Genomic DNA, 57,671 nt, shown 5'->3' on the forward strand with positions numbered 1-57,671 from the left:
GAATTCGTGTATGACTACCAATAGGACTAAACAAACAATCATACCTAAATTAACTATGTTCATACTTACGTTAATGGTGATGTTAATTCCATCAGGTGTCAGTCCAAAATCGTAAAAAGAAAAGCTTGAAAAGATATTCATAATTGCACCAGAAAGGAGTGTTGCAAGAATCATAAAAGGTAGAGAGAATAAAATTGTACTGACTATATTCCTTGGTTCTTTCAGAAGAATCCAGTTATTCTTCGTTAATTCCGTATGTAAATTTAGGTAATTTGTTCAATAGTTTCATCGGCATCACTCCATTTCTTTTCTGGCTAATCAATTATCAATTTATCTATTTTTACTATCCTATTAAAATTAAAAAACTTATGTAATTGGTAAATGATTTTTTATAAAAGTTTACTCATAATTTCCCCTGGTAACCCATCTATCGCACAGACCTTTTCAGATTTGAATCCAAGATTAGCTAATATTTTTCTCGAAGGAATATTATTAGGGTCTATTATCGCCACTAATTTCTTCAATTCCGATTTCCTCACTTTTCCAATTAATACTTCGGCAATATCTGTCCCATACCGTTGCCCCCAATGTTCAGGTAGAATCATATAGCCAATTTCAGCTTCGTCAGTAAGTTTTTCATTTAAAATTAAAGATCCGAGTCCAATGAATCTCTGAACGGAAGCATCAAAAATTTTAAAAGTCCCAAAGTTTTCATGTTTCTTATTACGTTGCAATATCTTTTGATAGTTCAACCTTGCCTCCTCTAAAGGCAGAGCCCGTTCTGTTATTTGGGCCATAACCTTCTCATTACTTACCAAACTATAATAATCCTTAAAATCGGTTTCTTGAAACTTCATTAGGTTAATATTCTTCATTTCCCCCACTCTTCCTGCTAAATGGAATGATATGTATTCCATTTGCTCATATCCTTTGTAAAAACCAAAAAAAGGGGTGTTTATAAGGGTTAAATCACCTTATAAACACCCCTGTTTTAATCTTCCATCGTTGATAAGTCGCCTGTTGGCAATTCAAGCTCCCAAGCTTTTAATACCCTGCGCATAATTTTACCACTGCGTGTTTTCGGCAGTTTATCCTTGAACTCAATCTCTCTTGGTGAAGCATGTGCAGCAAGCCCTTGTTTAACAAATAGCCTGATATCCTCTTTCAGCTCATCCGAAGGCTCGTATCCAGACCTGAGGGCAATAAATGCTTTAATGATTTCACCCCGTACAGGATCCGGTTTGCCTATTACACCCGCTTCAGCAACCGCCGGATGTTCTACCAGCTTGCTTTCAACCTCAAAAGGTCCTACCCGTTCTCCGGATGTCATAATAACATCATCAATTCTGCCCTGGAACCAGAAGTACCCATCTTCATCCATATAAGCTGAATCGCCTGAAACATACCATCCTGATGGCATAAAATAGGATTCATACTTTTGTGGATTATTCCAGATTTGCCTCATCATGGATGGCCATCCTTTTTTAATTGCTAAATTGCCCATACGATAAGGCGGTACTTCATTCCCTTGGTCATCTACGATGGCAGCCTCGACTCCAGGAATTGGCTTACCCATAGAACCCGGTTTAATCTCCATACTTGGATAGTTACAGATTAGTTGTGCACCGGTCTCTGTCATCCACCATGTATCATGGATACGTTTGGAGAATACTTTTTGTCCCCATTTAATAACTTCAGGATTTAAAGGTTCACCTACACTTAGTAAGTGGCGAAGGCTGGATAAATCAAATTGTTTTACTACCTCATCCCCTGCACCCATCAGCATACGGAATGCAGTAGGGGCACTGTACCACACGGTTACATGGAAATCTTCAATGGTTTGATACCAAGCTTCCGGGCTAAATCGTCCACCTGTGACCACAGAAGAGGCTCCATTTAGCCACGGAGCAAATATCCCATAAGACGTTCCTGTGACCCAGCCTGGATCCGCTGTACACCAATATACATCCTCTTCTTTTAGGTCGAGTACCCATTGTCCGGTTTTCAGATGCTGAATCATTGAATTATGCGCATGCAGAACACCCTTTGGCTTACCGGTTGAACCGGAAGTATAATGTAGAATCAGACCGTCTTCCCGATCTACCCATTCTATATCTAATTTTTTAGATGCATTTTCATATTTGCTGTTAAAATCTATATATTTACCAGTTTCCTCTACATTATCTCCTACTACAAAAATATGTTTCAATGCTGGGAGGTCATCTGCAGGAATTCTAGACAATAATTCAGGGGTAGTGACGATTACACTGGCTTCACTATCTTCCAATCGATCCTTAACCGCCCCTTCCATAAATGCCTCAAATAACGGGCCGACAATAGCTCCCAATTTTATCGCACCCAGCACTGTGAAATACAATTCCGGTGATCTCGGCATAAAAATAAATACCCTGTCACCTTTTGTTACATTCCCATATTCCTTCAGAACATTTCCTGCTTTATTCGATAAATCTTTCATATCACTATATGTATACTTCTCATAGCGATTAGGGTCCTTATAATATAATGCTACCTTATTGCGCCTGAAATTTTCAGTATGCCTGTCAATACATTCGTATGCCGCATTCACTTTACCCGTTTCATTCCAAGAGAATTCCTGCTCTACATCCTTCCAGTCAAATGATCTGTAGATTTCCTCATAGTTTGCTAAATTATAATCCCCTTGCACAACAGAAAGCGCTTCCAGTTTCATAATTATTCCCCCCTGATCAAAGATAATATATTGATAGTATAGTACAAAATCCATTTTATCTCAATTTTTAAAATATTTAATAAGTTACACTAATATGTTACAATTTTTATAATTGTAGTGTTTTTAAGATAACATCCCCATTAAGTGTTTAAGATAATTATGCCAGTAAGCTTCTTAATTTCCACTACATATGACTTAAAAAGTTCATATCATGAAGCATTTATGGATTTAAAGTGCTGTATAATAGCTTTAAAATGTGACCTGGGTGGTGTATGGATGGAGCATAAAAAAACGTATAATTTGAAGGAATTGCAAACCCCATGTGGGCCGTTAGTTATCGAGGGCCCGGTATCTCGAGATCAATTAGAAAATCTTGAATTTCATGAGGGTCTCGTTGCCTTTAGGGTTCCTGAGAAGCAGCATAAGGCTTTAATTCAAATCAGCAGCCTTCCTGAAGGCCGAATTATTATTGCGAGGGCCGGCGATGTCATTGTCGGATATGTCACTTATTTATACCCAGATCCTCTTGAAAGATGGTCTGAAGGGAAAATGGATGACTTACTGGAATTGGGTGCTATTGAAGTAATCCGTGAATATCGCGGATGTGCGGTCGGGAAAAACTTGATCCGCGTGGCTATGATGGATGAGTGGATGGAAAATTACATTATTATTACCACAGAATATTATTGGCATTGGGATTTAAAAGGCAGCGGATTAAATGTATGGGAATATCGAAAAATGATGGAGAAAATGATGAGTGCCGGTGGCTTGGAATGGTATGCCACTGATGACCCTGAAATTTGCTCCCATCCAGCCAATTGTTTAATGGCCAGAATCGGGAAAAACGTTAAAAAAGAGAGTATTCAAAAATTCGATCAATTACGATTCATGAATCGATATATGTATTGAACGAACTGATTTTTGAGGAGGGCTACTTGTGATTATTGAGGATATCATGATCAAGGATGTTATTACGCTTCAAAAAAATGCTACACTCCAGCAGGCAATTGATTTAGTAAAACAAAAAAAAATCAGGCATATACCAATAGTAGATGATGAACAACGGTTAATCGGCCTGTTATGTGATGTCGATATCCGCTCTGCAACTCCATCTATCTTCCATCTTGATGAATATAAGGAAGACCTTCTAAAGCCAATAAGCGATATCATGATTACCGATATTTATACAGCACACCCACTTGATTTCGTTGAAGAGATTGCATTTGTATTCTATGAACAAAAGATATCTTGTATGCCTGTGATCAGCGACAACAAATTAGTCGGGATTATTACTGAAACAGATCTTCTGCATACATATGTAGAACTTACTGGCTCAAATCAGCCTGCATCCCAAATAGAGGTGAAGGTCACTAATAAATCAGGTACGCTCAGTGAAATAGCCGAAGTCATCAAAGGCCACAATTCCAATGTAAATAGCATTTTCATTTATCCATATAAAGAAGACCCGGCATTTAAAGTCTTGGTACTAAGGATTCAAACAATGAACCCGCTGAAAATCGTACAGGGCCTACGGTCATCCGGATATGAGGTATTATGGCCAGATATACCGGAGAGCACTCTATGAAGGAAGCCTCATTTGTTTATTCAACCGATTTACTTTCCTACAAATTTAATGATAACCATCCTTTTAACCAAAAACGGCTGCAAATAACAGTAGACTTATTAAATAAAATGAATGCCCTGAAAGAGGATGACTGCATCAAACCACGAATGGCAACAGATGAGGAATTAAGCCTGGTGCATGATCCCGATTACATCAGTGCGATTAGATTAGCCGGACAAGGAAAGCTTGACCAGGATAAAGCATTAAATTATGGAATTGGGACCGAAGACACCCCCATTTTCTCTGGAATGCATGAGGCAAGCGCCTGGCTTGTGGGAGGAACATTGACTGCCGTTGATGAAGTAATGGAAGGGCGTGCTCAGCATGCCATAAACCTGGGCGGTGGTTTGCATCATGGCTTTAGAGGGAAAGCCTCCGGATTCTGTATCTATAATGACAGCTCTGTTGCCATTAAATATATGCAAAAAAAATATAATGCCAGAGTTCTCTACGTAGATACGGATGCCCATCATGGAGATGGTGTTCAGTGGACTTTTTATGATGATCCTTCTGTTTGTACACTGTCCATTCACGAAACAGGTCGCTACCTATTCCCTGGAACTGGCAATATTACTGAACGTGGAAATGGAAAAGGATATGGTTATTCATTTAATATCCCCCTCGATGCCTTTACGGAGGATGAATCATGGCTCGAGTGCTATGAAAAATCCTTTAAATCTGTCATAGAATTTTTTCGCCCAGACGTTATTTTAACTCAAAACGGCGCTGACGCTCATTACTATGATCCATTAACGCACCTTTCTGCTACCACTGCAATCTATCAATCCATCCCAAAACTGGCCCATAAGCTTGCACACCAGTACTGTCAAGGTAAGTGGATAGCAGTTGGTGGCGGTGGATATGATATCTGGAGAGTGGTTCCGCGTGCCTGGTCCCTAATATGGCTAGAAATGACTAATAATTCGAATTGTTCAGGTGAGTTGCCTGTTGATTGGGTCAATCATTGGTCAGCATTAGCACCCGTTACATTACCCACTACATGGGAAGATCCACCTGATATGTACAAGCCCATCCCACGTAAGGCTGAGATTACTGAAAAAAATGCAAAAACTCTAGAAAAGGCATTATACACGATTCTATCCTAACCCGATGAATCTGCTGAATTTCAAATACCTGATTATTTAAATTTCTTATATAACTGGTCACAGACACCAAGTTACACACTAAAAAGATGAGGACTGGATATAATGTATACTACCTGTTTTACTAAAATAAAAAGCTGAACCATTTGTAGAACTATTCACAAAATGGCTCAGCTTTTTTTATTTTTTATTTTGTTGAATCTCTCTCTTCAATTCTGTACGGCAGAATTACAGAGGATTCATCTACCTCTTCTTTGTTCATAAGCTTTGTCAGCAAGCGCATGGAAACAGCACCAATATCATATAATGGCTGAACAACCGACGTTAGGCGAGGTCGCACCATTAAAGATAATCTCGTGCTATCCGAACTGATTACTTCAAGATCCTCCGGTATGGAGATACCTTTATCTTGTGCTGCATGAATGATACCAAGAGCTGCCTCATCTGAACATACAAAAATAGCTGTCGGTTTATTATCCAATTCCATTAGCTGGTTCAAGGCTTCGATTCCGTCATCATAGGATGCATCTGTTTCTACTAGATATTCTTCATTATAAGGAATATTAGCTGCCTCCAATGCTTTTCGGTATCCCGGCACCATTTTTTTCTCTATAATTGCATTTTGAAAAGATCCTGATACCATGGCAATATTCTTATGTCCACGATCAGCAAAAGATTTAATCGCATCCATCACTGCTTGTTCATAATCAATATTCACAGATGGAATTTGAGCAGAATCTTCAATTGTACCTGCCAATACAACAGGAACCGGTGATTTCTTGAATTCTTCAATATGCTCATCCGTAATATTTGAACTCATAAAGACAAGTCCATCGACTTGTTTGCCAAGCATCGTTTGGATTAGTCGGCTTTCTTTTTCTTCATTTGAATCCGAGTTACTTAAAATAATATTATATTTATACATGGTGGCAATATCTTCAATCCCTCTTGCTAATTCAGCATAGAAGATACTGGAGATATCTGGGATAATAACTCCGACTGTTGTTGTTTTCTTACTTGCTAATCCGCGTGCCACAGCATTCGGTCTGTAGCCAAGTCTTTCAATTACTTCATTTACTTTTTTACGTGTTGCCGGTTTAACGTTTGGATTACCATTGACAACACGTGATACAGTTGCCATGGAAACATTTGCTTCACGAGCTACATCATAAATTGTAATATTCATTTTTTACACCGCCCAAATTTCTCTATTCTAATCCTAATAGTATTCAATTAAGTACCATTTAGTATGTTATTATAATAATACTCTACCCTCTAAATTCGTGCAAATAAACACTTTATCTATTTTCTTACTATTGTATACATAACAAATCCAATTTTCACTAAGACTAACTCAGTACTTCTTTAAAATGATAGCATTTGAATAATAAATTATAAAAATTCCACTGAAAAATTCAGGGACTATTGATTCGTTAATCTATTGGAGAAAAATGAAAAAGAGTTGCCAAATAGCAACTCCATATTTATTAAATTCTGATACCTGTCTGCTTGGTAAATTGATTAATCTCGTTTACAAACGTATCAAATTGGTTTAGATCCATCTGTTGTGCGGAATCGGAAAGAGCAACTGCCGGATCCGGATGAACTTCAGCCATAACCCCATCAGCACCGATTGCCAATGCAGCTTTAGCAGTTGGAATTAGCAGATCTCTTCGGCCAGTCGAATGCGTAACATCCACCATTACCGGTAAATGCGTTTCCTTTTTCAGTATAGGTACAGCTGAAATATCCAATGTATTCCGTGTAGCTTTTTCATACGTACGAATTCCGCGTTCACATAATATGATATTTCCATTTCCCTGCGCCATTATATATTCAGCTGCGTTAATGAACTCTTCAATTGTCGCTGCCAGCCCTCTTTTTAGCAGAACGGGTTTATTGACCGCTCCCGCTGCTTTTAACAACTCAAAGTTCTGCATATTACGAGCACCAATCTGGATCACATCAATATACTTAACCGCAGTCTCAATATCCGCCGGGTTTACAATTTCGCTTATAACAGCCAAATCGAATTCATCAGCAACCCTTTTCAGGATTTTTAATCCTTCTTCACCCAACCCTTGGAAATCATAAGGGGATGTTCTCGGTTTATAAGCTCCGCCTCGAAGTAATTTATATCCTTTATCCTTAACAGCTTTTGCTACAGTCGCTACTTGTTCATAGGATTCTACCGCACATGGGCCAAACACAAAGGACGGTTGTCCATTTCCCACTTTCTCACCCTTCAAATCAATTATAGTATCATCAGGATGCTTTTTACGGGAAACAAGCAATGCTTTACGATGATCATCTTCCTGTAGTTCAAGGCTTGCTTTAAATATTTCCTTGAAAATATGTTCAATGGTTGATTTTTCAAATGGACCATCATTATTTTGGATAAGTGTATTAAGCATTTCTCTTTCTCTAACAGGATCAAAACGATACTGGCTTTGCTTACCTTTTAATTCACCGATTTGTTGTACAACTTTTCCTCGTTCGTTAATAAGCTTTAATAATTGCAAATTCAAATTATCCAGTTGTTCTCTTAATACATCCAGTTCCATATTACTCAATATCACTCATCCTCTCTGTTCTGCATTGCATGTTTTAGCCTGGGTTTCATATATTTTAAAAATTTCTAAATCACTTAGTAAAATATTTTACATTTCAGTATATAATTGAAACTATTATAACGGATTAATTCGGTATTGTCACTATTAAACCTTTATCAATAAACCGCTTTTAAGTGTTAAAGCATAAAAGGAGAGACGAATTCTTGACCAAAAAAATTTTTGCTCTCGATATTGGCACTCGCTCAGTTGTAGGAATCATATTAGAAATACGCCTCGATCAATATGTCGTTACAGACGTCATCATTAGAGAACATACTGAGCGTGCCATGCTGGATGGCCAGATTCATGATGTCGTAGCTGTTTCCAACGTTATACTCGATATTAAGCTTACACTTGAAAAAAAGCACGGTCCTCTTACTAAAGTATGTGTAGCAGCTGCAGGACGTGCTTTGCGTACAGAGATTGGGAGATCATCTATTCCCATATCCGGCAAGCCTCTCCTGTCTGCCGATGACCGCATTCATCTGGAATTAGCTGCTGTACAACAAGCACAGTTTCAGGTAGCTGAAAAAGAAGACATCCAAAGTAATTATCATTATTATTGTGTAGGCTATTCTGTTCTCCATTACTATCTTGATGGCCAGGAAATCGGAAATTTACTTGACCAAAAAGGGGATGAAGCAGAAGCAGAAATTATCGCTACTTTTCTGCCGCGAGTGGTCGTTGAATCACTGTTTGCTGCACTCAAAAGAGTAAATCTTGAGCTAGAAGCACTTACTCTTGAACCAATTGCTGCAATTCATGTCCTTATTCCACCCTCTATGAGAAGGCTCAACGTATGCCTTGTTGACATTGGAGCTGGTACTTCTGATATAGCGATTACAGATGAACGAACCGTTATTGCCTACGGAATGGTCCCTGTTGCTGGAGATGAGATAACAGAGGAAATCAGTGATCAGTATTTACTTGATTTCCCGAATGCGGAAGATACCAAGAGATCCATAAATGAACAGGAGTTTGTCAAAATCAGTGATATTCTTGGTTTCGAATCAGAGATCCCAAAAGAAGAAATGATTACAGCCATCTATCCCGCCATTGAAAAATTAGCAGATTCCATTAGCCGAGAAATTTTGCAACTGAATAATGCTAAGCCTCCGCAAGCCGTTATGCTTATTGGCGGAGGTAGCTTAACACCGCGCTTACCAGATATTTTGGCAAAGAAATTAAATCTGCCTGCCAATAGAGTTGCTATACGCGGAATAGACGCTATCAAAAATTTAGTGATTGAGTCAGATTACATTAAAGGGCCCGAACTCGTTACGCCCATTGGAATAGCCATTTCATCAGATGTTAATCCAATTCATTATGTTTCTGTTGAAGTAAATGGGACCCCAGTTCGTTTATTTGATCTTAAGCAACTGACTATAGGAGATGCCTTGCTTGCAGCAGGACTTCATTTAACAAAGCTATACGGTAAACCTGGAAATGCGAAGATTGTTAGTATTAACGGCAGAAATATTACCATACCAGGTACACACGGAGAGCCTCCGCAAATCAAAAGAAATAATGTGTCTTGCTCTCTTGATTCCCCATTAACCCCTGGAGATCAGCTATGGATAGATAAGGGAAAAGACGGTTCTGAAACATCTGTGATATTAAGAGAATTACTTGATGAACTGCCTATGAGGGAGATTTATATAAACGAAGAGAAATATGAAATTCCTTGTACCCTATTTATGAATGGTTTTCCTGCTGATGGCCACGAAGATATTCATGATGGTGATCGGATTGCTTTTAAAATGCCAGAGACTGTGCAGGATGCACTATTGTTCGCTGGCTTGAATTCTATACTGGACGAACTTGTCCCGTTTAATCTAGTTATCAATGGCCGGCCGGAAAGCTTCGTCTCGTTTTCAGGTGCCATATATGTTAACGGAAAAGGTGTATCTTTTAACCATCGGATAGCCGATCATGATCGCCTCACCTTAGTTCGTAGAAAAGCAATCACAGTCAAAGATTTAATAGGTGTCTATAAGGCTGAAGAGATTAATCAAATATCTGTTACGTTTAATGGTCAACCACTTACGTTGACAAATAACAGCTATACAGTCTATCGAGAAGATAAGTCCTTAAGTGATACAGATATCCTTTTTAACGGGGAGCAACTAAAAATAAACTTTAATAAAGAATCCGCTTTTATATTCCAGGATCTATTTCGGTACATAGAAATAGAACTTCCCAAGAATAATCCGGGCGGCTTTCACCTTATGCGGAATAAACAGGAAGTCACATTTTACAATGAAATCCAAGATGGTGATCAACTTGAAATTGTTTGGTTCAACTCACAGAATTATCCGACCAAAGTAAACCGGTAAGGAATTAAATTCCTTACCGGTTTCTATTTAGATATATTCTTTAAGTGCCTGTTCTAGATTTTGGGCTGTAATTCTTCCATGAGATGTATTCCACACAGCCTCACTATTTTTAAATAATATAGCTTGCGGTGACTCATGTTTAATTCCGGTTAAATCTCGAACATGCTCTGATAGTGGTTTGGCTTCCTGTATAGCTAGATAAGCTGTAGCTATAGCAGGATGCTCAGCGACAAACTGGGAATACTCATCAAAAGCTGCACCACTAATTGGACATGTAAGGCTATGCTTCAGAAGCAGAAAAACATCATGCTCTAAAAGTTGCTGTAATTCCTCTTCGTTAGTAATCTTTTTCATCCATATCCCCCCATTTGTGTTTATTCCAAACCACTTTTATTTTTTATTCGTTGTGTTTTTCGAATTGGTTGCTGAATTATTTTTATTTCCAGTTGAATTAGAAGAATTAGAACCTAAATCAACTTTTATTGTATTATTCGAGCTATTGGACGGTGTTTTACCTGAAGATGTATTTCCGCTGGCTGTAGAATTGAAACCAGTTTTTTCAGAAGCATACGTTTCTTCTTTAGCAGTATTTTTACTGTCTATGTTTTCTTCTCCAACATAAACGTCATCTGGGGAATCAACTACAACATTACTATCCATCTTCTTATCTGTTTGATTTTCCTTTGTATCAGATGATTGACTGTTGCTTTCTTCATTTGTCGTGCTTCCAAACTTTTTCTTAACCGCTTCTGTTAATGGTGCACCTTTTTCTCTTGCGACAGAAATCCATTCTGTTCCTTTTTCTTGAGCTGTTTGTTTTAGAGCAATTCCTTTTTCAGTGGCTGTTTGTTTTAAAGCAGATCCCTTTTCTGTAGCCGTTTGTTTTAAAGCAGATCCCTTTTCAATCAATGGAGTTCCTTTTTCCATTAAAACGCTGCCTTGTTCAGATAAATCATGACGAAGTTCTTTACCGGACTTAGGTGCTAAAAACAGTGCAGTAGCTGCTCCAACAAGCCCGCCTACTATTGCTCCTACTACAAAATCTTTTGTTGACATACCATTATCTTGATTAAAATTATCATTTTTATTATTCATTCTTAAACATCTCCTTTTTTATGGTTGATTAAGATTGAGAACGTTGATATCTGGTTTCTTGTGAAGGTAAAGTAACATCTCTGCCTGCTTCAGATTCGGTATAGATTGCTGTACTCTGTTCAGCTTTATGCTTTTTCCACTTATTCACAAGCTCAATGCATGCATTTCCCCATTGAACTACTTGGGTAATTTTTTCGTCATTTTGACTCGCTGCTAATTGAACTCGGTTTGTAATCTGGTCAATGGTTTGATTCACACGTTGAATCGATCCTCCCACACCTTTAACTGCATCAACAACCGTATTTAGATTCTCAGATTTATGCTGAATATCTTCAGCCAAAGCATTCGTCTTATGTAGCAGCAGTGTTGTCTCGGTTGTTATGCCTTGCATCTGAGTTTCTAGGCCTGTTAATGTGCTAGATACACTCTCCATTGTTGTTTGAAGGGATTTTAATGTTCTTGAAAGATAAATAACAAGAACCAGGAACGCTATGGCAATCAATGCCACGCTTAAATATAAGATAATTTCCATCGTCTTCACTCCATCTCTAAATTATAATTAGTTTTTACCCTTTATCTCCTTATTTAAACTATATAGGAATTTATTCTGATCCACAATGTTCCTTCCACCTTAATATTATTACTAAAGTAAGATACAATTAAATTAAAGTTTAGAGAGATGAAAGGAGATTTTTTTTATGAGGGATCCAAGAATTCAGCAATTAGCTCATAATCTAATTAACTATTCTGTAAAATTACAAAAAGGTGAAAAAGTACTTATAGAAAATTTCGGTATACAACCAGAATTGGTTAAAGCATTGGTAAGTGAAGCATATGAGGCAGGTGGATATCCATTCGTTTCAACAAAGGATCAAACCATTGAAAGACAGTTACTATTAGGTGCAACTGAAGAACACTATAGATTAATCGCCGAATTTGAATCACAGGTTATGAGTAAAATGGATGCATACATAGGTCTTCGTGCAGGCGATAATATTTCAGAACATTCTGATGTCCCTGCTAATAAAATGAAAATCTATGGACAGACCGTACAAAATAAAGTACATAGAGACATCCGAGTTCCAAAAACGAAATGGGTGGTCCTTCGTTACCCAACCAATTCAATGGCTCAGCTGGCAAAAATGAGTACAGAAGGATTTGAAGATTTTTATTTTAATGTATGTAATCTTGATTATGCCAAAATGTCTGAGGCGATGGACAGCCTAGTCGAGTTAATGAATCAAACGGACAAAGTACGCATTACAGGTCCAGGAACAGATTTACATTTTTCTATTAAAGGCATTCCTGCCATTAAATGTGCAGGGGAGCGTAATATCCCAGATGGTGAAGTGTATACCGCACCTGTACGTGATTCTGTAAATGGCACCATTACGTATAATACCCCATCTCCATATCAGGGATTTACATATGAAAATGTATGTCTAACATTCGAAAACGGAAAAATCGTTAAGGCAACAGCGAATGACACAGAAAGAATCAATAAGGTATTTGATAGTGATGAAGGCGCACGTTATATCGGCGAATTTGCGATAGGGGTTAATCCATATATAACCAATCCAATGCAGGATATTCTATTTGATGAAAAAATTGATGGAAGCTTTCACTTTACACCGGGTCAAAGCTATGATGAGGCGCCAAATGGTAATCACTCCAGCATTCATTGGGATTTGGTTAATATCCAACGTAAAGATTATGGAGGCGGCGAAATATATTTTGATGATCGACTAATTAGAAAAGACGGCAGATTCGTTCTCCCAGAATTAGAGAAATTAAATCCTGAAAATCTAAAATAAATAAAAAACCCTTCAAGAGTACTTACTGATTACTCTCGAAGGGTCTTTATGTGCATTTATTTCGTTATAAAGCTCTCATAGGCTGCTTGCACTTTTTGAATATCTCCAGCACCCATAAATAATAATACACCATTGTGATGATTTTTAAGGATAGACGGATCTTCCTCCTGAATAATTTGAGCACCGTCCACCTTATTACAAAGATCTTTAACTGTTAATTTCCCATTCAACTCTCTTGCTGATCCGAAAATTTCACATAAGTATACTTTATCTGCTTCTTTTAAGCTTTCAGCAAAGTCATCCAAAAACTTCTGAGTTCTAGAGAAAGTATGCGGCTGAAATACAGCTACAATCTCCCGATCAGGATACTTTTGTCGAGCTGAATCAATTGTTGCCTTTATCTCTGTTGGATGATGGGCATAATCATCAATTAAGATTTGATGATCAAGTTGTTTTTCAGAGAAACGTCTCTTAACGCCAGTAAATGACATTAGGCGTTCCTTAATGATCTCCACATCAATATCCTCATATTGACAAAGTGCAATAACAGCTAGCGCATTTAAAACTGTATGGCGCCCAAACATTGGAATCGTAAATGTCTCATAATAATTATTTCTTACATGCACATCGAATGTAGTTCCAGCTTCTGAAGTGACAATATTTTTAGCCTGGAAATCATTTTCTTCGTTAAACCCATAAAATATGACCGGTACTTTCGCCTGGATTTTTTGTAGCTGCTCATCATCACCACAGGCAATAATTCCTTTATTTACTTGCAGTGCCATCTCTTGAAAGGCAGAGAACACATCATCAAGATTTGCAAAATAATCCGGATGGTCAAAATCAATATTGGTCATAATGGCATAATCCGGATCGTAGGATAAAAAGTGTCTTCGGTATTCGCAAGCTTCGAATACAAAGTATTTAGAATCTGCTTCTCCCTTACCCGTTCCATCTCCAATTAAAAATGACGTTGGCTCAGCTCCGCTGATTACATGAGACATTAAGCCGGTAGTCGATGTTTTTCCATGCGCGCCTGTAACAGCTATGCTCACGAACTTTTTAAGGAAATCTCCAAGAAATCGTGGATAGCGAATGACTGGCAAACCAAGTTCTAAAGCTTGAACAATCTCATCATGACTATCAGGAAAAGCATTTCCTGCAATGATTGTCATACCTGGTTTAATATTTTCTTTATTAAATGGCAATATTTTTATACCGGCATTTTCAAGTGCGATTTGGGTAAAAAATCTTTTTTCATAATCTGAACCCTGTACCTGATATCCCATATCATTTAGGATTTGGGCTAACGCGCTCATCCCGGATCCTTTTATACCTACGAAGTGATAAACTGTCATAGAATGAACCTCCAACATACGTCAATGCTGTAAAACAGTATATGACGGTCTCTTTTTTTTGCTAATTGCAATTTGCCTGCTATGCCTGTTTAGGCTTTACTAATTGAAACAATATAAGTATTTAAAACCAGTTAGATTACTATTATAACGAGCACATGCAATCAATATCTTCATTGCGTTAAAGATATAACTTGTATGATTATAAACCTATAAATCGATTTCGTACAATTTTTCTAACTGATTTTCTCATAAATATAGTATTACCTTTTCTGGGAAATACTCATAATTAAATTATTATACAAAAATTTTTCCTCTGTTCAAAAAGGGGATTGAGATTCATGTATAGCCTCTAAATCAGATTCAGATATAAGCACATCACGAGGTTTACTTCCTTTTGATTCTGATAAAATACCTTCTTTCTCCAGCATATCAATCAGCCTCGCTGCCCTGTTATAACCAATCCTAAAGCGCCTTTGCAGACTGGATATGGATGCTCCTCCCATCTCAACCGCAAATTCACACACTTCGTAATAGAGTTCATCCTTTTCTTCTATATGTTCACTTGTTTTTACCAATTCATTTGGCTCAAACATAAAGGACGGTTTAGCCTGAGCCATTACATGTTTTACGACATCCTCAATCTCATCATCAGTTACAAAAGTTCCCTGCAGGCGAACTGTTTTAGAAGTTCCATTTTCCAAAAACAGCATATCTCCCCGTCCAAGTAATTTTTCAGCTCCACTTTGGTCCAAAATCGTACGTGAATCTACCTGTGAAGAAACGGAAAAAGCAATTCTTGTAGGAATATTGGCTTTGATTAACCCGGTAATGACATCTACAGATGGTCTTTGTGTTGCCACCAGTAAATGAATCCCGCATGCTCTGGCTTTCTGCGCAATACGGCAGATCGCTTCCTCTACGTCAGCAGGAGACATCATCATTAAATCAGCCAGCTCATCAATCACGATAACTAAATAAGGCAGCTTATGCTCCATTTGCCCGGATGATAGTGCCTTTTCATTATATCTGACAATATCTCTCACTCCTGAATGGGCAAACAACTCATATCTCCGTTCCATCTCTTCTACTGCCCATTTCAGTGCAGCTGTTGCAGCTTTTACATCAGTAATAACCGGTGCTGCCAAATGCGGAATATTGTTATATGGCGCAAGTTCAACCATTTTCGGATCAATTAATAAGAGTCTGACATCAGATGGGTGTGATTTATATAATAAACTGATTAAAACAGAGTTAATAAATACACTTTTTCCAGAACCTGTAGAGCCTGCCACCAAACCATGCGGCATTTTCTTTAAATCTGTTACAATCGGGTTTCCTGAAATGTCCAACCCAACTGCCACTGAAAGCGGTGAGGTATTCTCAGCAAAAACTTTTTCCTCCAAAACCTCACGCAGATAAACAGGACGTGTATTTATATTGGGAATTTCAATTCCAATCATTCGTTTCCCGGGAATCGGTGCTTCTATACGAATATCTTTAGCAGCCAGGCTTAGTTTTAGATCATCATTTAAATTTGTGATTTTACTAACCTTAACACCAGGATCCGGCTGAACCTCAAATCTTGTTACAGAAGGTCCTTGAGAATACGTATGTACTCTAGCCTTAACATTGAATTGTTCAAGTGTATCATCTAGCAATGCTGCTTGTTCTGCAAGCCAATCAGCATCTTCTCTAATGTCCACTCGTGGCTTCAAAATTGAAATATCCGGATATTGATAGGAATCATTCAGTTTTTTTTTAGGTTGCTCCGAAGGCTTTTCCTCTTTGCCGGCAATCGTTTTTTGATTGCGATTTGCTGCAATATGATCTTTATCATTCTTAAGCATTAAAACGTTAAAAGGAATGTGTTTTCTGCGCTCCCTAATGCGCTTTTCTCTTTCTATTTTTCGTCTCTCTTCTTCATCCATAGCATCGCTTGTCACTGTTGCTTCCATTGGACTGTTCGGCTCTGATAAAGAGACTTCTCTATCTATATGGTTCTCCGTATCATCCAGTTGCGCGGATTTCTCCAAACCATTAGTTCGATCGATTGACTGCGTTTCGAACGAAGCTATAGATTCATTCGAAACTGGCTCATTCGTTTGAATGTCCTTGATTGAAAACTCATCCTCAGTTCCGTCAAGCAAAATGATATCCTGCCCATTTTTCTCATTGTGACTGATGTCTATATTTTTCTCATCATTTCCGCTTACCTGATGATTTTCTTCTATATTCATTGCAGATTCATGGGTCTGCGTGATTAAATCATGAGCTTGCTGAATTTCATCTCTCTTGTATGGTTGGTCTTCCTCCATATCAGAATCAGCTTCCTCAATATCCTCATATACCTCACTGCCTGAAGGGGAATGGTAGTAATCTTCAACTGGTTCCTCCGGTTGTAATCCAAAGTTGTTCTCCAGATTTTCATCATCAGCTTGTTCGTCAAGATTCTGATGAATCATTGGAATCGACTGAAATTCCTCCTGCTCCATCTGTGAGCCAGAGTGCATGATCAGTGTATCTTTTTCCACGATTCCTTCTTCTTGAGTTATTTCATCTTCGTAATCAGCGTTCAAAATTGCTTCATTCATTTCCTCAATTATCTGATTCTCGCTGACTGGATTCCATGCTATTTCACTTGTGGCTGCAACCTCTGTATCTTCTGCTGAAACAGTATCAGGTAATAGCGGAGCAATCACACTCTCGATATCCTCCGTATGTCTATTTCCATCATTAGTCGAGACTTTTTGCTGTTCCTCTTTTATCTCTTCATCTGAATGCTTAAAATCGGAATTCAGCGGCAACTCATTCTGTCTTTCCATTTCAAATGATGGTTCTTGATTGACACTCGGTGGATTCACTTTCTTTCCATGCATTAAAGCAAGAACGGAATCTAAGGTCGTTTCAGGTGGTAATTCGTATTCGACTATTTTTTGATTTTTAGTGCCGGTCTGTCGATTTTGAAATCCATAAATAGGCGAAGGTATTTCTGTTCTTCTAAACGGCTTTTTATTCGGAACAACTTCGTTCTGTTTTGGTTCTGGCTTAGGTATTATTCTTTGATTAGACACTTTCAATTTAGGAACAGCAGCCGGGGATTTCTCAAATCTCCTCACGTGCACTTCCTTCTTCACACCCAACTCATTTTGCTTCTTTTTTTGTTCTTTTAATCTTATTAACTCTTCATCTGAGATTAATGGGAATTTGAAATTATCCTTTGGGTATCTATATTGAATTCTTGCTTCAATTTCAATTTGATTTTCTTTTTGTCTTTTTACTTGTTTAGGTACTTTTTGAATGTTTTCATGGCTATTACGAGGTTCTACTTCTACTTCCTCTTCTACATCCTCATAGAACCAATCAATGATTTTTTTGAAAAAGCTCATAGCCTTCCTCACACTTTCTATGGTTGTTATAAATTAGTATTACAAGTATCTATTTTATCAAAAAATTTACTCATTTAAGACATATTCCTTGTAAATGGTATCAATTTCCTATTATATTATTGGTCTTCTACCGGTCGATTCTTTGCTAAAATAAAGATTGGCTCCAATTCTCCATTTTCATAAAGGAATGGCAGAGCGGTGACCGGAACATTTCCATTTGTAAAAAAGTGCATATTCATTTGTGCTAAAATGTCATAACCTGCATCATTTTGTATGTCTGCAATGATTAAGACATCCTGATGTGGAATAGCCACTGCCATTGTCCCTTTCATATCTTCCTTCCATGTTTTCATTTGTGAATCAATCAGGACTCTTGAAGCATCGTATCCATCGTTATGATTAATAAAATAAAAGTCATTTCCGCGTACACTGTCTTTTTTAGACTTAATCGGCAATGACCTGACATTAAACATAGCCATTGAACGTATGGAATCTTGATCCCAGCCTTCTTTCCTCATTAGCTCCTCATCAATCAACCTATACGTATTACCCAAATCAAGAGCATAATAAACTCTCGTTTCGGCTGTATGCTCATCTGTAATAAACGGTGTATTTTCACGGGACTCCATTGGGAAGGAAGTCGAACGGATAACAGGGTAAATTAATTTTTCATTTCCCTTCAAAGATTGTTCCGTACCCATTACTTTCGTTGATTCTTTTATATAATAAAGGACTTCATCAATCGCTTTTTGACCAGATTGCTCATACTTCGATACAAGCGGCGCCAATCCAATTGTTATTCCCTTGCCAGTTTCTTCATTTTCAATTCTTAATTCCTCTTTATCACGATTATAATTAAATTTTGAATTTGTATCAGCTAAGCTTTCCATAAGTAAAGATTTCATTTTAGTAGTCGTCATTTTCATAGGGATTCCTCCTTAACATTACTATAGCTTAATTAAACTCATGCTGCTAAATAAAGTGTAACTTTGTTGGTTGGGTTCCTTCATTCCAAAGAGCACCAACGGAGTCAATCGGGTTCATACGGGCGATTATCTCCACTTAATCGTTCTTTTTTCTGCTTTTTTTGAAGTAAGAACGGAATAAAAAAATCCCCCGAATAGGGGGGAGTATAATAGTTTATCATAATGAAGCAATGAAATCTTCAATTTGCTCTTGAGTCTTCCGGTCCTTATTTACATATCGGCCGACCTCTTTTCCATCTTCAAATGCAATAAAGCTCGGTATTCCAAAGACATCCAGCTTTATGCACAGATCAAGAAATTGATCGCGGTCCACATAGATAAAGGTATACTCTTTATTTGCGGCCTCAATGTCACCTATAAATGGTTCGATGAATCTGCAATCCGGGCACCAATTTGCAGAAAATAAAAGCATCACTTTCCCATTTGACATCAATTCATTATAATGTTCCATACTTTCTAATTTTTTCATATCAAAATCATCCTCTCGAGTAGCCTCTTGTATGAGTTATCATACCCAAATCTACAGAGGATTGCTATTCTAACGTCACATTTTTAGTTTCCTTGCCAAGAATCAATACAGACAGCATCCCAATTATAATGGCAATGCTAAAAAGTAAGAAGATTTTATCAATAGATGTATGAGAAGCCAGTAAGTTTCCGACGGCAAGCGGGCCAAGGATACCTCCTATTCTCCCCACAGCTGCTGCCATTCCTGTGCCAGTCCCTCTTATAATAGTTGGATATTGTTCAGGTGAGTAGGCATAGAGCGCTCCCCAAGCTCCCAGGTTAAAAAAGGAAAGAAAACACCCTGAAATCATTAAGGCTGTTAATGTTTCTGCATTACCGAAGAAATAAGCACTTACAGCTGTTCCAAACAAATATGTAACCAATACAAATTTACGTCCAAATTTCTCTATAAACCAGGCAGCCGTGAAATACCCAGGCAATTGCGCCAAGGTCATCATAACAACATATTGGAAACTTTTTATGAGTGTAAAACCTTTCAAAATCATAACACTGGGAAGCCACAGAAACATCCCGTAATAGGAAAAGACAACACAGAACCACAGAATCCAGAGCATCAAAGTCTTTACCGCATAATCTTTAGTCCATAGTGTCTTAAGCGAATTTACGATTGAGATGGATTTCTTTTCCTTAACCATTTGAAACTTCTCAGAATCAGGTAGATGTATTCTTAAATAAATCGCATAAAAAGCAGGAAGTGCACTGATTAGTAAAGCAATTTGCCAGCCATAAGTTGGAATGACAAAGTATGAAATAAGCGCCGCAATCAGCCAGCCTGCAGCCCAAAAACTTTCAAGCAGCACTACGACTCTGCCTCTTCTCTCTGCAGGCACACTTTCCGACACCAACGTAGAAGCAACTGGCAATTCACCGCCAAGCCCCATTCCAATTAAAAATCTGAAAACCAGAAAAATAGATAAGCTTGTCGTCAAAGCAGAAAATCCGCTTCCTAAGGAAAATAATAATAGCGTAATAATTAATACATTTTTTCGGCCGATACGATCAGCCCAAATCCCAAACACTAAAGCACCTACTGCCATGCCGATAGAGTTCACACTTCCTATCCACCCCATTTGTTCTGAGGTTAAATTCCACTCCTTCTGCAGAGCCGCGATAATAAACGAAAGCATTCCAACATCCATAGCATCGAATAGCCAAGCGACCCCGGCAATCCCCAATAGTTTCCGTTCTTTTACCTTTCCCTTCCCCATTCATTGACCCTCCCCATCACAATCTCAATGAAAACTATTAAAATGAAATCTCTAATTTGTATATTAACTTCTGTCTTGACAGGTGTAAACAACTATTTAAATTATTTTCTAAAGAATAATACTCGTCTAAGTCTCTTTGATTCTACAAGGCTGTTATCTCATAGATTGTTCCTCCTGAATAAATAAGTTAATCACCATTCTGTGATATCGCCAGAATAAAGATAGCTTCTTAACTAAGGGCAGTGTTAATGTTTTATAAAGACATTTATTGTAGAAGGGGAATGTTATGAATAGAAAAATCCGTGTTTTTTTATTTGTTTTCTTCTGTTATTTATTGTGGCTATACTTCGCTATATATGAATCTTCAATTTATAACTGGTGGACAGTAAATGTGATAAAACACGCAACTGATGATACTGTTCAAATAGGTGTCTCATTAGTAAAGGTGTTTGTTGGTACGGTTATATTTACTCTTAGTGGATTTATATTCTATTTATTGTTGAGAAAGAGAAGTTAGTTCTTATTGACTAAGGGGGTTTTAGTTGAATATCCGAGATAGCAAAAACACTGCCTCTTTTTATGGCATTAGCAACAATCTTTACGAAAACATCCAATAGACATTCTCTAATAGGATAAACGGCTATTGAATACAAATAAGCTGGGAGAAAAATAGTTATAATTTATAAAGAAATCCCCTTTATCCTCACCACAAATATCTTCCATTCTGAAAAGGATATACACCGTTCATTGAAGAATTAATATGGAAGTAACTACAACATGCATAAAGATATAATCCTAACAGAATGGTTTTCACCCCATTATTCTGCTTTATTAGAAAGGCGGATTTATTTGTTAAACTCACTAAAATGTATTCAAGAAGTAAAGATAGGAAATACAAAGGTATTAAGAAATCATAAGTGGATACACTTTCTCTACCTTACAAAAGAACAACACGTAAATTTAGAGCAAGTAGAATCTTTAGAGAAATTGCCGCCAAATCCGGTTCTATCCTATGTAGAACGAACCCTTTGGTTATTGAACGAGATGAATCTTCCCATTAATGAAAGGTCAATTATTGAAGATGTCTTGATTTGGTCTGAGGTATCAAAAGGCGGGTTGAAGCACAAACGTAGAGAGTGGGAGAAAAAAGGATTCCAATTGGCCATTCATAATATTGGCTCAGCTCAAATTTATGCTGATGAACAAATGAACCTGCCGTTACACTCCCGCAATTTAGATAGAGAGGAACTTGTTTATCTTCTCATATTAACACATGGGTTAGCCGGTCAATTTATCAGAGGAGAAATCCATTATTCTCAATTCCGTCCCTTAATTTATTGGATTGAGGAACATAAAAACTTAGAATATAACATAGAAAGGATTCTCTATTCCCTAAATCAGTGTGTTATTCAAGCGGTTTCAGATCAGTTGTGGAACAACGTCCATAAGGAAGTAGAAGAAGTACTATCCTGGATAAACAAAGGTGAACAGGCAAAAGAGCTTCCCCTAAAAGAGCGGATGAGAAGATTAAGAAGATCTTCAATCCAGCGCGGGGAAAACTTCGATGATTTATACAATCAGTATTTTGAAAACAAACAATTAGAGAGATACATAGAGTTGTTCTTCAGTAAAATAGATATGTGGTATCTTGAATCTGCTTTACAAGAGTTTTCTTTAGAAGAGTTTTTGAAAATTTTCTTATTGATATTCCAGAAAATTAATCCCCTTACTATACAACAGGTTAGCTTTGAGTCTTTTATGAAGGATATTTACTATGATTACAAGGGGCAAAAAGTAATCAATCTATACAAAAAAAGAATTGTCGAGACATTCCTGAATGAGTTTACAATTGATGATTTACTAAAAGGAAAGATGCCTGTAAACGAACACGTTCAAATTCAAATTGAACCCTCAGACTTACTAGGTCAAATTGTAGGGGTTTATTTTAGTTATTCAAGTGCCGGTCAGAAATTAATTGAATTTTGCCAGGAAGCCGAAAAGTCTCCGATCTATGAAAGAGCAATTATCTTACTTTATGACTTTTTTGGTTTCAGGAAAGATGCCTTTGATCGCTTGCAGAATGAAGAAAACTATTTAACCGATATGAATAATGGTCAAGATCATAAAAAGGTCATATCTGATTTTGCTGTAGGGAAGGTAATGCTGGACATTGGAGCCGGCGGCGGTGTGATGCTTGATATCCTATCTGAAAATCACCCAGAAGCAACTGTAATCGGAATTGATATCTCAATTAATGTAGTAGAGGAATTAAACAGGCGAAAATTCAGGGAAAATAAATCATGGCACGTAAAACAGGCAAACGCCTTGGAATTAAAAGACTATTATGAGCCAGGAAGCGTGGATACCATTGTGTTTTCTTCTATCTTACATGAAATGTATTCTTATATTCCGTACAAAGGCAGGAAATTCAATCGAGATGTAGTTATCCAAGCACTGAAAAGTTCTTTTGAAGTATTAAACAAAGGCGGAAGAATCATTATTCGAGACGGAATTATGACTGAGCCTATAGACCAATGGAGACTACTCGAATTTGAAGACCCAAAGGGCATGGACTTCTTTATGAGATATGTTCATGACTTTAGGGGAAGGACTATCAATTATGAAAGACTGGAGAGTCTTCTTATCAAACTGCCTGTTAATGATTTAATGGAATTCCTCTATACGTATACTTGGGGAGAAGAGGCTTATCCACATGAGGTACAAGAACAATTTGGGTATTTTACTCCAAGTGAATATGAAGAAGTTATTCATGTATCTTTAGGTAAAGAGGCAAAAATTATAAAGCTTCATCATTATTTACAAAACGGATACGAAGAATTTCTTTTACCTAAAGTAAAAATTATGAATGAAAAAAGAGAGATTGTACCGCTACCGGACAGCACCTGTTTAATTGTAATTGAGAAAACATAAGACAAGAAAAGAGGAGAAATTATCTCTCCTCTTTTTATATGGCTGCTTTCGTAAGGATTTATATGGAAACAACTGCCTCCAGAAAGGAAGTGGCTGTACATCCGTAACTTTTATCCAGGAGCAGCAATCATGCGAAAGCCCGCTGAGTTGTAGAATCACCTTCTTCAATCAAAAGGTGATTTGGCTTTTGACTCTTAGTAGCTATGAGAGATCATATAGTATATTCCCAGCTCTTAATAGCCCTTAGAAAGGATAAAAACAAGCAACTACCCTTATTTGACAAAATTCGGCAGTCCTCAACGTTTTTAGCAGTATTTTTTTATCACCTATGTTATCATACTAGTAAAATCATAGATAAAGGTGAGAAATTACATGAAAAATAGTATTATCTCCCTCGTCGGGTTTATTATTTCGAAGCTCTTCTCTTCCAAAATAAAGAAACATGAAGAAATTCAGCGTCTATCAGAAGATGAAAAATACTAAGACTCCTAAACTCTCCTCATCACGACTTCTTTACTGTTAAATGATACTCATACTGACCAACTAATAATTCAATAATGTGCTCAAACATACGATCTCTTGTTATACGGCCGTTTGAGAATACACCAACAGCTCCTTCTGACTTCCTGATATCCTGTTTCTTTGTATATTCATCCATAACCGGCCCAAGCTCTCTGCCCGAGTATAACTCCTCAGCAATACTTTCCGGTAATTTGATACGTGCACCGCCACTGACAAAGCTTTTGCCTTCTTTCGTGACTAGTGCTCCCCAATTGCATATAAACAATCCATAAGGCGTTTTCACCACTCCGCCTTCAAGACCCAGCCCAAATTCAGCCTGAACTTCCTTCATCGCATTTCTTGCTCTATTTAAAGCACCCTCAATTGTTTCTTCATCCGAGAATGGCTGTTCATTTACCTCAGATGATACATTAACCGGAACAAGCTCAGCTGATAACTCCCGGCCCGCTAATTCTCCAGCCTTAATTTTCGCCGGATTTTTAGTGCCCAAAGCAATTTTAACCATTAATCTGCATCCTTTCTTTAAAAAAGAAGACAGATAGATGCCTCTGCCTTCTCAACTCTTTTATTAACCGTTTTGTTTAATCGTTTCAACGGTTGTTTTATCACAGCTTCTAACTAATTTAACCAATAATTCTTTTGCTGCAGCATAGTCATCAATATGAATAATGGAGGCATGCGTATGGATATACCGTGAACATATACCAATTACGGCACTTGGTATACCGCGATTTGTAATATGTACTTTCCCTGCATCTGTCCCCCCATTTGGAGCAACAAAATATTGATATGGAATATGATTCGATTCCGCAGTATCCAAGATAAATTCTCTCATCCCTTTATGCATGACCATTGTACGGTCATATATTCTAAGTAATGGACCTTTTCCGAGATAACCGAATACAGATTTACTGCCTGACATATCATTTGCAGGACTTGCATCACATGCAAAGAAGATATCAGGATCAATCATCGTCGCCGCTGTACCCGCGCCTCTCGTACCGACTTCTTCCATAACAGTAGCACCGCTGTATAGGATATTAGGCAATGTCTCATTTTGAAGCTCTTCCAGTAGTTCAATCGCCAATCCGCAGCCATACCGATTGTCCCATGCTTTTGCCAGAATTTTTTTAGGATTGGCCATTTGAGTGAATTCACTATATGGGATGATTTGCTGACCTGGTTTCACTCCCATTGCAATTGCATCCTCTTTATCATCAGCACCAATATCAATCAGCATATTACCGATTTCCATAGGTTTGGACCTTTGGGCCTCACTCAGCAAATGTGGCGGAATCGAACTGACAACACCGATAATAGGGCCTGATTCAGTATATACCTGCACTCTTTGTGCCAGCAACACCTGACCCCACCAGCCTCCAAGCGTTTGAAAACGAAGTAACCCCTCAGGAGTAATAGAGGTTACCATAAAACCAACCTCATCCATATGTCCGGCAACCATAATTTTTGGTCCTTGGTCATTTCCGCGTTTCACACCAAAAATACTGCCAAGGCCGTCCTGAATGATTTCATCTGTGTATTTGGATAATTCCTTTTTCATAAACGAACGAACTTCATGTTCAAATCCAGGTGCTCCTGGAATCTCGGTAAGAGTCTTAAATAAATCTAGAGTAGATTGCTTCATATATGTATCCCCTTTACCATGTTATTTTCTATAATCTCTATTCTCATTCTACAGAATCATACTTCCAAATACCACATACATGGAGTTTGTTGGTTAAAAGATGGCACTATTTAAGCTTAAAATGTATAATGAACGGGAATAGATTAACCAAGCAAATGTTAAATAACAGCTATTACCCATTTGATTGGAGGAATATAAGTGAATTGGAAAACATTTATTTCAGGTGTTGCAGCAGGATTTGCAGCAGGTTATGTCGTTAAAGAATTAACAAATCAAAGCAATATTACTTCTCCTGAAAAGATTTTGTCCACTATTAAAAGTACACTTGGACAAGGCGGAGAGACCATCAGAGGCTCATGGATTATGATGAAGCCTGAAAAGTATACAAAAAATGAATTGGATTATGATGTATACAAAGGTGGGCTTACAAAGCAAGAAGGCCTTGAATCTACGCAGTATGAATTTATAGCGGATGCAACAACAGGAACAATCATCGATTTTTACGAACAAGTACATTAATTAAAAATGGTAGAAGGAGGAAAATCACTTTTCCCCCTTCTATTTTTTTATTTCATTAGGCGTTTCAATAAGATAGTAGTAATTTTGAAGGAGAATTATATGTTTTCCCTATTTTATGCGCGAAATCAGGAATTATTGAGCGATTTCCCCTTTTTATGAGCGAAAGCAAGGTTTATTGAGCGATTTCCCCTATTTTATGCGCGAAAGCAGAATTTATCGAGCGAATTTCCCCTCTTATGAGCGAAAAAGATATTGATTGAGCGGGAATTTTAGATATTGGATGCCTCATAACCGCAGCATACCACCACATTAAACTAATAGCCCGTAAAAAAAAGCGCCGATAAGTCACCAACAAGTGACCTACCGGACAGCCTTTATTCTGGTCGATTTCGCTCAACTTTTTCGATTATTCCTTTTCCGTCTGCATCCCATTTGATGGCACGGTAAGCATAATCATGATAAAAAGTGAACCATGCTTTATTTTCAATTCCTTGTTTAATCCATTTCTCTTTTGCATGTATGGAATCCATCGGGTAATCATCATAAGCCAGCACCCATAGAGGATTCTGATGGGCATGCGTTGGCATAAGGTCTCCCATATGAATTAATTGTTGATTATTGTCCTCGAGCACGATAATGCTGTGACCGTCACTGTGGCCGCCTGTATGAATCATCCTCAGTCCTTCAGTGATTAATACTTCACCTTCAAATGTTTCGACCTGTGTAACAATTGGCTTCCAATTTTCTTCCCAGTAGGTATTACGGGAACGAATATTGGGATTCTGAAGTTCTTCCCATTCAATTTTCGAGGTATAAATCGTTGCCTCAGGAAATAGGCTGATCAATTCGCCTTCCTGATAACCAGTCAGCCCACAGGCATGATCAAAATGCATATGAGTCATCAGAATTGCATCGATATCCGAATAGGTCATTCCGAGCCTGCTCAAGGATTCCTCGAGCTTGGACTCTTCACTGACACCATAATTTCTAATTTGTTTTTCCGACAGCTTCCCTTTGCCGAGGCCAGCTTCGATTAAATAATTTTTATGATCTGTCTGTACTAAGATGGGGTCCGACCTTAACTCTATTTGGTTCAATTCATTAACAGGATAACGTTTTGACCATAATGGTTTCGGAACCACTCCAAACATGGCTCCACCATCCATATGAGTATCTCCGCCATTCAACCAGGTTAATGTAAACTTACCAAATTGCAAAGTTTCCATAATCTATAAGCCCCTTTTTATAAGTGTGTTGACAGATCAAAAAACCATAGGATTAAAAGGAGACTTCACAACGATAAATTGGATTGCCCTTTGCTGAAAATTTTTGTTCATATTCAGTCATAATATTGCCTTCCATATCACTGTTGTGTAAATCCAAGCTCACTTCATTTAATGTCATCCCATAATGCGAGAAGCTTACAAGTGAGTATTCAAATAATCCTCTGTTATCTGTCTTAAAATGAATTTCGCCATGCTCCGGCAAAATTCCTTTATATAGATCAAGGAATGTCTTATACGTCAATCTTCTCTTTTCATGACGTTTCTTAGGCCATGGATCAGAGAAATTCAGATAAACACGGGAAACTTCTCCCTCTGCAAAAATATTTGGAAGCTCTTCGGCATTCACATTCAGCAACTTCACATTTGGAAGATTAGATTCCAGCAATCGATCAAGTGCTGTAACAATCACACGCTCTGCCAATTCAATACCGATATAATTAATATCCGGATTTTGTGCAGCCATACCATTAATAAATTGTCCTTTACCAGTACCTACTTCTATATGAATCGGATTATTATTCCCAAACACTTCATTCCATGAACCCTTTTTAGTAGTCGGCTCCTGAATGCAATAATAAGGATTGGCCATTAGCTTATCCTTAGCCCATGGTTTATAACGTTGTCTCAAATTTGTGCACCTCCGCTAAAATACGTAAAAAAAGAGTAGCATAACATTTCATAAAATACCATGCTTATTAGTTAAAACATAATAAAAACCGGCATATGCCGGTTAAATATGAATAAATTTGGCTAAACTTTCACAACCTAAAATTGAATATGAAGAGAAGGGTTGTGGATAATTTGCCATTATCACAAAATCATCATTGGATGTTAGTAAAAGATATTTTAAATAATCATCAAGAAGATTGCTGCGGTTCACAATCAGAAGTTGAACAGCTTGAGAGAACTGTTAAATCCCTGATGGTTCAACCCGGTCTTGATGTAAATACAAAAGCTGTACTTGATGAGATTTACCAATACAGCCAAAGCGGTATACATGCCGCCAACCTGGAAAGTCATATAGAAGCACACCAGCAGCAACTCTCTGGCTGGGTTCGAGACATTGATCAATATTCCTGAGCAAATTTTAAATATTCGATATACCGGTTCATTTCATGCAACCGGTTTTTTCGTTTGTGCAAGACTATATTTTGTATAACCTGTGCAAGCACATGCCATTTCATCCTTAACTTAAGGTCTTCAGTGAGCTCTAATCCGTATTTGGATAGCCATTCCTTCCAATGCTCTTGTTTAACATAGGAATATAATAGCATACCGATATCCATAGCCGGATCTGCGATAATTGCACCGTCCCAATCAATCAAATATAGATCACCATTGTCAGAAATAAGGAGATTATTATGATTAATATCACCATGGCATACAACTTGCTGGTCACTGTTGACATCCTGTATATGTCTTTCCATAAATTCAATCGTATTTTGAATACTTGGATGATTTTCTAATTCCTTATCAAGGGAATTTTTTACGGACATTAGGATTTGTGTAGGTGTTTGGGCTGTCTTACCTAGGCGTCGAAGCATGTTTAATAAAGGTTTAGAAAGATGGATTTTCTGAAGCAATTCAGCAACCGCTTCTTCACTCATCTCAGTAGGATGTAATTCTCTACCATTCATCCATTCCTGAGCAGTAATCACGTCTCCATTTTCAAGCCTCTTGGTCCAGATCAGTTTTGGCACTATTCCTTCAGCGGAAAGCACAGCTAAAAAAGGAGACGAATTCCTTTTTAAAAATAGTCTTTGCTCATCATGCCTGGCAATAAACGCTTCACCTGTTGCTCCTCCGGCAGGGGTTATCTCCCACTCTTGCCCTAAATAATCCATGGTATTCACCTTCAATAATCTAATCTATTCTGGCATGGTTGTATGTAAAAATAAAAAAGACAGCCATTGACTGCTTTTTTCCAATAGCCATCTTATTAAATTTTAGTAGGTTAGGGACACATTCGTCAAGTGTTCCTGACTATTATTCCTGAACAAACACATATGTTCGCAAAGGTTCAAGGGTATAATCTCTTATGCTTTTCCTGATTATACGGTCTCCTTGTCCATCAGCACAACTATCACAAAGAATATCCCATTCAGTATCATTTGGCAGAGTGATTGCTGTTTCCTTTTCAGCATGGTGGAAGATTACTAAAATATTTTTCCAGCTTCCATATTCACCGACATTTTCATACATCAGGGCATGACAATTAACATGAATATCGACAATTTTCATATGTCTTTCTATTTCTTCACGTGTTCGAAAACGGAATGCACCATGGCTTTTTCGAATTTGTATCAAGCATTTTAAATAAGATATTGTTTCATCATGTTGCTCTCTTAGATCCCAATTAAGTTCATTTATCCAATCCGGTGAACAATAACTATTTTCGATTCCTTGTTTTGTTCTAAAAAATTCCTGTCCACTATGCAAAAATGGAATACCTTGTGAAAGCAAGACAATACTTGTAGCAAAACGATGACGGCGCTGCCTTAATTCATTTGACTCCAACCCATTAGCCACCTGAAGGCGATCCCATAATGTGTGATTATCATGACATTCCACAAAATTGACTGATTGTACCGATGTCAATGGATATTCGGTACCTGTATTGGTCACAAGCTCAAAGAAATCATGCGGCTCTACTCTTTTACCGGAAATATAGCCGATATCTTTTAAATCAAAATTACTTCCTTTAATCGTATCTCTAAAGCGATCATTAAAGAATCCAATACCCGTTAATTTATGAGCATTTGCAATCGTTGATTTTTGCTCAGCAGGGAGTGCTGTGTGTAAATCCCAGCCTTCTCCGATGAGAATGGCATCCGGTCTTATTTCTCTTACCACACGTTCTATTTCCTTCATCGTATCCAAGTCTAGTAAGCCCATTAAATCAAATCTAAATCCATCAACCTGAAAATACTCCAACCAATATTTAATGGAGGCTATAATGAATTTTCGGACCATAAATCGTTCTGATGCTACATCATTTCCACAGCCGCTGCCATTTGAAGGCATTCCGTTTGAATCATAGCGGAAATAATAGCCAGGTACGATTTTCTCAAAGTTAGACAATTCCTTTTGAAATACATGATTATAAACAACATCCAAAATAACGCCAAGTCCATTTTTATGAAGACTCTTAATCAATTCCTTTAATTCTTCTATTCGATTGAACGGCAGATGCGGATTTGTGCTGTAGACTCCTACTGGAGAATTAAAATGACGCGGATTATAACCCCAATTATACTCCTTACCAATGACTGTTTCATCAACCCCTGAGAAATCATTAACCGGCAAGAGTTCAATATGAGTAACTCCAAGTTCCTTTAAATAACTGATCCCGGTTGAATATCCTTTGTTTGTTTTCGTATTTTCTTCTGTAAACGCCAAGTATTTCCCCTTGGCATCCATGCCGCTGTTGTTATGATGAGAAAAGTCGCGTACATGTGTTTCATAGATAATTGCATCGACATGGCTGTCTAACGTGGGAATTTTATAGGAATGTCTTTCGATTTTTTCGGGATCTATAATAGCGCTGTATTGGCCATTTACAGAAACAGCCTTCGAATATGGGTCGGTTGCTTCTCTCCAAATATAATTGACACGAACCAAATAAGAATAAAAATAACCCTTTAAATCATTATGAATCGTTAATGACCATACTCCTCTTTCCCCCCGCTGCATCGCCACAGTTCCTTTTTCGGCCCCAAAATCATTGATTAGCTTAACCTTTACACTGGTAGCAGTTGGTGCCCATAGCTTAAACACTGTCTTTTCTTTTGTATAGACAGCGCCTAAATCATTTCCATCATAATGATAATGTTCATCAAATTCAGGAGTCCGGATTACTGCACCTGTCCGAAGTCCAAAGGCTATTCCTTTATCATCCTCTATTTGATACTCTTCACCGAGCGGTATTTCAAATGGAGCCGTACATATATATTTAATGTAATGCTCTATTCGAACGACCTCTTCAACCTTTAATACGCCAATTTTTTGACCTTCGAAATAAATCGTAAAGGTCGGGGTTTCGTTATCACGATAATTAAGTGGAATTAAGATGGTAATTTTGTTTAATGCGTCCAAAAAAGCTGAAAACCTATCTGAATACACAATACTCACTCTCCTAAAGCTGCAATATTTACTTTATGATGATGCATATTAACGACTACCTTATCATTGCCAATATAATCGCCATCTGCATGAATAAATGCTGGTTGCTCAGAAGAAAGTTTTATATTCTTCCCTTGTAATTCCTGTACTCCCCTTATTTTGAGATGGCCGCCCCAAACTACTGTGACGAACATAAGTATCAGTTTCCATTTGGAAATATTATGTACGATTATGATATGAAAAAGCCCGTCATCTGGTTTCGAGTTTGGTGAAATCTTTATTCCACCACCAAAATAGGGCTGATTGGATGTCGTAACAAGCCAAACATTTTTATAGTTGAGGTCCCGGCCATCTATCGAAAGAGAAACATCAATTGGTCTATATGTTAACCATTTAATAAAAAAGAAATATAAATAAACAAGCTTTCCAGCGCCTATTTTATTAAAGTAATATTTTGATTTCGACTCATTTACAGCTTTTGTAACTGCTGCATCCAATCCCATACCCAAACTGTTCATAAAATACCCTTGTTTGTCAGTTTTATAGGATCCTAGATCGATTGGTGTCATTTTTTCACTATTTAGACACAATTTTTTAAATGCTTTAGTCGGATTTTTATCAATCTGGTATCCTCTTGAAAAATCATTTCCGGATCCTGCAGGAATATAAGATATCCTGGCTTCTTTATATCCGACAGCACCATTAATGACTTCATGAATCGTCCCGTCTCCACCTACAGCAATAATTAACGAATCACTCTCCTTTTCCAAAATTTCTCTAGTGATTTTACAGGCATGTCCTTCATATTCTGTATACCTATATTGGTAATGGATATTTTCACGTTCTAGGTATTTTTTTACCTTTTTCCAAATTTTTAAGCTTCCCCTATTCTTCGCGGCAGGATTTATAATGAAATTGAACTTCTCCTTGCTCATTAAAGCTTCCCTATAAACCGCTCTCTCTATCAAGCTCCTCCAACTCCTCTTCCAAATCCATTCTAATAGTGTAGGCTGTACTGCAGTAGTCCAATAGAGCCTGACCTGACTTAAGCTGTTGGTTTTTTATAGGAGACTGATTATTACGTATGCCCTCAAACCATCTTGCATAAGAACGCTTGTCGATGATTATCTCTGTATGGATGGCATTTACATCATCGATATATCCATTACGACAAATGATTCCTTTCCTGATTGGCATATCAATCTCCTTGCTTTCTAAGATCCTCTTAATGATTCTTTCCATACGATTTATGGATATATACGGGTTTAACACTTTTTTGTCTGCCCGATTATGATGTTTTCTTGTCCAAAACCTTCCCCTGTCCGCCAAAAATACGGCATCCTCTTCTGCTTCAAGAAAAGTTAAGCACCATATTTCCGTAGGCGTCATAAGCAGAATATCCAATTCTACCGGTGCATTTTTAAACTGAAAGACAGGCTTGTAAAGAATTAAGCAGTTATCAGGAAAGCGTTGCAAAAAATAACGCAGTTTCTGGTCATATACATAATTGGCATTTACTACAGATTTTTCTCTTAAGGTTGAACTCGCCCATTTAAGCTGAAAATTAAAAATCCGATCTAAAAATTGCTGTTTTAAATCGCTCTCTATTCGTGGGGGGAATTTCAAAAACCGTCCCAATTCCTGTTCTCTGTTTGAAACAGTTTGCCCTTCATGAACGTGAAAAGGTTCGCTTTGTTCTCTTTTAGTAAATATCTTCTTAAACGTCTCCGAGAGAGTTCTCTTTTTAATGGGATCATCCTGATTTTGATATATCTCATTGTTTTCTCCGCCAATCAGCCAGTCATTGATATCTCCTTCTTCATAAGCCTGCTTTAGTTTAGTCCACTGCTGTTTTTTTAAGCGGACAAACTGAGAGGAATAATGATAAATATCCTGTTCATAACGGGATACATAATCCTGCAGTTTAATTAATTGTCCCATCCCGTTTCCCCTGCCCTTTTCTAGTCTCTTTAAAATCTATATGGTCATTTTAGATGTGCATAATCATGACCAATAAAGCCTTCATGTTTTAATCAATTCAACCTACCATTACGTTTATGAATATCTTACACCAATGGAAATTTAATGATCGGTTCATATTTAGGAATAGATTGGCTATTGGTTTGATATAGAACGAGATGCTGTACCTGAAATTCTGGTATAGATGGGAGAGAGTCTTCTAGTTGTCTTAGACTGTCTTTTTCCATTGCCTCCATACATCTTCTTGCTATCGTAGCATGCGGTGTAAACGGCTTTGTATCCAACTTAAAGCCGATACTTGTACAAGCATTCCATACGTTCTTCTGCACTTCATATAAGATCGGCTGTTTCCTCACATCTGCCCATAGAATTCTTGGCTGATTCACCATACCAAATGTACCCAATCCTTTAATCGTTAATGGAAATGAAACAAGTTGCTCTGCTCTTGACTTCAATAAATTCACAGCACCATCCAACATACTATGAGAGGCACTGCCAAGGAATGCTAAAGTAATATGATAATCGCTTGGATGAACCCAGCTTTTAAATGCATACATACGTTCTAATTCAGCAGCCCATTGGTGCAATGATTCTTTAATCTCCTTAGGTAATTCAATTGCAAAAAAATAATGATTCTGTCTATTCATCGGCCTATCTCCTTCATATTTTAACATAATGTCCACCCTTCTATTTTAACTATTTAGACGATTTTGAATAAAAATGTTTAATCAAAAAAGAGTTCAGGGTTAGTATTCCCTGAACTCTTTTCCATTTACTTTAATCTTCCGCATTCATTTTCAATTTTAGCAAGGAAGGCTTTCTGAAGCTTTCTTGTTGTAGTATATGGGGCTTTTCCAACCGCTTGTCCGTTGGTTTTTACAACGGGTATAATTTCTAATGTGGTACCAGACAGAAATACCTCATCAGCCGACATTAATTCCCCAGGTGTAAATGGTCTTTCTTCGTAAGGAATTGAAAGCTCCTCACAAAGCATTAAAACCAACTGCCTGGTAATCCCATTTAAAATTAGATTGTTTGCAGGATGAGTAATCAGAATACCATCCTTTATAATCGATACATTCGTATGACTGCCTTCTGTTATCATGCCATCTCTGTTTAAAATCGCTTCCTTACATCCCTGTTTAACCGCCTCTTCAAAGGCTAGGATATTACCGAGAAGGTTCAAGCTTTTAATATCGCAATTAAGCCACCGTTTATCTTCAATAATACAGACTTCAGCACCTGACTCCATCAGTACAACAGGACGTTCAGATTCTCTTGTATAAGCGATAAAGGTCGGTACCACCTCTTTACCTGGAAAAGCATGATTCCGCGGTGAAACCCCCCGTGTAAATTGCAGATAAACAGTACCGGTAGTCAGCTCATTTTTAAGAACCAATTCCTCAATAATCTCCTTAAGGCGTTTCGGACTGTAGGGTATCTCTATGCCGATCTTTTGTGCGCTTGCAAACAGACGCCTGCTATGCCCTTCCCACGCAAATAGCTTTCCATTATAAATCCGTATAACCTCGTAGATACCATCCCCAAATTGATACCCACGATCTTCTATATCGATGGCAATTGTTTCTCTTTTCGAAAGGACGCCATTGTGAACAATATAATCCATTTCCCCCAACTCCCCTTGTGATAGATTATCTTGTTAATTCATAGATAGCTTGTGCATACATAGCTGTTGCTTTTAATAAATCGTCAATCATGATGTATTCGTCTTTTTGATGAGCTACATCTTCCCTCCCCGGAAATAAAGGGCCAAAGGCAACCGCATTTTTCAGCGCACGCGCATACGTCCCGCCGCCAATTGCCAATAGCTCAGGTTCTTCCCCTGTGTGCTCGTGATAAATTTTTTGCAAAGTTTTAACCAATTGGCTATTTGCATCCACATGGTGAGGTCCCAAATGGGTTTTTATAGTCGCAGTAAATTGATGCTTATCAGCGATTTGCTCAATCGTTTTCCATCCATTCTCAAAATCATATGTCACAGGATAACGCATATTGAAGGCAATCTTACCTAATTCGCCATTTCTATATGTAATAATTCCATAATTAATGGTTAAATCACCGGTAATATCATCCGAATAAGCTACACCAAGTTTTCTTCCTCTGGATTCACTGCTCAAATACTGATGGATGAATTCAAAAAATGCACGGTCATCCCCACGTAAAGGCATGGTGAATAGAAAATCCGCCAGCTTAAGACCTGCATTAAGTCCAAGATCAGGCTCCATACCATGGACAGATATCCCTTCCATCGTTAAGATGACCTCATTATCTAACATGGAATATGTACCTTTTAAATTATGATCTTTCAAGTACATTGCAAATTTTTCTTTCCACTCTTTCGCCTCATCGAAATTAAGAGAAATAGTTGCTTTAGCTGCCTCTGGTACCATATTAAAACGCTGGCCCGCTTCAAAGCTTTTCACAACAAAGGATTCAGCCGGTATACTTTTTGATTTCATATCCATTGTGAAATCTGCTATCCCCTTTTCTGCATAGATAATTGGAAAATCAGCATCCGGCACGAACCCTACCGTTGGCATTTCTTCTTTTTCAAAATAATAATCCATACAGCGCCAGTCACTTTCTTCATCCGTACCCAAAATCAATCGAACTCTTTTATTTAAATCGATGCCCATTTCTTTAATGATCTTCATCGCATAATAGGCAGCCATCGTTGGTCCTTTATCGTCGATCGCGCCACGTGCAAATATTTTTCCATCCCGAATATCTGCTGAATAAGGGTCGCTGGTCCAGCCCTCTCCCTCAGGCACTACATCCAAATGTCCAAGTATACCGAGGAGCTCATCTCCGTTTCCCATTTCCAAATGAGCTCCATAGTTATCAACATTTTTAGTGGTAAAACCGTCTTTTTCTCCAAGCTGAAGCATAAAATCAAGCGCTTCCTTTATTCCAGGACCAAAAGGAATATCAGTAGTTGATGCAGATTCATCCAGTGTACTTTTAATTCGAAGTAATTTCTGGGTGTCGGCAATCAAATCATTTTTTCTCATTTCCACTTCTTTTTGCCAATTAAGATCCATAAAAGTGACCCTCATTTCTTTGTCATATCATTTATCGTTATTATATCGAATTTCAGCATGATTAGCATTTTTTGTTGAACCACATGACTGTGCCGTTCATATTTTATAGTGTAATAAATAAAATATATCGTATTGTTGTCATAGTGCCTGTATCGCAAAAATAGATATAGTTAAGTGAATTTTCATTTTATTTTATTGGAAAATATGGATTTAAAATTTAGAGAGGGGTATTATAGTACTAGAAGGACTTGTATTTTGAAGTCCTAAAAAAGGAGTGCTGTATAGGTGATAACTTAGTTAAGTGGGATGGTTAACAGCCTTTATACCTTGCAGGTTGGAATGTTGCCATTGGAAACTATCCATAAGGAGTGGTTTTTTGAAACCTTCAACAAACCGTATGCTTACCAGAATTAAGTCCATTTATATGTTCATCGTCCGCAACGGCACGGTAACAACCCAAGAATTAGTGGATGAATTTGGAATTACTCCACGCACCATTCAGAGGGACTTAAATGTGTTGGCTTATAACGAACTTGTTGTCAGCCCCAGTCGTGGAAAGTGGACCACCACTCAAAAGAAAGTTAAATTAACCTCGTAATGATTTAAACAGTTTTTCCTACAAAAAGAAGACCGCTTTTTAACGGTCTTCTTTTTCCGGAGTACGTGTATTCAATAGGTTGATCTCTTCTTCAGTCATTTCTCTGTACTCTCCTGTTTTCAAGCTCTCATCCAACTCAAGCTCGCCCATCTTAATTCTTTTCAAATACACTACTTTTTTTCCTACAGCTTCAAACATCCGTTTAACCTGATGATATTTTCCTTCTGTTATGATGACTTCTATTTCAGATCTTGGACCACTTGTAAGAATCCTTAATTTTCCCGGTTTCGTTACATATCCATCATCCAATGTAACTCCCTTAGCAAACTGTTCAATATCTTCCTCGGTTACAATCCCCTGAATAACTGCGTAATAGGTTTTAGGAACATGTTTTTTGGGAGCAAGCACCTCATGAGCAAGCTGCCCATCATTTGTAAGAACCAACAGCCCTTCAGTATCCCGATCCAGCCTTCCAACAGGGAATGGTTTTTTACTTGCATCTTCAGGTTCCAATAAATCAAGCACCGTTTTCAGCCTGTCATCTTCTGTGGCAGATATGTATCCGGCCGGTTTATTCATTAACAAATAAATGTATTCCTTATAGTTGACTTGCTCTCCATAAACGGTAATTACATCCTCATCCGGATTGACATGCTTTTTAGCATCGCTTATTTTTACATCATTACAAAGAACTGCCCCTGATTTAAGTAATTGTTTAACCTCTTTCCGGCTTCCATAACCGGAGTTAGCCAATAATTTATCAATTCTCATCCTAAAATCACCCATTTTCCTTTTTTGAATAGACTAATGCTGAATATAAATTGAAGGAGTGTTCTAAATTTATGGATTATCAACAACAACCCTCTAACGAACAAGATGATAGACAATTGCCACAGCCAGCCGGTTTTCCTGGACCAGGAGGCCTATTTCCTGGCTTAGGTGGAGTTAATGCCCGTATAGATCGGCTTGAAAACCGCTTTGAACGTCTGGAGCGCCAATTTGAACGCCTTGATCGACGTGTATCCCGCATTGAACGAGCACTTGGAATGCGATACTAATTATGAGAATGGCCTGCTTTAAATAATAAGCAGGCCTTAAAGTTAAACTTTCACATTTTAATTTGATTAATTCCCTCTCGTGAAACGGCTCAATTTTAGCTTGCGCAATAGTCCATCCGTTCGCTCTCCAAAAATGACATGTAATAGACCACTTTTAATGGATAAGAAAAAGTAGATTAGGACCCCGACTGGAACAGTAATCGCCACCCTGAAAACCGCATCCATCTGACCTTTTGAACCTATCCAGGAAGACAGGACCTGATCCAGACTCCATACAACCAAGGCCATAACCCCAGCAAATATGAGTGATAATAATCCCCTTCTCAGCACAGATTTTATTCGATAACCAGTAAAGTAATAAATTACATATAAATTAATAAGTGTACTGACCGTATATCCAATTGCAGTCGCATAAACTGCCCCATTCGTTTCAAACATTTTTATAAACGGAATATTAAGGCTCAGTTTTATTAATATCCCAGTCAATAAACTAAGGACTGTAAAACGCTGCTGGCTTATTCCCTGCATGATTGCAGCTGTAACAGAAAATAAAGCAAATAGAATAGCAACCGGTGCATAAACTTTCAATACTTCTGACCCTAAATCAAGAAATCCATAAAACGATCCATATACGCTCTCAGATAAAACACTGATTCCTACAACTGCCGGTATCAAAATAAACAGCAAAGTTTGGAACGTTTCTGTTAATTGTTGTTTGTATAGCTTCCAATTCTTTTCAACAAACGATTTCGTTACACTAGGAACAATGGACAACGAAAAGGCCGTAGCAAGTGTCATTGGAATAAGGACAAGCTTTTGAGTCGATACATTTAAAACACCAAAAGCCACATCTGTTGTTGCCTTTTCTCCAATTGATACCATCGCTCTGTTAAAAGTAACCGTATCAACTAACTGGAATAGAGGCATAGCCAAACCAACAAAAATAAATGGTATTGAGGAAACAATGATTTCTTTATAGATCTCTTTAAGAGATATATCTATTTCATTTTTACTTTCGCTCAAAAGTTTATCGAGATGACGTTTCCGCTTTTTCCAATACCATAAGAGAACAAGAAATCCGAAAACCGCTCCAATAAAGGCTGAAAATGTTGCCACACTCATAGCCTGTACGACATCTCCGCCCATTAAATTCAGGACAATATATGCACCGCCCAGCAGGAATATAATTCGTGCTATCTGCTCGATAACCTGGGAAACAGCTGTCGGCCCCATTGACTCATTTCCTTGAAAGAACCCACGCAATATACTTTGCGAAGGTACAAGGATCAGAGCAAAGCTAACAGCCCGTATAACCGATGTAACATCCTCAACGGAAAATTTTTGCGTATCCATCATGGCAGCCAATCCAGGGGCGCTAACATACATAATGAGAAAAGCCGAAATCCCCGTTAACATCATTATTTTTCGGCTTGATTCAAATAGCTTACGCCCAACTGCATATTCACCCATTGCATTATATTTGGCCACAAATTTGGCCACCGCGAGGGGAATCCCTCCCGTTGATATACTGATGAAAATCGTATAGGGGATATACGCAAAGCCGTATAACGCCATTCCTTCTTTGCCGACAATTTGATTAAAAGGAATAACATAAAACAATCCGAGTATTTTCGATAAAACCATACCAACTGTTAGAATAAAAGTGCCTCTAATAAGTTTCGATGACATGTAACAATCCCTTTCACTCTTTCCCTTAACCTGTAAGAAATATATTTTCATGAGTCTTTTTGTTTATTTGTTCACTATTCTGTAGTTTACTCTTTTCTATCCTTTTTGACAATTGAACTTCAATTTGTTTACGACTTTTGCCTTATTCATAAAATCACTTATAATAGAACATATTAGCATGTTTTAGAAAAGAGATGGAATAATGAAATACGATGTAATAATTATAGGCGGAGGCCCCTCCGGTTTAATGGCTGCCATAGCAGCTGCAGAAAACGGCGCTTCCACCTTATTAATAGATAAAGGATCCAAGCTTGGCCGAAAGCTGGCCATTTCAGGCGGAGGCCGATGCAATGTCACAAACCGTCTGCCGATTGATGAGATTATCAAGCATATTCCCGGTAATGGCAAGTTCCTGTACGGTGCATTCTCTGAATTTGATAATGAGGGAATTATTTCTTTCTTTAAGAAACTGGGAGTTGAATTAAAAGAGGAAGATCACGGAAGAATGTTTCCAGTTAATGACAAAGCTCAATCCGTTGTGGATGCAATGATGAATCGTTTGAAGCAATTGGGTACCGATATACGCACAAACTCACCTATAGCTGATGTTTTGTATGATTCAGGGAAAGTAATTGGCGTTCGGACACAAACAGGCGAAACGATCGAAGCTGACTCCGTTGTCATTGCTGTTGGCGGTAAATCCGTTCCTCACACCGGGTCAACCGGTGATGGCTATGCTTGGGCGGAAAAAGCTGGACATACTGTTACAGAGCTATTCCCAACTGAGGTTCCGCTCACGTCAGCTGAAAATTTTATCAAACAGAAAACATTACAGGGTCTTTCACTTCGCGATGTCGCAATCAGCGTAATGAATCCTAAAGGAAAACCATTAATTACCCATCGTATGGATATGATTTTCACACATTTTGGTCTATCAGGTCCAGGTGTCCTGCGATGCAGCCAATTTGTTGTAAAGGCCCTCAAAAAATGGAATCTTAAAGAGGTCGTTGTCCAAATTGACGCGCTCCCTGATTTAAATGAAGAACAGGTATTCCAACAGATTATTAAAATTATTAAATCGGATGACAAAAAAGCTGTCAAAAACAGCTTAAAAGGTTTAGTGCCTGAAAGATATTTATTATTTTTACTGGAGCGTAACCAGATTGACCCTTCTTCCCAGGGGGCAGTCATCGCCCATGAGAAATGGCGTTCTTTAAGCAAAGATATTAAAAAATTCCCTGTCCGTGTTAATGGAACACTTTCTTTAGAGAAAGCATTTGTGACTGGCGGAGGAGTATCGGTTAAAGAAGTTGAACCAAAAACAATGGCCAGTAAATTCATGAATGGCTTATATTTCTGCGGAGAAATTTTGGACATTCACGGATATACGGGCGGCTATAATATCACTTCAGCTTTGGTAACCGGCCGTTTAGCAGGATTAAATGCTGCAGCAAAGAATAATTTCCTGGCATAAGAAAGGATGGTATAAGTGCAGGATATAGCCCAAACGATAAAAAACAATAAGCTGTTTTCGCCGCTTATTTACATGTTGTTTTTCATCTATTTAGCCATCCTTTCCTATCTTTTGTTTTTTGGATACTACAGACAAGAAGACAGGATAGAATCTTATAATCTTGTTCCCTTTAAAACAATCAATATGTATATTACGTTTGCTGATTACTTCAAATTTAAAATATGGTTTTCGAATCTATTCGGTAATATTATCGCTTTTATGCCATTTGGATTTTTTCTGCCAATCGCCTTTAAAAAGCTGAGAAATTTACTGATTATCACATTTCTGTCCTTCTTGTTTTCTTTATTTGTGGAGACGATGCAGCTTACCTTCCATGTCGGTGGATTTGATGTAGATGATATTCTATTAAATACAATCGGAGGTTTCTTTGGCTACATGGTTTTCAAGCTCATGTATAAGCTTTTCAAAAAACCCGTAACCTAATAAGTTCAAACCTAAAAATAAGTGGAGAAACAAGTTTGTTTTCTCCACTTATTTTTACTATATTCAATTGTAATTTTAGCTGTAACGATTGAGTTAGCAAAAATTAAATTCATCAACCTATGGATTATTTCTTAGATGTTCCGCTTCATCTGGGAATAGACTTGTTCCTACGGGTAAATATGAACCAAGAATTAATTTTACCAAAAATGATAACTACTCATTTTTTATAGATAACCATTGCGCTAAAACAATAGATTTGGTCTTCCTCATCCTCTTCACCGAAAGCTGCTATATTATATTTTATATCTACAATGCTGTCCTCATCTATTTTTCCGAGAAAATGATTCATCCCTTTTTCCAGGTCTTTTTCATGTTCATAATCAAACATTTTTACTTGGATCACGGCAAAGACTCCTCCTGTTTTTATATATCTTTGCCAGACTTTTATATTTTTATACTATTCAGAATACCATTTCCCCTTGCCAATGCATCATACCGCCCTCCATTGAGGCTGTCTTATATCCCTTCTCCTGCAGAAAATAAGCCACATTTTCACTTCTTACTCCTGCATGACAGATTAGAATATACTCCTTTTCTTTATCAAGCTCATCAAGCCGATCGGGTATTTCTCCCATTCTCATATGAATAGCACCTGGTACCATGCCATTTATAACTTCATAATCCTCCCGTACATCAATGATGGATAATTCCTCTCCATTTTCAATTCTGATCTGCAGCTCTTCCGGTTGGATAATTTTTATTTCTTCCATCTCCATTTTCCCCCTTTATAAAAAAGCCGTCTTACGTTTTATTAAACGTAAGACGGCCACACTTGTTAGTTTGCAACGATATTTACTAATTTTCCTGGAACAGCAATAACCTTACGGATTGTTTTACCGTCAATTTGCTCTTGGACCTTTCCGTTCTCCATTACGATTTTTTCCATTTCTTCTTTCGTAATGCCGGCTGGTACCTGAAGTTTTGCTCTCATTTTACCGTTTATTTGAATAACAATTTCAATTTCATCATCAACCAATTTGGACTCATCATATGCAGGCCATGAAGTATAGGCAAGTGTTTCATTGTTGCCCAGTCTGCTCCAAAGTTCTTCACTGATATGAGGGCAAATAGGTGACAAGAGCTTCACGAATCCTTCCATATATTGAATTGGAAGGATTTCCGCTTTATACGCTTCATTAATAAACACCATCATTTGAGAAATAGCTGTATTAAAGTGAAGTGCTTCCAAATCTTCTGTTACCTTTTTAACCGTTTGATGATAGATTTTCTCAAGGTGAGTATCATTGGATTCAGTGATCTTATCATTTACTGTACCGTCATCGGTAATAAACAATCTCCAAACACGGTCAAGGAAACGTCTGGAACCATCAAGTCCGTTTGCAGACCAAGCAATGGATGCATCAAGCGGTCCCATGAACATTTCATAGAGACGAAGTGTATCCGCACCATGGCTTTCTACGATATCATCCGGATTTACTACATTTCCTTTGGATTTACTCATTTTTTCGTTATTTTCTCCAAGTATCATTCCTTGGTTAAATAGCTTTTGGAAAGGTTCCTTTGTAGGAACAACACCAATATCATACAAGAATTTGTACCAGAATCTTGCATAAAGCAAGTGAAGTACAGCATGTTCTGCTCCGCCAATATACGTATCTACTGGCATCCAATGCTTAAGCTTTTCAGGATCAGCAATCGCGTTTGGATTTTTCGGATCGATATAGCGCAGGAAGTACCAGCAGCTGCCCGCCCATTGAGGCATTGTGTTTGTCTCGCGTCTTCCTTTACGGCCGTTCTCATCTACTACATTTACCCACTCTTCAATGTTGGCAAGAGGAGATTCACCTGTACCTGATGGTTTAATTTCGGTTGTTTTCGGAAGCATAAGCGGGAGCTCAGATTCAGGTACAGCTGACATAGTACCATCTTCCCAATGAATAATTGGGATAGGCTCTCCCCAGTAACGCTGACGAGAGAAGTTCCAGTCACGCAAGCGATAGGTTACTTTCTTCTCACCAATTCCTTGTTCTTCAAGCCATTCGATCATTTTGCCAATTGCTTCTTCTTTATTCAAGCCATTCAAGAATTCAGAGTTTACATGTTCTCCTTCTCCTGCATAAGCTTCTTTTTCAATATTTCCGCCCGCTACAACCTCACGGATTGGCAAATCAAATTTCTTAGCGAATTCATAGTCACGTTCATCATGAGCCGGAACTGCCATAATTGCACCTGTACCATAGCTCATCAATACATAATCAGCAATCCAGATCGGAATCTCTTCCCCATTTGCCGGGTTGATTGCATATGCTCCTGTGAATACACCTGTTTTCTCTTTAGAAAGCTCTGTTCTCTCAAGATCGCTCTTAGATTGAATTTCCTTTTTATACGCTTCAACTGCTTCTTTTTGCTCTGCTGTTGTAATTTTATCCACAAGCGGATGCTCTGGTGACAGGACAGAATATGTTGCCCCGAACAAGGTGTCAGGACGTGTCGTGAATACCGTGTAGGATTCGTTCGTACCTTTAATCTTAAAAGTTACAGATGCTCCCTCAGAGCGTCCGATCCAGTTACGCTGCATATCCTTAATGCTTTCAGGCCAATCCAATTCATCCAAATCCTCAATCAAACGATCTGCATAAGCCGTAATTTTCAAAATCCATTGGCGCATAGGCTTACGGATAACCGGATGTCCGCCCCGCTCACTTTTCCCATCAATAACTTCTTCGTTAGCCAAAACTGTTCCGAGTGCCGGACACCAGTTAACCGGTATTTCAGCCATATAGGCAAGTCCTTTTTCATATAGCTTTAAGAAAATCCACTGCGTCCATTTATAGTACTCTGGGTCGGTTGTATTGATTTCCCTGTCCCAGTCATAGGAGAACCCAAGTGATTTAATCTGACGTGTGAATGTACCGATATTTTTAGCTGTAAACTCTTCCGGATCATTTCCCGTATCAAGAGCATATTGCTCGGCAGGCAATCCAAATGCATCCCAGCCAATTGGATGAAGGACATTATATCCCTGCATACGTTTCATGCGAGATAGAATATCTGTTGCTGTATATCCTTCAGGATGCCCTACATGAAGGCCGGCTCCTGATGGATAAGGAAACATATCCAAAGCGTAAAATTTACGCTTCCCTACATGATCAGTCGTTTTGAATGTTTTGTGTTCTTCCCAATAAGATTGCCATTTCTTTTCAATCTCTACATGATTGAAACTCATCCTAATTCCTCCTACATGGTTCAAAATTGCTGTGCTTAACAATAAAAAAAGCCACTCATCCCTAATAAGTAGGGACGAGAGGCTTGTTATTAACTTCCCGCGGTACCACCCTGATTGATGCAGTAAATATGCATCCGGCTCGACTCTTTAACGCAGATGTACGGCAAACCTTACTCTTAGTTCAGGCTTGCAACTCCAGGGTGAGTTCATAATGTGTCCTGTTGACTTGCAGCGACCGTCAACTCTCTAAAAAGAACAACAATTACTACTAATCCCTCTCAAAGTTATTCATATGATTCAAAAAATATATACATTCATTGTATGTAAATCCGCTAAAAAGTTCAAGTCAATTTAGACTGTTTTTTCAATCATTGACAAATATAGCATCGATTATACAGGTTTGATAAAAATTTATGTGTGATTGGCGGGGGGAACTGGGGGCTTGATTATGGGCAGATTCGGCTCTATTTCCTTGTCAATTGGCTGGATTACACACTGATTCGGCCGGATTCCTCTCATTTTACTGATCTATCACTCATCGGGCTGAATTAATCCTTCATCCGGCTGGATTATGAGCAGATTCGGCTTTATTTCCTTGTCAATCGGCTGGAATACACACCCGTTTGGCTGGATTCCGCCGCATTTCACCATCACTCACCTCTCTATACAAATAAACCAACAAGCACAGCCATATAAACTGTGCCTGCTGGTTTATTTGCATTGCTTTGGATGAACTGTTGCTTTAGTTTGTTAGCCTCCAGATGCTTCGTTCATCTTTTTAGCCCTCTTTATAATATCTTAATCTTCACCGGCCTCGATATCTTGATTATTAATGCCATTCGAGTCTTTTGTTCAGGATTGTTATGTTAAAACGTCTCCGCATAGTGAATACCCCTTAGCGTCTGCGAACAACCATTGCATGCTGAATATCCTGAACCTGTATTTTCATACGGTTCAACATATCACGCTGTTGATCATTTGCACTATGATCCATTGCTTCTAACTCATTAAATGAATTTTCCAATCTGACCAATGCCTCAGTATATCCTGCTTCATTGTAATGCTCCTGTTTTGCAGACTCCTTATATTGCTCTTCTGCGAATTCAATTGCATTAGTACATCGCTCCATACACTCACCCATGGATTTTCGTGTAGCCAAAGATACCCTCTCCTTTTTTCATTGGATTGGTTTACAAAAGCTCATCCATTATCCATTATGCCCCTTTGAAATTGAAAAGATTAATGATTTTTAAATAGCTGCTAATAATAGTCAATTGGAAAGTATACATCAGCATGGTAAAATGGAGTTTATGTTCTTGAAATCTAAACAGGGGGTTTTTGTAATGAAACAGGTTAACCCTTTTCAATATGCTAGTGACGACAAACGTTATCATACATGGAATTATCATCTCCGCAATCAATTTGGTCACAAGGTATTTAAAGTAGCTCTTGATGGTGGATTTGATTGTCCAAATCGTGATGGCACGGTAGCTTTTGGTGGCTGTACATTTTGCAGTGCCGCTGGATCCGGTGATTTTGCCGGCAATCGTGCTGAAGATCTGCAAAAACAATTTGCCGATATAAAAGCAAAAATGCACCAAAAATGGAAGGACGGCAAGTATATGGCCTATTTCCAGGCTTATACAAATACCCATGCACCAGTCGAGGTGTTACGGGAAAAATTCGAAACCGTCATGAACGAGGAAGGTGTAGTCGGATTATCCATTGCCACTCGTCCAGACTGTCTGCCTGATGATGTTGTAGAATATTTAGCTGAATTAAATGAACGTACTTACCTGTGGGTTGAGCTTGGTCTGCAAACTGTTCACGAGAAAACAGCTAATATCATAAACCGTGCACATGATTATCCAACCTATGTAGAGGGAGTAAACAAACTTCGGAAACACGGTATACGCATTTGCAGCCATATTATTAATGGATTGCCGCTTGAAACTCCAGAAATGATGATGGAGACAGCTAAAGAAGTTGCTAAACTGGATGTACAGGGAATTAAAATTCACCTATTGCATCTCTTAAAGGGCACTCCAATGGTAAAACAATACGAAAAAGGAATGCTGGAATTCCTTTCGTTAGATGAATATGTCAATCTTGTCTGTGATCAGTTGGAGATCCTTCCGCCTGAAATGATTGTCCATCGTATTACCGGTGACGGTCCGATTGATTTGATGGTTGGACCAATGTGGAGCGTTAATAAATGGGAAGTATTAAATGCTATCGATTGTGAATTAAAGCGTCGCAATAGTTATCAAGGTAAATTTTATGTGCCAAGTAAGGATGCTGTCATAAATGAAGCTTGATCGTATCCTTCCCTTCGCAAGACTATTGCTTGAAAAAGCAGTTAAACCTGGTGATATAGCCATTGATTGTACGATGGGCAATGGGCATGACACCGTATTTTTAGCAAATTTAACTGGTCCGGATGGACATGTATACAGCTTCGACATTCAGGAATCTGCCTTGCAAAAAACGGAAGAGAGACTGATGACAAATGAGCTTCAGGAGCGGGTAACACTAATTCATGCAGGTCATGAGCGTTTACAGGAATTTATCCCAACTGGCAAATCTGTTACAGGCGCAATCTTTAATTTAGGCTATTTGCCTGGCGGCGATAAAGAAATTATTACAACCGCTCCTACTACGATTCAGGCTGTAACGTCATTACTCAAAATTATGGAGCCTGAAGGCATCATAGTTCTTGTCATCTATCACGGTCATCCCGGCGGAGACATTGAACGTGACGAATTAATCAAATTCGTTACAGAGCTTCCACAGGATACGGCCCATGTGCTGGAATACCGATTTATGAATCAAAAAAACAATCCGCCATTTATTATCGCTATCGAAAAACGTTAAAAAAGTGTGAGCTTATGGATGCTCACACTTTTTATATATAATCATTTAAAGTTCTCAGGGGTAAAAAAGATCTGCGGTGTTCCCGTAATAGGATGAGGGCGACTTACCAAATCTACCTCGTATACAGATGAAAGCAATGTTTCATCATAAAGTAAATCTATTCCACCCTCCGCCACCTTCCTTCCATCCTTAAGCAAAGCACATCTATCTGCATATAAAGCTGCCATGTTTAAATCATGGAGGATGGCGACAATCGTCAGCCCATTTTGAAGCTGGAGCCTCTTTAATAAATTTAACAATTCGATTGTATGCTTTACATCCAGATGATTTGTAGGTTCATCGAGAAACAGGAGCTTTGGCTGCTGGGCCAAAGCCTTTGCTAAAAGGACACGTTGCTTTTCCCCTCCGCTTAATGACGAAAAGTATGTATACTTAAATTTCAGCGTGTTTGTCTGAGCAAGACACTCATCAACAATTGCGTAATCCTCACTACGGTAATGATTAAAAAATCCCTTCTCCTGATAAGGATACCTGCCTAATAGTACGATTTCTTCCACCGTAAAATCTATACCCACCATATGTTCCTGACTTAACACGGCAGCAATTTTAGCCAATTCTCCGGTTTTATAGGATGAGGTCCTTTTCCCATTAATGATTGAAGTCCCTTCTTTATATTCCATTTTTCCCAATATACTTTTAATCAATGTCGTCTTACCGCTTCCATTTGGACCAAGAAGAGCAAAAAATTCTCCGCTCTCAACCTTAATAGATAAGTCCTGAAGCACTTGCTTATTTTTATGATAGCCTGCACTGAGGCTCTCTACGGTTAACATGTCAAATTCCTTCTTTTTATGCGTTCTTTAATCAGTAAGATTGTAAATACAGGTGCACCGATTAAGGCAGTAATGACACCGATTGGTAATTCCTGCGGGTTGATAATCGTACGTGCAATCAAGTCAGCCAATACGAGATATCCACCTCCAATAATCATGGATAATGGCAGTAAGTGGCGATGATCAGCACCAGCAAGAAGGCGAACAAGATGTGGAATAACCAGTCCAACAAAGCCAATAGCTCCTGATACGGCAACTGCTGCACCCGTTAATAGTCCAGCCCCGATAATAATGATTATTTTCTTTCGTTTCACATCGATACCATTATATTGAGCGGATTGATCTCCAAGAGCCATCCCATTTAGTTCACGATAATGATATAAAATTATGGAAGCTCCTATAATAAAAAAGGGAATCAATATACTGACGTGTCCCCAATTTTTCATAGCCACACTGCCCATCAGCCAGTTTAATACCTCCCTCATTTGATCTCCTGAGGATAGCGCAATGATAAGTGAGACCACAGCGCCAATGAATGAATTCATAATTATACCGGCTAAAATAATGGTCTCATTTGCATAGGTAACACTAGCTGCCTTTGTAATACCAAATACAATAAACAAGGTTATAAAACTAAACACGATTGCAACAAGCGGCAATGTGAACTGACCAAAAAGAGCAAATTCGATATTAAAGAATAGAACAATCACTGCCCCAACCGATGCACCGGAAGAAATTCCAATAGTATATGGATCAGCGAGTGGATTTTGCAAAAGCCCCTGAAAGGCAGCACCGGCAAGTGCCAGTGAGGCACCCACAAATAAAGCGATTAATACCCGGGGTAATCGTATATTCCAAATAATCATTTCTATATTTTTTGGACCGGTATAGAAGGATTCCTGGCCGGTCACGTTCTTCAAGAGAATCCCAAGAATATCTTTAAATGACATGTCCACGCTGCCTATAAACAGGCCGAGCAACGCAGCGAGCAGCAAAAACAGGATACTCCCAAAATAAATACCGGTTGTTCTATTTTTATTATTCATAACTTATACTTCAATTCCTCTTTACTCCTGGCGGCGAACCTCGGATTATTCATGCACTTTAAAACAAGATTATAAGCTACAACACATAAAAAATCCTTAGCTCAGGATGGTATTGAGCTAAGGATTCACTTTTTCACGCCTGTGAATACAATAAGCCTACTTTTCCCTCCGAAAAATAAGTACTAAAACTCTAAAAGCAGGTTTCCTGGCTTTTACTAAATCAGACTTGTGATTTAGTAAGTACAGTAGCGGGGGCTGCAACGGATTTGAACCGTTTTCCCTTTTACCCTCGTGTACCGAGGCACTTTTAAAGTGATTTATTAGATTTTATTCTTATTCTAATAGATTGATTGACTAATGGCAAATCCACTATTATTTCAACAGTTCTTTGGCAATTAATCTGAAGGAGTTTTCTTTAGCCTCGTATGAATGGGTGATTGTCACAAGCATAATTTCATCTGTAAAGAAGCGTTCACTCAGCTCTCTAATTTTTTCTCCAATCATTTTAGGAGAACCGATAATCATCTTGCTTCTGTTGTAATCAATCCGAGCTTTCTCAAACTGCGATAATGACATTTCATGAATTTCTTTTGGGTGAGGTGTTCCCTCTCTTATAATTCCCTGTGAAAGAAACAGCATCGATAAATCCAATGAACCAGCCAGATATTCTGCCTCTTCGTCCGATTCCGCACAAACTGTAAATACAGTAACCATACCTGATGGATTCTGTACTAACTCTGTAGGTCGAAATGCTTCATGGTAATGCTTCATATTTTCTTCAGCATATTCACTGTTAATAAACAAAGCAAAATTATAGGGTATACCCTTATGAGCTGCAAGAGCTGCGCTAGATGAACTAGATCCAAGCATCCACAATTCCGGCGGAGATGTAATGGTAGGTGTCGCCGATAACCCATATAGAGGATGCAATTCCGGTATTTGATCATAGAGATACCAGGATAACTCATCTACCTGGTCAGGAAAACGATGCAGTTCCTGTACTCTCCCCTCCTGCAACGCTCGCGTTGCTCTTGGCATCCCTCCAGGAGCCCTGCCGATTCCCAAATCTATTCTTCCTGGAGCTAAACCAGATAATACTCTGAAGTTTTCAGCTACTTTATAAGCACTGTAGTGAGGCAGCATAACACCGCCTGTTCCAACTCTTATTTTATCTGTTTGAGCAGCAATCCATGTTGCCAATATCTCAGGCGAAGATCCTGCCAAGCCTTGACTATCATGATGCTCGCTGACCCAAAATCTTGAGTATCCCCACTCCTCAGCCAATTTTGCCAGTTTGACCGTATTAGCAAGTGCCTGCTCTGAAGGCTCTCCAACAGAGCGCGGTGACTGGTCTAGAATACTTAATTTCACCATTCTGCTCCATCCCCTTAGTATTGAATGCTAGACTCGCCTATTCTTTTTCATTCTCTTAAACGCATGATACAGCTTACTATTCCAATAAAAGAAATACGCTGAACGGCCACCCAGGCTTAACATTTTTTTAGTATATTGCTTAACCGACAACTGGTCTTTCACCTTGGAATCGGCTAGATAAATACCCAATAATCCCTGGTTAATCATGCTGTGGAACTTGCTGTCCGGTATTTTTGTGACATCTAAATTGGCTTTTTCAACAAAATAACAAAGTCTATCAATCAGTTGCTCTTCCGTTTCGTAATAAAAACAGAAATTTAAATCGTCGCCTTGGCGATCCTCCTCCTGATCAATAAAATAGTCCAACATAATATGCAATCCTTGCACATAAGGAAAATAAGATTCATATATGTCTTTCCCCAAATGTTCAGTAAAATTATCACGCACTGCATATGAAACTAAACAAAAGATGCCCAGAGTAGATCCTGCACAAGCACTGAATTCATACCATGACAAACCTTCTGGAAGCTGCTGTTTATTTTCATTGAACCAGGTTTCTAATCTATGTACCCGTTCTTCCCACGTAACATGCTTATGTATTTGTAAATCACAATAAAAGGTGCAAAGCTTTTTCAAAAAAGGCTCGATATGTTGATAATGCACCATATTTGAAAGAACAGATTGACAGGTTTTTACTAACTCGACTAAATACCCGCCATCTTCCTGCTCCTCTCTGAGTTCATAATAATTTCTCGTCAGGGCCTCCGGATTAAGAGCATCCTTCATAGATTGATGCAATAGCGTAAAATCATTAGGATCAAGTGAGGTACTGCGGTCACATAGATTATCAAGATAATCACTGATTGTTTGATACGCAACAATAAATCGAATGACATCATCTTTTTTTTCACCTGCTGCGAGAGCTAATATAGAACCACCCTCGCAATGAAAAGTTTTGTGGGCAATACTGGATAAGGCCTGTGTACGCAGCTCTTCATTAGGGATTTTTTCTGCCTTTGCCTGCCAACTCGCGAGTTCTCGATGAACAACTGGAAATACATTTCTGTATACATTCTTTACTAAGCTGATATCACTAGTGGGTAATTTCATTTGTGTCCCATCTCCTAACCCCTTAAACGATATACCCTATATTGCGCAATCTCGCTTCAATAAAGCTCTTTGCATATAGAAATACATCTTCTCTCTCTGGCTCATTAAATATTTCATGATACAGCTTAGGCCATTCTTTATAATGCTTTTCGGATGCCGGAAAGTAGTTAAACCATTCTCTAACCATAGCCTTGTCCACTATTTTGTCGTCCCCTGCCTGCATAACAAGAACAGGAATATCCGGGAAATCCTCATCAAAATCAAAGGCATCCTTCATAGCTGAAATTAATTCACGATACCATCTGACTGATACACTTGTGATGTAGAGTGAATCGTTCAAATCAAATTCAATAACTTCTGGATTTCTCGTTGCCATTTCAACCGTTAATCCTGAAGGTTTTTTATATGTAGGATAAACAAGATTTAAAACCTTTGACATGGATTCAAGTAATTTTGGAGGATGAATTAATGTTCCAAAGCATGGTGAAGATAGGATAATACCCGCTAAATTATATTCTTTAAGTTGAAGCATGTTAATGATGATGAGTCCTCCCATGCTATGACCCAGCATGAATACAGGCAAACCAAATGTATAAGCCTCGTTCACCCATGAATCAACCTCATCAATATAATCCTCAAATGAATCAATATGCCCTCGATTTGCACGTGAAGTCATTCCCTGACCTGGCAAATCTCCAATAATTACGTGATACCCTTCTGATAGCCATCTTTCAATTAACCATTTATATCTGCCTGAATGCTCCATGGCGCCGTGAACAATCACGATTACACCATAGGCTTTCCCCTCAGCTTCCCACTTTTTCATAGATGAACTCCTCCTGTATGATGTTTAGCTTTATTTTATTTACACTGTACCGCTTTATATGTACACTTTTATTAACTATCTATTTTACAGTAGAAAACGGAGGTTTTGTAATGAAATTATATCAATATATAGATAAAATTCCTTCCATCGATCAAACTGCTTATTTAGCGGATCATGTAGTTATCAGTGGTGATGTCACAATCGGTGAAAATTCAAGTGTTTGGTTTAACACAGTCATTAGAGGTGATGTCGCTCCTGTGATTATCGGTAAAAATGTTAATATTCAAGATAACTCAGTCCTCCATCAAAGTCCCAACAACCCATTAGTACTGGAAGATAATGTAACGATAGGCCATCAAGTCATTCTCCATAGTTGCCATGTGAAGAAAAATGCTTTGATTGGGATGGGCTCCATTATTCTTGACGGAGCTGAAATAGGAGAAGGTGCCTTCATCGGTGCAGGCAGTTTAGTATCTCAAGGTAAAAAAATCCCACCAAACACACTCGCTTTCGGCAGACCTGCTAAAGTAATTCGTGAATTAACAGATGATGATCGTAAAGACATGGAAAGAATAAATAAGGAATACGCAGAAAAAGCACGCTATTATTCAAGTATACAACCTTTAAAAGAGAATAACTAATTATCATTCCTCATTAGGGTATACTCTTTATTGTATACCCATTCCCTTTATTATTTAGCTATAAATGATACACCTTTTTAAAATCAATTTCAGGAGTAGGATTATGAATACTTTCATTTTGATTTTCATGTTATTTAGTATCATTTCAATCATTTTGGTCCTATGGCGTCAATATCAGCCACTATCTATTTTGATTGTTATCTCTTTGATAGGCACTTTCCTGTATACAGGCTGGAAGGTCTATAACTCAAATTACTCCTTTGCTCATCAAATTAATAATATGATTGATAAGTCAGTAAGCTTAACAACTTCTATTACCAAAGATAATCGACCTGCAAAACCTCCTGCCAAAGATAAAGTACTTCTTGATGTGCCGATCGTTAAACAGCAGCCCGAGCTCCCAAGAGGATGTGAAGTAACCAGCCTGGCTATGCTTCTTCAATATTCCGGATTGGATGCTGATAAATTAAAACTTGCCCAGCAAATAAAAAAAAATCCAGCTAAAATAAAAAAAATAAATGGTGAAATCCATTACGGTGATCCTAATGATGGATTTATTGGAGATATGTATTCAACTAATAAACCTGGCCTCGGAGTGTATCATAAGCCTATAAAAAAACTTGCTGAGCATTATATGCCTGGCAAAATAATCGATTTTACCAATGGAGATTTCAACCAAATCAAAAAGTATCTCTCAACCAATCGGCCCGTCTGGGTTATCATAAATACAGCCTATGAAAAACTGGATCCATCCTATTTCCATACTTGGAAAACACCAAATGGGAAAATATCGATTACTTATAAGGAGCATTCTGTCGTAGTGACGGGATATGATCAGCATTATATTTATTTTAACGATCCCTTAACAGGAATTAAAAATAAAAAAGCACCCTCCGCTGATTTTGAAAAAGCGTGGGTGCAAATGGGAAAACAGGCTATAACCTATAAAGATTAATGGATTGGGTCACTTATCATATCCTTTTCAGCTAATGCCTGGAAAGGATATTTTTCTTCGACATATACAGAGTACCATATCATAAATACCAATACAGTCCATAGTTTACGGCTATTATCCGCTTTACCTGTAACATGATTATTGAACAGATTCATAATGACTTGCTTATCCAGCAAATGATCTGTTTGGCTTTCTTTTATTATTGTAATCGCCCATTCATACATTTCATTTTTTAACCAATGACGGATAGGGACTGGAAAACCAAGTTTCTTACGATTTAATACATGGTCAGGAATGATTCCCTCTGCAGCTTTTCTAAGTATATATTTGGTCGTTCCATGAGCAGTTTTTAAATCAGTTGGAATTCCGGATGCCACCTCAAATACTTTTTTATCAAGGAATGGCACTCGAAGCTCAAGAGAATGTGCCATCGTCATCTTATCAGCTTTTACTAATATATCTCCGCGCAGCCATGTATGAATATCAATATACTGCATTCTGCTCACATCATCATATTCGGGTGTTTCTGCGTAGAACGGATGTGTTATCGTAGTATAATCCAGCTTTGATTTATATAATTTGAATAATTGCCCCTTCTCTTCCTCCATAAACATCTTGGCATTTCCAAGATAGCGTTCTTCAATCGGCGTACAGCCGCGCTCTATAAAACTTTTGCCTTTTACACCTTCAGGCATCATGGCAGCAATTCTTTTTAGCGCTCTTTTCATAAGTACAGGAATTTTATTAAACATGGCTAAGGATTGAGGCTCACGGTAAATATTGTATCCTCCGAATAATTCATCCGCTCCTTCACCTGACAGAACAACCGTTACATGCTTTTGCGCTTCCCTTGCCACGAAATATAAAGGAACACAAGCGGGGTCTGCCAACGGGTCATCCATATGCCACATAATTTTCGGCAGTTCCCTCATATATTCCTGCGGCGATATAATATAGCTGATATTCTCTACCCCAAGCTTGTCAGCTGTTTCTTTAGCTACATCAATTTCACTGAAACCATTCTGTTCAAATCCAACTGAGAATGTTTTAATTCCAGGATGAAATTCTTTAGCTATGGATGCGATGATTGTAGAATCAATTCCACCTGAAAGAAATGAACCAACGGGTACATCACTGCGCATATGCATGCTGATACTGTCATACATCACATCTTGAATTTCTTTAATCCAATCTGGTTCACTGCGCAGAATAGGTTTAAATTCTGCTTTCCAATATTGGCGGATTTCCATAGGTTCTCCAATTTTCTTTGTAAAGCAATGTCCAGGCAATAATTTTTTCACATACTTTGTCATCGTTGCTGGTTCTGGAGTAAATTGGAAGGTAAGATAATGCTGCAGAGACACATGATCCAATTCTTGTTTTTCTATAGCGTGTATAATACTTTTCTTTTCAGAAGCAAAATAGGTCTTATCCCCATCTTCCTTATAAAAAAATGGTTTAATCCCAAATGGATCACGGGCACCAAAAACAGAGTTCTCCTGTTTATCCCAAATCACGAACCCAAACATCCCACGAAGCATTTCAACTGCCTTTTCCCCATATTGAACAAATGCCGCCAGGATTACTTCAGTATCTGAATTTGTAGAAAACGCCATGCCTTCCTTTTCCAGCACTACTTTCAATTCCAAGTAGTTGTATATTTCTCCGTTAAAAACAATCCAATAGCGTTCATTTTCATACGTTAAGGGCTGATGTCCACATTCAATATCAATGATGCTTAGTCTTCTGAAACCAAGCTGGATATGTTCATCTATATAATACCCCTCGTCATCTGGCCCTCTATGCGTAATCAAGTCATTCATACTTTTAATTAGTTCTGAATCCTGATTCGCTTGCTGGTGATCATGCATACATCCTACAAATCCACACATTATTATTCACTCACTACCTTTACTTTCGACTGTTTTTCTTTAAAAATATCAAAGGATTAGATTTTTAGATATAAGCTAGGGTCCCGACAAAATATGATCCATTATACCCGATATCACAACTTCCTAATATTACCATATTTAGACAAAAAAAGAAAGAGGGGTTATCCCTCTTTCTAGAAATGTTTATGCTGTTTATCTTAGATGTTAGCTTCCGCACGCAGTACTTCCACTTTATCTGTTTTCTCCCAAGGAAGATCTAAATCATTGCGTCCAAAATGTCCGTAAGCTGCTGTTTGTTTATAGATCGGACGTCTTAAATCAAGCATTTTTATGATCCCTGCTGGGCGTAGATCAAAGTTAGCACGTACTAATTCAATTAATTTTTCCTCTTCAATTTTCCCTGTACCGAACGTATCAATAGAAATAGATACTGGTTGCGCTACACCAATCGCGTAAGCCAGCTGAACTTCCGCTTTATCTGCAAGACCTGCTGCTACAATATTTTTAGCTACGTATCTGGCTGCATAGGCAGCAGAACGGTCTACTTTTGTAGCGTCTTTACCAGAGAATGCTCCGCCACCGTGACGTGCGTATCCACCATACGTGTCTACAATGATTTTACGGCCAGTCAAGCCTGCATCCCCTTGTGGACCTCCAATAACAAAACGGCCCGTTGGGTTAATAAAATATTTAGTTTGTTCATCAATAAGGTGAGCAGGAACAACCGGTTTAATTACTTGTTCT

The 57,671-nt window shown here is 38.1% G+C and carries 53 protein-coding genes, 1 riboswitch and 1 other annotated feature (2 of these 55 only partly in view); of the genes, 16 read left to right on the forward strand and 37 right to left on the reverse strand.

Translation table 11 applies throughout. The features are described from left to right. The 3 genes from FHY47_RS14750 to acsA all read right to left on the reverse strand — a co-directional run. Positions 1 to 174 carry the 5' end (the start) of a DUF3267 domain-containing protein gene (locus FHY47_RS14750; protein ID WP_148631021.1) on the reverse strand. 369 nt of this gene lie to the left of the window's left edge, so 174 of the gene's 543 nt are visible here — the first part of the coding sequence; its start codon is at positions 172 to 174; its stop codon lies beyond the left edge, outside the window. Positions 175 to 389: 215 nt separating this feature from the next. Continuing rightward, on the reverse strand, positions 390 to 875 hold the full coding sequence (locus FHY47_RS14755) for a GNAT family N-acetyltransferase (protein ID WP_139892788.1): 486 nt from the start codon (positions 873 to 875) through the stop codon (positions 390 to 392). 116 nt (positions 876 to 991) lie between these two features. Next, complete coding sequence (acsA, locus tag FHY47_RS14760; protein WP_066109033.1) at positions 992 to 2,710, reverse strand: acetate--CoA ligase; 1,719 nt, start codon at positions 2,708 to 2,710, stop codon at positions 992 to 994. A 276-nt stretch (positions 2,711 to 2,986) separates the two neighbouring features. Between acsA and FHY47_RS14765 the strand changes: the two genes are divergently transcribed. From FHY47_RS14765 to FHY47_RS14775, 3 genes are read left to right on the forward strand one after another with little or no spacing between them, the layout of a single operon-like run. Then, positions 2,987 to 3,619, forward strand: coding sequence for a GNAT family N-acetyltransferase (locus FHY47_RS14765; RefSeq protein ID WP_066109036.1), 633 nt, complete (start codon positions 2,987 to 2,989; stop codon positions 3,617 to 3,619). Between the two features lie 28 nt (positions 3,620 to 3,647). Beyond that, a complete protein-coding gene (locus FHY47_RS14770) occupies positions 3,648 to 4,295 on the forward strand; it encodes an acetoin utilization AcuB family protein (protein ID WP_066109041.1) in 648 nt (215 codons plus the stop codon). After that, positions 4,292 to 5,440, forward strand: coding sequence for an acetoin utilization protein AcuC (locus FHY47_RS14775; protein WP_066109044.1), 1,149 nt, complete (start codon positions 4,292 to 4,294; stop codon positions 5,438 to 5,440). The genes FHY47_RS14770 and FHY47_RS14775 overlap by 4 nt, the downstream gene beginning before the upstream one ends. A 184-nt stretch (positions 5,441 to 5,624) precedes the next feature. On the opposite strand, the gene ccpA is transcribed toward FHY47_RS14775, so the two are convergent. After that, on the reverse strand, positions 5,625 to 6,623 hold the full coding sequence (gene ccpA / locus FHY47_RS14780; protein ID WP_066109047.1) for a catabolite control protein A: 999 nt from the start codon (positions 6,621 to 6,623) through the stop codon (positions 5,625 to 5,627). Between the two features lie 301 nt (positions 6,624 to 6,924). Continuing rightward, a complete protein-coding gene (locus FHY47_RS14785) occupies positions 6,925 to 8,010 on the reverse strand; it encodes a bifunctional 3-deoxy-7-phosphoheptulonate synthase/chorismate mutase (RefSeq protein ID WP_066109050.1) in 1,086 nt (361 codons plus the stop codon). A 203-nt stretch (positions 8,011 to 8,213) separates the two neighbouring features. On the opposite strand from FHY47_RS14785, the gene FHY47_RS14790 reads away from it, so the two are divergent. Then, a complete protein-coding gene (locus FHY47_RS14790; RefSeq protein WP_148631023.1) occupies positions 8,214 to 10,385 on the forward strand; it encodes a cell division protein FtsA in 2,172 nt (723 codons plus the stop codon). Between the two features lie 27 nt (positions 10,386 to 10,412). Here FHY47_RS14790 and ytxJ read toward each other — a convergent pair whose 3' ends face one another. From ytxJ to FHY47_RS14805, 3 genes are read right to left on the reverse strand one after another with little or no spacing between them, the layout of a single operon-like run. Beyond that, on the reverse strand, positions 10,413 to 10,739 hold the full coding sequence (gene ytxJ, locus FHY47_RS14795) for a bacillithiol system redox-active protein YtxJ (protein ID WP_148631025.1): 327 nt from the start codon (positions 10,737 to 10,739) through the stop codon (positions 10,413 to 10,415). A 36-nt stretch (positions 10,740 to 10,775) separates the two neighbouring features. Continuing rightward, positions 10,776 to 11,480 (reverse strand): YtxH domain-containing protein, encoded by a 705-nt coding sequence (locus FHY47_RS14800; RefSeq protein WP_066109059.1) that lies wholly within the window; start codon positions 11,478 to 11,480, stop codon positions 10,776 to 10,778. Between the two features lie 28 nt (positions 11,481 to 11,508). Continuing rightward, a complete protein-coding gene (locus FHY47_RS14805; protein WP_066109062.1) occupies positions 11,509 to 12,012 on the reverse strand; it encodes a DUF948 domain-containing protein in 504 nt (167 codons plus the stop codon). 166 nt (positions 12,013 to 12,178) lie between these two features. Between FHY47_RS14805 and FHY47_RS14810 the strand changes: the two genes are divergently transcribed. Further along, entirely contained in the window at positions 12,179 to 13,294 is a 1,116-nt protein-coding gene (locus FHY47_RS14810; RefSeq protein ID WP_066109065.1) for an aminopeptidase, read from the forward strand. 56 nt (positions 13,295 to 13,350) lie between these two features. Here FHY47_RS14810 and murC read toward each other — a convergent pair whose 3' ends face one another. From murC to FHY47_RS14835, 5 genes are all read right to left on the reverse strand, one after another. Further along, positions 13,351 to 14,652 carry a UDP-N-acetylmuramate--L-alanine ligase gene (murC, locus tag FHY47_RS14815; protein WP_066109068.1) on the reverse strand — a complete coding sequence of 434 codons (1,302 nt, stop codon included), beginning with the start codon at positions 14,650 to 14,652 and terminating at the stop codon, positions 13,351 to 13,353. Positions 14,653 to 14,969: 317 nt separating this feature from the next. After that, positions 14,970 to 18,038 carry a DNA translocase FtsK gene (locus FHY47_RS14820; RefSeq protein WP_148631027.1) on the reverse strand — a complete coding sequence of 1,023 codons (3,069 nt, stop codon included), beginning with the start codon at positions 18,036 to 18,038 and terminating at the stop codon, positions 14,970 to 14,972. A 116-nt stretch (positions 18,039 to 18,154) separates the two neighbouring features. Beyond that, a complete protein-coding gene (locus tag FHY47_RS14825; RefSeq protein WP_066109073.1) occupies positions 18,155 to 18,964 on the reverse strand; it encodes a DUF1444 domain-containing protein in 810 nt (269 codons plus the stop codon). Between the two features lie 217 nt (positions 18,965 to 19,181). Beyond that, the gene (locus tag FHY47_RS14830) at positions 19,182 to 19,493 is read right to left on the reverse strand and encodes a thioredoxin family protein (RefSeq protein WP_148631029.1); all 312 of its coding nucleotides are present in this window, start codon (positions 19,491 to 19,493) and stop codon (positions 19,182 to 19,184) included. A 64-nt stretch (positions 19,494 to 19,557) separates the two neighbouring features. After that, the gene (locus FHY47_RS14835; RefSeq protein ID WP_139892784.1) at positions 19,558 to 20,760 is read right to left on the reverse strand and encodes an MFS transporter; all 1,203 of its coding nucleotides are present in this window, start codon (positions 20,758 to 20,760) and stop codon (positions 19,558 to 19,560) included. A gap of 777 nt (positions 20,761 to 21,537) precedes the next feature. Between FHY47_RS14835 and FHY47_RS14845 the strand changes: the two genes are divergently transcribed. Continuing rightward, positions 21,538 to 23,691 (forward strand): class I SAM-dependent methyltransferase, encoded by a 2,154-nt coding sequence (locus tag FHY47_RS14845; RefSeq protein WP_262366026.1) that lies wholly within the window; start codon positions 21,538 to 21,540, stop codon positions 23,689 to 23,691. A gap of 502 nt (positions 23,692 to 24,193) precedes the next feature. Here the strand turns inward: FHY47_RS14845 and FHY47_RS14850 are convergent. Further along, positions 24,194 to 24,718 (reverse strand): DUF84 family protein, encoded by a 525-nt coding sequence (locus FHY47_RS14850; RefSeq protein WP_066109087.1) that lies wholly within the window; start codon positions 24,716 to 24,718, stop codon positions 24,194 to 24,196. Between the two features lie 63 nt (positions 24,719 to 24,781). Continuing rightward, positions 24,782 to 25,858, reverse strand: a complete 1,077-nt coding sequence (locus tag FHY47_RS14855) for a M42 family metallopeptidase (protein WP_066109090.1) — start codon at positions 25,856 to 25,858, stop codon at positions 24,782 to 24,784. A 198-nt stretch (positions 25,859 to 26,056) separates the two neighbouring features. Between FHY47_RS14855 and FHY47_RS14860 the strand changes: the two genes are divergently transcribed. Continuing rightward, on the forward strand, positions 26,057 to 26,377 hold the full coding sequence (locus tag FHY47_RS14860) for a hypothetical protein (protein ID WP_139892783.1): 321 nt from the start codon (positions 26,057 to 26,059) through the stop codon (positions 26,375 to 26,377). A gap of 374 nt (positions 26,378 to 26,751) precedes the next feature. On the opposite strand, the gene FHY47_RS14865 is transcribed toward FHY47_RS14860, so the two are convergent. Together FHY47_RS14865 and trmB are read right to left on the reverse strand one after the other, a co-directional pair. Beyond that, positions 26,752 to 27,603, reverse strand: a complete 852-nt coding sequence (locus FHY47_RS14865) for a YtnP family quorum-quenching lactonase (protein WP_066109096.1) — start codon at positions 27,601 to 27,603, stop codon at positions 26,752 to 26,754. A gap of 52 nt (positions 27,604 to 27,655) precedes the next feature. Further along, positions 27,656 to 28,291: a tRNA (guanosine(46)-N7)-methyltransferase TrmB gene (gene trmB, locus FHY47_RS14870; protein WP_066109099.1), complete on the reverse strand. Its 636-nt coding sequence runs from the start codon at positions 28,289 to 28,291 to the stop codon at positions 27,656 to 27,658. A gap of 149 nt (positions 28,292 to 28,440) precedes the next feature. Between trmB and FHY47_RS14875 the strand changes: the two genes are divergently transcribed. Continuing rightward, positions 28,441 to 28,743: a YtzH-like family protein gene (locus tag FHY47_RS14875; RefSeq protein ID WP_077248185.1), complete on the forward strand. Its 303-nt coding sequence runs from the start codon at positions 28,441 to 28,443 to the stop codon at positions 28,741 to 28,743. Here the strand turns inward: FHY47_RS14875 and FHY47_RS14880 are convergent. The 7 genes from FHY47_RS14880 to pepV all read right to left on the reverse strand — a co-directional run bounded on the left by FHY47_RS14880 (position 28,731) and on the right by pepV (position 36,827). Next, positions 28,731 to 29,507 carry a phosphotransferase family protein gene (locus tag FHY47_RS14880; RefSeq protein WP_066109102.1) on the reverse strand — a complete coding sequence of 259 codons (777 nt, stop codon included), beginning with the start codon at positions 29,505 to 29,507 and terminating at the stop codon, positions 28,731 to 28,733. The two genes, FHY47_RS14875 and FHY47_RS14880, sit on opposite strands and share 13 nt — an antisense overlap. A gap of 142 nt (positions 29,508 to 29,649) precedes the next feature. After that, positions 29,650 to 31,785, reverse strand: a complete 2,136-nt coding sequence (pulA, locus tag FHY47_RS14885) for a type I pullulanase (protein WP_175354318.1) — start codon at positions 31,783 to 31,785, stop codon at positions 29,650 to 29,652. A gap of 5 nt (positions 31,786 to 31,790) precedes the next feature. Next, the gene (locus FHY47_RS14890) at positions 31,791 to 32,720 is read right to left on the reverse strand and encodes a diacylglycerol/lipid kinase family protein (protein WP_148631032.1); all 930 of its coding nucleotides are present in this window, start codon (positions 32,718 to 32,720) and stop codon (positions 31,791 to 31,793) included. Positions 32,721 to 32,730: 10 nt separating this feature from the next. Further along, on the reverse strand, positions 32,731 to 33,726 hold the full coding sequence (locus FHY47_RS14895; RefSeq protein WP_066109106.1) for an NERD domain-containing protein: 996 nt from the start codon (positions 33,724 to 33,726) through the stop codon (positions 32,731 to 32,733). Between the two features lie 125 nt (positions 33,727 to 33,851). Next, positions 33,852 to 34,412, reverse strand: a complete 561-nt coding sequence (thpR, locus tag FHY47_RS14900) for an RNA 2',3'-cyclic phosphodiesterase (protein WP_066109270.1) — start codon at positions 34,410 to 34,412, stop codon at positions 33,852 to 33,854. 125 nt (positions 34,413 to 34,537) lie between these two features. After that, positions 34,538 to 35,392: a D-amino-acid transaminase gene (gene dat / locus FHY47_RS14905; protein WP_066109109.1), complete on the reverse strand. Its 855-nt coding sequence runs from the start codon at positions 35,390 to 35,392 to the stop codon at positions 34,538 to 34,540. Positions 35,393 to 35,417: 25 nt separating this feature from the next. Further along, on the reverse strand, positions 35,418 to 36,827 hold the full coding sequence (pepV, locus tag FHY47_RS14910) for a dipeptidase PepV (RefSeq protein WP_066109114.1): 1,410 nt from the start codon (positions 36,825 to 36,827) through the stop codon (positions 35,418 to 35,420). 376 nt (positions 36,828 to 37,203) lie between these two features. Between pepV and FHY47_RS14915 the strand changes: the two genes are divergently transcribed. Next, entirely contained in the window at positions 37,204 to 37,425 is a 222-nt protein-coding gene (locus tag FHY47_RS14915) for a DeoR family transcriptional regulator (RefSeq protein WP_049669825.1), read from the forward strand. A 39-nt stretch (positions 37,426 to 37,464) separates the two neighbouring features. Here the strand turns inward: FHY47_RS14915 and FHY47_RS14920 are convergent, their stop codons facing one another. Further along, on the reverse strand, positions 37,465 to 38,196 hold the full coding sequence (locus FHY47_RS14920) for a pseudouridine synthase (protein WP_066109117.1): 732 nt from the start codon (positions 38,194 to 38,196) through the stop codon (positions 37,465 to 37,467). A gap of 71 nt (positions 38,197 to 38,267) precedes the next feature. Here FHY47_RS14920 and FHY47_RS14925 point away from each other — a divergent pair, with 71 nt between their 5' ends. Next, a complete protein-coding gene (locus FHY47_RS14925) occupies positions 38,268 to 38,483 on the forward strand; it encodes a hypothetical protein (RefSeq protein ID WP_066109121.1) in 216 nt (71 codons plus the stop codon). Positions 38,484 to 38,549: 66 nt separating this feature from the next. Here FHY47_RS14925 and FHY47_RS14930 read toward each other — a convergent pair whose 3' ends face one another. Further along, a complete protein-coding gene (locus FHY47_RS14930; protein ID WP_066109124.1) occupies positions 38,550 to 40,172 on the reverse strand; it encodes a putative polysaccharide biosynthesis protein in 1,623 nt (540 codons plus the stop codon). Positions 40,173 to 40,374: 202 nt separating this feature from the next. Between FHY47_RS14930 and FHY47_RS14935 the strand changes: the two genes are divergently transcribed. Then, the gene (locus tag FHY47_RS14935) at positions 40,375 to 41,646 is read left to right on the forward strand and encodes a BaiN/RdsA family NAD(P)/FAD-dependent oxidoreductase (RefSeq protein ID WP_139892780.1); all 1,272 of its coding nucleotides are present in this window, start codon (positions 40,375 to 40,377) and stop codon (positions 41,644 to 41,646) included. Positions 41,647 to 41,661: 15 nt separating this feature from the next. After that, positions 41,662 to 42,129 (forward strand): VanZ family protein, encoded by a 468-nt coding sequence (locus tag FHY47_RS14940; protein ID WP_225983619.1) that lies wholly within the window; start codon positions 41,662 to 41,664, stop codon positions 42,127 to 42,129. Positions 42,130 to 42,346: 217 nt separating this feature from the next. Here the strand turns inward: FHY47_RS14940 and FHY47_RS14945 are convergent, their stop codons facing one another. The 4 genes from FHY47_RS14945 to FHY47_RS14960 form a co-directional block, all read right to left on the reverse strand. Continuing rightward, a complete protein-coding gene (locus FHY47_RS14945) occupies positions 42,347 to 42,532 on the reverse strand; it encodes a sporulation protein Cse60 (protein ID WP_066109131.1) in 186 nt (61 codons plus the stop codon). Between the two features lie 58 nt (positions 42,533 to 42,590). Beyond that, positions 42,591 to 42,899 (reverse strand): rhodanese-like domain-containing protein, encoded by a 309-nt coding sequence (locus FHY47_RS14950; protein WP_066109134.1) that lies wholly within the window; start codon positions 42,897 to 42,899, stop codon positions 42,591 to 42,593. A 65-nt stretch (positions 42,900 to 42,964) separates the two neighbouring features. After that, positions 42,965 to 45,376 (reverse strand): leucine--tRNA ligase, encoded by a 2,412-nt coding sequence (gene leuS, locus FHY47_RS14955; RefSeq protein ID WP_066109137.1) that lies wholly within the window; start codon positions 45,374 to 45,376, stop codon positions 42,965 to 42,967. 67 nt (positions 45,377 to 45,443) lie between these two features. After that, positions 45,444 to 45,667: a binding site (T-box leader), on the reverse strand. 604 nt (positions 45,668 to 46,271) lie between these two features. Continuing rightward, positions 46,272 to 46,535, reverse strand: a complete 264-nt coding sequence (locus tag FHY47_RS14960) for a YtzC family protein (protein WP_066109143.1) — start codon at positions 46,533 to 46,535, stop codon at positions 46,272 to 46,274. A gap of 184 nt (positions 46,536 to 46,719) precedes the next feature. Between FHY47_RS14960 and mnmL the strand changes: the two genes are divergently transcribed. Then, positions 46,720 to 47,694: a tRNA modification radical SAM protein MnmL/YtqA gene (gene mnmL / locus FHY47_RS14965; protein ID WP_148631034.1), complete on the forward strand. Its 975-nt coding sequence runs from the start codon at positions 46,720 to 46,722 to the stop codon at positions 47,692 to 47,694. Continuing rightward, on the forward strand, positions 47,684 to 48,250 hold the full coding sequence (mnmM, locus tag FHY47_RS14970; RefSeq protein ID WP_066109149.1) for a tRNA 5-(aminomethyl)-2-thiouridylate-methyltransferase MnmM: 567 nt from the start codon (positions 47,684 to 47,686) through the stop codon (positions 48,248 to 48,250). Before mnmL ends, mnmM begins: the two co-directional genes overlap by 11 nt. Positions 48,251 to 48,291: 41 nt before the next feature. Here the strand turns inward: mnmM and FHY47_RS14975 are convergent, their stop codons facing one another. The 5 genes from FHY47_RS14975 to FHY47_RS14995 form a co-directional block, all read right to left on the reverse strand. Next, a complete protein-coding gene (locus FHY47_RS14975) occupies positions 48,292 to 49,083 on the reverse strand; it encodes an ABC transporter ATP-binding protein (protein WP_139892779.1) in 792 nt (263 codons plus the stop codon). Beyond that, entirely contained in the window at positions 49,077 to 50,129 is a 1,053-nt protein-coding gene (locus FHY47_RS14980; protein WP_066109155.1) for a FecCD family ABC transporter permease, read from the reverse strand. The genes FHY47_RS14975 and FHY47_RS14980 overlap by 7 nt, the downstream gene beginning before the upstream one ends. Before the next feature lie 178 nt (positions 50,130 to 50,307). Continuing rightward, positions 50,308 to 50,453, reverse strand: a riboswitch (cobalamin riboswitch). A gap of 48 nt (positions 50,454 to 50,501) precedes the next feature. Continuing rightward, positions 50,502 to 51,503 carry an LLM class flavin-dependent oxidoreductase gene (locus FHY47_RS14985; protein ID WP_066109159.1) on the reverse strand — a complete coding sequence of 334 codons (1,002 nt, stop codon included), beginning with the start codon at positions 51,501 to 51,503 and terminating at the stop codon, positions 50,502 to 50,504. A gap of 27 nt (positions 51,504 to 51,530) precedes the next feature. Beyond that, on the reverse strand, positions 51,531 to 52,613 hold the full coding sequence (locus FHY47_RS14990) for a tetraprenyl-beta-curcumene synthase family protein (protein ID WP_066109162.1): 1,083 nt from the start codon (positions 52,611 to 52,613) through the stop codon (positions 51,531 to 51,533). A gap of 22 nt (positions 52,614 to 52,635) precedes the next feature. Beyond that, the gene (locus tag FHY47_RS14995) at positions 52,636 to 53,439 is read right to left on the reverse strand and encodes an alpha/beta hydrolase (RefSeq protein WP_066109165.1); all 804 of its coding nucleotides are present in this window, start codon (positions 53,437 to 53,439) and stop codon (positions 52,636 to 52,638) included. A 110-nt stretch (positions 53,440 to 53,549) separates the two neighbouring features. Here FHY47_RS14995 and FHY47_RS15000 point away from each other — a divergent pair, with 110 nt between their 5' ends. Continuing rightward, entirely contained in the window at positions 53,550 to 54,080 is a 531-nt protein-coding gene (locus FHY47_RS15000; protein WP_066109168.1) for a gamma carbonic anhydrase, read from the forward strand. A 103-nt stretch (positions 54,081 to 54,183) separates the two neighbouring features. Then, complete coding sequence (locus FHY47_RS15005) at positions 54,184 to 55,035, forward strand: C39 family peptidase (RefSeq protein WP_077248188.1); 852 nt, start codon at positions 54,184 to 54,186, stop codon at positions 55,033 to 55,035. Here FHY47_RS15005 and asnB read toward each other — a convergent pair. Continuing rightward, a complete protein-coding gene (asnB, locus tag FHY47_RS15010; RefSeq protein WP_148631036.1) occupies positions 55,032 to 56,927 on the reverse strand; it encodes an asparagine synthase (glutamine-hydrolyzing) in 1,896 nt (631 codons plus the stop codon). The genes FHY47_RS15005 and asnB overlap by 4 nt on opposite strands. Positions 56,928 to 57,124: 197 nt before the next feature. After that, positions 57,125 to 57,671, reverse strand: partial view of a methionine adenosyltransferase gene (gene metK, locus FHY47_RS15015; protein WP_066109177.1) — the end only. The gene runs 653 nt beyond the window's last position; only the last 547 of its 1,200 coding nucleotides appear in the window; its start codon lies off the right edge, out of view; its stop codon occupies positions 57,125 to 57,127.

Origin of the sequence: Bacillus sp. E214 (assembly GCF_008087365.1) — a bacterium.
Classification (GTDB): domain Bacteria; phylum Bacillota; class Bacilli; order Bacillales; family Pradoshiaceae; genus Pradoshia.

What these genes read in the sequence shown, in the direction of transcription:
- ytxJ (WP_148631025.1), bottom strand. Translation starts at nt 10,739, where the DNA reads ATGAAAAAGATTACTAACGAAGAGGAATTACAGCAACTTTTAGAGCAT.
- FHY47_RS14975 (WP_139892779.1), bottom strand. Translation starts at nt 49,083, where the DNA reads ATGTTAACCGTAGAGAGCCTCAGTGCAGGCTATCATAAAAATAAGCAA.
- FHY47_RS14810 (WP_066109065.1), top strand. Translation starts at nt 12,179, where the DNA reads ATGAGGGATCCAAGAATTCAGCAATTAGCTCATAATCTAATTAACTAT.
- thpR (WP_066109270.1), bottom strand. Translation starts at nt 34,412, where the DNA reads ATGAATAGACAGAATCATTATTTTTTTGCAATTGAATTACCTAAGGAG.
- dat (WP_066109109.1), bottom strand. Translation starts at nt 35,392, where the DNA reads ATGGATTATATTGTTCACAATGGCGTCCTTTCGAAAAGAGAAACAATT.
- FHY47_RS14835 (WP_139892784.1), bottom strand. Translation starts at nt 20,760, where the DNA reads ATGGGGAAGGGAAAGGTAAAAGAACGGAAACTATTGGGGATTGCCGGG.
- FHY47_RS14850 (WP_066109087.1), bottom strand. Translation starts at nt 24,718, where the DNA reads ATGGTTAAAATTGCTTTGGGCACTAAAAATCCGGCGAAAATTAAGGCT.
- FHY47_RS14830 (WP_148631029.1), bottom strand. Translation starts at nt 19,493, where the DNA reads ATGAAAAAATTAGAAAGTATGGAACATTATAATGAATTGATGTCAAAT.
- FHY47_RS14755 (WP_139892788.1), bottom strand. Translation starts at nt 875, where the DNA reads ATGAAGAATATTAACCTAATGAAGTTTCAAGAAACCGATTTTAAGGAT.
- mnmL (WP_148631034.1), top strand. Translation starts at nt 46,720, where the DNA reads ATGAAACAGGTTAACCCTTTTCAATATGCTAGTGACGACAAACGTTAT.
- FHY47_RS14990 (WP_066109162.1), bottom strand. Translation starts at nt 52,613, where the DNA reads ATGAAATTACCCACTAGTGATATCAGCTTAGTAAAGAATGTATACAGA.
- pepV (WP_066109114.1), bottom strand. Translation starts at nt 36,827, where the DNA reads ATGGATCTTAATTGGCAAAAAGAAGTGGAAATGAGAAAAAATGATTTG.
- mnmM (WP_066109149.1), top strand. Translation starts at nt 47,684, where the DNA reads ATGAAGCTTGATCGTATCCTTCCCTTCGCAAGACTATTGCTTGAAAAA.
- FHY47_RS14775 (WP_066109044.1), top strand. Translation starts at nt 4,292, where the DNA reads ATGAAGGAAGCCTCATTTGTTTATTCAACCGATTTACTTTCCTACAAA.
- FHY47_RS14820 (WP_148631027.1), bottom strand. Translation starts at nt 18,038, where the DNA reads ATGAGCTTTTTCAAAAAAATCATTGATTGGTTCTATGAGGATGTAGAA.
- FHY47_RS14765 (WP_066109036.1), top strand. Translation starts at nt 2,987, where the DNA reads ATGGAGCATAAAAAAACGTATAATTTGAAGGAATTGCAAACCCCATGT.
- FHY47_RS14855 (WP_066109090.1), bottom strand. Translation starts at nt 25,858, where the DNA reads ATGAAGCAATCTACTCTAGATTTATTTAAGACTCTTACCGAGATTCCA.
- FHY47_RS14875 (WP_077248185.1), top strand. Translation starts at nt 28,441, where the DNA reads ATGAAGAGAAGGGTTGTGGATAATTTGCCATTATCACAAAATCATCAT.
- FHY47_RS14980 (WP_066109155.1), bottom strand. Translation starts at nt 50,129, where the DNA reads ATGAATAATAAAAATAGAACAACCGGTATTTATTTTGGGAGTATCCTG.
- FHY47_RS14845 (WP_262366026.1), top strand. Translation starts at nt 21,538, where the DNA reads ATGCATAAAGATATAATCCTAACAGAATGGTTTTCACCCCATTATTCT.
- leuS (WP_066109137.1), bottom strand. Translation starts at nt 45,376, where the DNA reads ATGAGTTTCAATCATGTAGAGATTGAAAAGAAATGGCAATCTTATTGG.
- FHY47_RS14880 (WP_066109102.1), bottom strand. Translation starts at nt 29,507, where the DNA reads ATGGATTATTTAGGGCAAGAGTGGGAGATAACCCCTGCCGGAGGAGCA.
- FHY47_RS14800 (WP_066109059.1), bottom strand. Translation starts at nt 11,480, where the DNA reads ATGAATAATAAAAATGATAATTTTAATCAAGATAATGGTATGTCAACA.
- FHY47_RS15000 (WP_066109168.1), top strand. Translation starts at nt 53,550, where the DNA reads ATGAAATTATATCAATATATAGATAAAATTCCTTCCATCGATCAAACT.
- FHY47_RS14895 (WP_066109106.1), bottom strand. Translation starts at nt 33,726, where the DNA reads ATGGGACAATTAATTAAACTGCAGGATTATGTATCCCGTTATGAACAG.
- FHY47_RS15005 (WP_077248188.1), top strand. Translation starts at nt 54,184, where the DNA reads ATGAATACTTTCATTTTGATTTTCATGTTATTTAGTATCATTTCAATC.
- FHY47_RS14935 (WP_139892780.1), top strand. Translation starts at nt 40,375, where the DNA reads ATGAAATACGATGTAATAATTATAGGCGGAGGCCCCTCCGGTTTAATG.
- acsA (WP_066109033.1), bottom strand. Translation starts at nt 2,710, where the DNA reads ATGAAACTGGAAGCGCTTTCTGTTGTGCAAGGGGATTATAATTTAGCA.
- FHY47_RS14950 (WP_066109134.1), bottom strand. Translation starts at nt 42,899, where the DNA reads ATGGAAGAAATAAAAATTATCCAACCGGAAGAGCTGCAGATCAGAATT.
- FHY47_RS14985 (WP_066109159.1), bottom strand. Translation starts at nt 51,503, where the DNA reads ATGGTGAAATTAAGTATTCTAGACCAGTCACCGCGCTCTGTTGGAGAG.
- asnB (WP_148631036.1), bottom strand. Translation starts at nt 56,927, where the DNA reads ATGTGTGGATTTGTAGGATGTATGCATGATCACCAGCAAGCGAATCAG.
- FHY47_RS14825 (WP_066109073.1), bottom strand. Translation starts at nt 18,964, where the DNA reads ATGAAAATGACGACTACTAAAATGAAATCTTTACTTATGGAAAGCTTA.
- FHY47_RS14865 (WP_066109096.1), bottom strand. Translation starts at nt 27,603, where the DNA reads ATGGAAACTTTGCAATTTGGTAAGTTTACATTAACCTGGTTGAATGGC.
- ccpA (WP_066109047.1), bottom strand. Translation starts at nt 6,623, where the DNA reads ATGAATATTACAATTTATGATGTAGCTCGTGAAGCAAATGTTTCCATG.
- FHY47_RS14995 (WP_066109165.1), bottom strand. Translation starts at nt 53,439, where the DNA reads ATGAAAAAGTGGGAAGCTGAGGGGAAAGCCTATGGTGTAATCGTGATT.
- FHY47_RS14920 (WP_066109117.1), bottom strand. Translation starts at nt 38,196, where the DNA reads ATGAGAATTGATAAATTATTGGCTAACTCCGGTTATGGAAGCCGGAAA.
- FHY47_RS14890 (WP_148631032.1), bottom strand. Translation starts at nt 32,720, where the DNA reads ATGAGCAAGGAGAAGTTCAATTTCATTATAAATCCTGCCGCGAAGAAT.
- FHY47_RS14930 (WP_066109124.1), bottom strand. Translation starts at nt 40,172, where the DNA reads ATGTCATCGAAACTTATTAGAGGCACTTTTATTCTAACAGTTGGTATG.
- FHY47_RS14925 (WP_066109121.1), top strand. Translation starts at nt 38,268, where the DNA reads ATGGATTATCAACAACAACCCTCTAACGAACAAGATGATAGACAATTG.
- FHY47_RS14805 (WP_066109062.1), bottom strand. Translation starts at nt 12,012, where the DNA reads ATGGAAATTATCTTATATTTAAGCGTGGCATTGATTGCCATAGCGTTC.
- murC (WP_066109068.1), bottom strand. Translation starts at nt 14,652, where the DNA reads ATGACAGTTTATCACTTCGTAGGTATAAAAGGATCCGGGATGAGCGCG.